This window comes from Micromonospora sp. NPDC050695, from assembly GCF_040654415.1.
Taxonomy (GTDB): domain Bacteria; phylum Actinomycetota; class Actinomycetes; order Mycobacteriales; family Micromonosporaceae; genus Micromonospora.
The window spans coordinates 1-55,873 of the sequence record NZ_JBFAHZ010000022.1 but is presented as its reverse complement, the minus strand read 5'-3'; the positions used below and the strand labels follow the sequence as shown (position 1 = coordinate 55,873).

The 55,873-nt window shown below is 72.9% G+C and carries 56 protein-coding genes; 31 read left to right on the top strand and 25 right to left on the bottom strand.

Translation table 11 applies throughout. The features are described from left to right. Positions 1-125 precede the first annotated feature (125 nt). Positions 126-1,076: a diacylglycerol kinase family protein gene (locus AB0H52_RS18530; protein WP_357948782.1), complete on the bottom strand. Its 951-nt coding sequence runs from the start codon at positions 1,074-1,076 to the stop codon at positions 126-128. Positions 1,077-1,119: 43 nt separating this feature from the next. On the opposite strand from AB0H52_RS18530, the gene AB0H52_RS18525 reads away from it, so the two are divergent. Next, positions 1,120-1,509 (top strand): hypothetical protein, encoded by a 390-nt coding sequence (locus tag AB0H52_RS18525; protein WP_278126594.1) that lies wholly within the window; start codon positions 1,120-1,122, stop codon positions 1,507-1,509. A 22-nt stretch (positions 1,510-1,531) separates the two neighbouring features. Here the strand turns inward: AB0H52_RS18525 and AB0H52_RS18520 are convergent, their stop codons facing one another. The 3 genes from AB0H52_RS18520 to sodN are packed head-to-tail and all read right to left on the bottom strand — an operon-like array spanning position 1,532 to position 2,894. Then, complete coding sequence (locus tag AB0H52_RS18520) at positions 1,532-1,939, bottom strand: ATP-binding protein (RefSeq protein WP_357948779.1); 408 nt, start codon at positions 1,937-1,939, stop codon at positions 1,532-1,534. Next, positions 1,936-2,493, bottom strand: a complete 558-nt coding sequence (locus AB0H52_RS18515; RefSeq protein WP_357948776.1) for a GNAT family N-acetyltransferase — start codon at positions 2,491-2,493, stop codon at positions 1,936-1,938. Before AB0H52_RS18515 ends, AB0H52_RS18520 begins: the two co-directional genes overlap by 4 nt. Beyond that, entirely contained in the window at positions 2,490-2,894 is a 405-nt protein-coding gene (gene sodN / locus AB0H52_RS18510) for a superoxide dismutase, Ni (RefSeq protein WP_151491578.1), read from the bottom strand. The genes AB0H52_RS18515 and sodN overlap by 4 nt, the downstream gene beginning before the upstream one ends. Positions 2,895-2,978: 84 nt before the next feature. Between sodN and AB0H52_RS18505 the strand changes: the two genes are divergently transcribed. From AB0H52_RS18505 to AB0H52_RS18495, 3 genes are all read left to right on the top strand, one after another. Then, a complete protein-coding gene (locus AB0H52_RS18505; protein WP_151491579.1) occupies positions 2,979-3,329 on the top strand; it encodes a S24/S26 family peptidase in 351 nt (116 codons plus the stop codon). A 142-nt stretch (positions 3,330-3,471) separates the two neighbouring features. Then, positions 3,472-4,650 (top strand): NADP-dependent malic enzyme, encoded by a 1,179-nt coding sequence (locus tag AB0H52_RS18500; protein WP_151491580.1) that lies wholly within the window; start codon positions 3,472-3,474, stop codon positions 4,648-4,650. 96 nt (positions 4,651-4,746) lie between these two features. Next, entirely contained in the window at positions 4,747-5,709 is a 963-nt protein-coding gene (locus AB0H52_RS18495) for a zinc-binding dehydrogenase (RefSeq protein WP_151491581.1), read from the top strand. A 136-nt stretch (positions 5,710-5,845) separates the two neighbouring features. On the opposite strand, the gene AB0H52_RS18490 is transcribed toward AB0H52_RS18495, so the two are convergent. The 3 genes from AB0H52_RS18490 to AB0H52_RS18480 form a co-directional block, all read right to left on the bottom strand. Next, positions 5,846-6,811 carry a dienelactone hydrolase family protein gene (locus AB0H52_RS18490; protein WP_151491582.1) on the bottom strand — a complete coding sequence of 322 codons (966 nt, stop codon included), beginning with the start codon at positions 6,809-6,811 and terminating at the stop codon, positions 5,846-5,848. A 114-nt stretch (positions 6,812-6,925) separates the two neighbouring features. Next, on the bottom strand, positions 6,926-7,450 hold the full coding sequence (locus AB0H52_RS18485; protein WP_357948770.1) for an aminoglycoside adenylyltransferase: 525 nt from the start codon (positions 7,448-7,450) through the stop codon (positions 6,926-6,928). A 26-nt stretch (positions 7,451-7,476) separates the two neighbouring features. Next, positions 7,477-8,373: an alpha/beta hydrolase gene (locus AB0H52_RS18480; protein WP_357948767.1), complete on the bottom strand. Its 897-nt coding sequence runs from the start codon at positions 8,371-8,373 to the stop codon at positions 7,477-7,479. A 156-nt stretch (positions 8,374-8,529) separates the two neighbouring features. On the opposite strand from AB0H52_RS18480, the gene AB0H52_RS18475 reads away from it, so the two are divergent. Then, positions 8,530-8,703: a hypothetical protein gene (locus tag AB0H52_RS18475; RefSeq protein ID WP_192580523.1), complete on the top strand. Its 174-nt coding sequence runs from the start codon at positions 8,530-8,532 to the stop codon at positions 8,701-8,703. A 24-nt stretch (positions 8,704-8,727) separates the two neighbouring features. Here AB0H52_RS18475 and AB0H52_RS18470 read toward each other — a convergent pair whose 3' ends face one another. From AB0H52_RS18470 to AB0H52_RS18440, 7 genes are all read right to left on the bottom strand, one after another. After that, positions 8,728-9,843 (bottom strand): acetate kinase, encoded by a 1,116-nt coding sequence (locus AB0H52_RS18470; RefSeq protein ID WP_357948764.1) that lies wholly within the window; start codon positions 9,841-9,843, stop codon positions 8,728-8,730. Next, positions 9,840-11,909 (bottom strand): phosphate acetyltransferase, encoded by a 2,070-nt coding sequence (gene pta / locus AB0H52_RS18465; protein ID WP_151493176.1) that lies wholly within the window; start codon positions 11,907-11,909, stop codon positions 9,840-9,842. The genes AB0H52_RS18470 and pta overlap by 4 nt, the downstream gene beginning before the upstream one ends. A 128-nt stretch (positions 11,910-12,037) precedes the next feature. Further along, positions 12,038-12,223: a DUF6104 family protein gene (locus AB0H52_RS18460; RefSeq protein WP_088987811.1), complete on the bottom strand. Its 186-nt coding sequence runs from the start codon at positions 12,221-12,223 to the stop codon at positions 12,038-12,040. A gap of 108 nt (positions 12,224-12,331) precedes the next feature. After that, positions 12,332-16,060: a multifunctional oxoglutarate decarboxylase/oxoglutarate dehydrogenase thiamine pyrophosphate-binding subunit/dihydrolipoyllysine-residue succinyltransferase subunit gene (locus AB0H52_RS18455; RefSeq protein WP_151492809.1), complete on the bottom strand. Its 3,729-nt coding sequence runs from the start codon at positions 16,058-16,060 to the stop codon at positions 12,332-12,334. A 396-nt stretch (positions 16,061-16,456) separates the two neighbouring features. Then, the gene (locus tag AB0H52_RS18450) at positions 16,457-17,278 is read right to left on the bottom strand and encodes an ABC transporter permease (protein ID WP_151492810.1); all 822 of its coding nucleotides are present in this window, start codon (positions 17,276-17,278) and stop codon (positions 16,457-16,459) included. Beyond that, a complete protein-coding gene (locus AB0H52_RS18445; RefSeq protein ID WP_151492811.1) occupies positions 17,275-18,210 on the bottom strand; it encodes an ABC transporter ATP-binding protein in 936 nt (311 codons plus the stop codon). Before AB0H52_RS18445 ends, AB0H52_RS18450 begins: the two co-directional genes overlap by 4 nt. 140 nt (positions 18,211-18,350) lie before the next feature. Continuing rightward, complete coding sequence (locus AB0H52_RS18440; protein ID WP_151492812.1) at positions 18,351-18,998, bottom strand: hypothetical protein; 648 nt, start codon at positions 18,996-18,998, stop codon at positions 18,351-18,353. A gap of 151 nt (positions 18,999-19,149) precedes the next feature. Between AB0H52_RS18440 and AB0H52_RS18435 the strand changes: the two genes are divergently transcribed. From AB0H52_RS18435 to AB0H52_RS18395, 9 genes are all read left to right on the top strand, one after another. After that, entirely contained in the window at positions 19,150-19,929 is a 780-nt protein-coding gene (locus tag AB0H52_RS18435; RefSeq protein WP_151492813.1) for a GNAT family N-acyltransferase, read from the top strand. Next, positions 19,926-20,864 (top strand): lysophospholipid acyltransferase family protein, encoded by a 939-nt coding sequence (locus tag AB0H52_RS18430; protein ID WP_357948759.1) that lies wholly within the window; start codon positions 19,926-19,928, stop codon positions 20,862-20,864. The genes AB0H52_RS18435 and AB0H52_RS18430 overlap by 4 nt, the downstream gene beginning before the upstream one ends. Before the next feature lie 337 nt (positions 20,865-21,201). Next, on the top strand, positions 21,202-22,026 hold the full coding sequence (locus AB0H52_RS18425; RefSeq protein WP_151492214.1) for a DUF4097 family beta strand repeat-containing protein: 825 nt from the start codon (positions 21,202-21,204) through the stop codon (positions 22,024-22,026). Beyond that, on the top strand, positions 22,023-22,631 hold the full coding sequence (locus AB0H52_RS18420) for a PadR family transcriptional regulator (protein WP_151492213.1): 609 nt from the start codon (positions 22,023-22,025) through the stop codon (positions 22,629-22,631). Before AB0H52_RS18425 ends, AB0H52_RS18420 begins: the two co-directional genes overlap by 4 nt. 84 nt (positions 22,632-22,715) lie before the next feature. After that, positions 22,716-23,417 (top strand): response regulator transcription factor, encoded by a 702-nt coding sequence (locus AB0H52_RS18415; RefSeq protein ID WP_030336721.1) that lies wholly within the window; start codon positions 22,716-22,718, stop codon positions 23,415-23,417. Further along, positions 23,414-24,970 (top strand): HAMP domain-containing sensor histidine kinase, encoded by a 1,557-nt coding sequence (locus AB0H52_RS18410; RefSeq protein WP_151492212.1) that lies wholly within the window; start codon positions 23,414-23,416, stop codon positions 24,968-24,970. Before AB0H52_RS18415 ends, AB0H52_RS18410 begins: the two co-directional genes overlap by 4 nt. A gap of 62 nt (positions 24,971-25,032) precedes the next feature. Continuing rightward, positions 25,033-26,592, top strand: coding sequence for a trypsin-like peptidase domain-containing protein (locus AB0H52_RS18405; RefSeq protein WP_357948755.1), 1,560 nt, complete (start codon positions 25,033-25,035; stop codon positions 26,590-26,592). A gap of 173 nt (positions 26,593-26,765) precedes the next feature. After that, a complete protein-coding gene (locus AB0H52_RS18400; RefSeq protein WP_357948752.1) occupies positions 26,766-27,425 on the top strand; it encodes a BON domain-containing protein in 660 nt (219 codons plus the stop codon). A 154-nt stretch (positions 27,426-27,579) separates the two neighbouring features. Then, positions 27,580-28,635, top strand: coding sequence for a glycosyltransferase family 4 protein (locus AB0H52_RS18395; protein ID WP_357948817.1), 1,056 nt, complete (start codon positions 27,580-27,582; stop codon positions 28,633-28,635). Between the two features lie 24 nt (positions 28,636-28,659). Here the strand turns inward: AB0H52_RS18395 and AB0H52_RS18390 are convergent, their stop codons facing one another. Further along, positions 28,660-30,096 carry a protein kinase gene (locus AB0H52_RS18390; RefSeq protein ID WP_357948749.1) on the bottom strand — a complete coding sequence of 479 codons (1,437 nt, stop codon included), beginning with the start codon at positions 30,094-30,096 and terminating at the stop codon, positions 28,660-28,662. Between the two features lie 164 nt (positions 30,097-30,260). Between AB0H52_RS18390 and AB0H52_RS18385 the strand changes: the two genes are divergently transcribed. From AB0H52_RS18385 to AB0H52_RS18355, 7 genes are all read left to right on the top strand, one after another. After that, complete coding sequence (locus tag AB0H52_RS18385; RefSeq protein WP_151492208.1) at positions 30,261-31,094, top strand: patatin-like phospholipase family protein; 834 nt, start codon at positions 30,261-30,263, stop codon at positions 31,092-31,094. Continuing rightward, a complete protein-coding gene (locus AB0H52_RS18380; protein ID WP_151492207.1) occupies positions 31,094-32,110 on the top strand; it encodes a 1-acyl-sn-glycerol-3-phosphate acyltransferase in 1,017 nt (338 codons plus the stop codon). Before AB0H52_RS18385 ends, AB0H52_RS18380 begins: the two co-directional genes overlap by 1 nt. Positions 32,111-32,119: 9 nt before the next feature. After that, positions 32,120-32,440, top strand: a complete 321-nt coding sequence (gene cutA, locus AB0H52_RS18375; protein ID WP_151492206.1) for a divalent-cation tolerance protein CutA — start codon at positions 32,120-32,122, stop codon at positions 32,438-32,440. Between the two features lie 48 nt (positions 32,441-32,488). After that, the gene (locus tag AB0H52_RS18370; protein WP_357948744.1) at positions 32,489-36,184 is read left to right on the top strand and encodes a hypothetical protein; all 3,696 of its coding nucleotides are present in this window, start codon (positions 32,489-32,491) and stop codon (positions 36,182-36,184) included. A 130-nt stretch (positions 36,185-36,314) separates the two neighbouring features. After that, positions 36,315-37,364, top strand: coding sequence for an acyl-CoA desaturase (locus tag AB0H52_RS18365; protein WP_357948741.1), 1,050 nt, complete (start codon positions 36,315-36,317; stop codon positions 37,362-37,364). Between the two features lie 142 nt (positions 37,365-37,506). After that, positions 37,507-37,800, top strand: a complete 294-nt coding sequence (locus AB0H52_RS18360; RefSeq protein WP_151489267.1) for a 4a-hydroxytetrahydrobiopterin dehydratase — start codon at positions 37,507-37,509, stop codon at positions 37,798-37,800. Further along, positions 37,797-38,951 carry an FHA domain-containing protein gene (locus AB0H52_RS18355; RefSeq protein WP_151489266.1) on the top strand — a complete coding sequence of 385 codons (1,155 nt, stop codon included), beginning with the start codon at positions 37,797-37,799 and terminating at the stop codon, positions 38,949-38,951. Before AB0H52_RS18360 ends, AB0H52_RS18355 begins: the two co-directional genes overlap by 4 nt. Positions 38,952-39,077: 126 nt before the next feature. Here AB0H52_RS18355 and rocD read toward each other — a convergent pair whose 3' ends face one another. The 3 genes from rocD to AB0H52_RS18340 form a co-directional block, all read right to left on the bottom strand. After that, the gene (gene rocD, locus AB0H52_RS18350) at positions 39,078-40,292 is read right to left on the bottom strand and encodes an ornithine--oxo-acid transaminase (RefSeq protein ID WP_192580206.1); all 1,215 of its coding nucleotides are present in this window, start codon (positions 40,290-40,292) and stop codon (positions 39,078-39,080) included. Further along, complete coding sequence (gene ddaH, locus AB0H52_RS18345; protein WP_192580205.1) at positions 40,292-41,107, bottom strand: dimethylargininase; 816 nt, start codon at positions 41,105-41,107, stop codon at positions 40,292-40,294. The genes rocD and ddaH overlap by 1 nt, the downstream gene beginning before the upstream one ends. A 318-nt stretch (positions 41,108-41,425) precedes the next feature. Further along, positions 41,426-42,211, bottom strand: a complete 786-nt coding sequence (locus AB0H52_RS18340) for a DMT family transporter (protein ID WP_357948738.1) — start codon at positions 42,209-42,211, stop codon at positions 41,426-41,428. 234 nt (positions 42,212-42,445) lie between these two features. On the opposite strand from AB0H52_RS18340, the gene AB0H52_RS18335 reads away from it, so the two are divergent. Beyond that, positions 42,446-43,252, top strand: coding sequence for a DNA-formamidopyrimidine glycosylase family protein (locus tag AB0H52_RS18335; protein ID WP_151489263.1), 807 nt, complete (start codon positions 42,446-42,448; stop codon positions 43,250-43,252). Between the two features lie 32 nt (positions 43,253-43,284). On the opposite strand, the gene AB0H52_RS18330 is transcribed toward AB0H52_RS18335, so the two are convergent. Then, entirely contained in the window at positions 43,285-44,151 is an 867-nt protein-coding gene (locus AB0H52_RS18330; RefSeq protein WP_192580204.1) for an aminoglycoside phosphotransferase family protein, read from the bottom strand. Between the two features lie 63 nt (positions 44,152-44,214). Here AB0H52_RS18330 and AB0H52_RS18325 point away from each other — a divergent pair, with 63 nt between their 5' ends. The 4 genes from AB0H52_RS18325 to AB0H52_RS18310 all read left to right on the top strand — a co-directional run bounded on the left by AB0H52_RS18325 (position 44,215) and on the right by AB0H52_RS18310 (position 47,957). Next, on the top strand, positions 44,215-45,054 hold the full coding sequence (locus tag AB0H52_RS18325) for an LLM class flavin-dependent oxidoreductase (protein ID WP_357948734.1): 840 nt from the start codon (positions 44,215-44,217) through the stop codon (positions 45,052-45,054). Continuing rightward, on the top strand, positions 45,051-45,476 hold the full coding sequence (locus AB0H52_RS18320; protein WP_151489260.1) for a nucleoside deaminase: 426 nt from the start codon (positions 45,051-45,053) through the stop codon (positions 45,474-45,476). Before AB0H52_RS18325 ends, AB0H52_RS18320 begins: the two co-directional genes overlap by 4 nt. Before the next feature lie 259 nt (positions 45,477-45,735). Beyond that, entirely contained in the window at positions 45,736-47,001 is a 1,266-nt protein-coding gene (locus AB0H52_RS18315; RefSeq protein ID WP_357948731.1) for an AGE family epimerase/isomerase, read from the top strand. Beyond that, positions 46,998-47,957, top strand: coding sequence for a carbohydrate kinase (locus AB0H52_RS18310; protein WP_151489258.1), 960 nt, complete (start codon positions 46,998-47,000; stop codon positions 47,955-47,957). The genes AB0H52_RS18315 and AB0H52_RS18310 overlap by 4 nt, the downstream gene beginning before the upstream one ends. Before the next feature lie 89 nt (positions 47,958-48,046). On the opposite strand, the gene AB0H52_RS18305 is transcribed toward AB0H52_RS18310, so the two are convergent. The 3 genes from AB0H52_RS18305 to AB0H52_RS18295 form a co-directional block, all read right to left on the bottom strand. Next, a complete protein-coding gene (locus tag AB0H52_RS18305) occupies positions 48,047-49,021 on the bottom strand; it encodes a LacI family DNA-binding transcriptional regulator (RefSeq protein WP_278127225.1) in 975 nt (324 codons plus the stop codon). A 72-nt stretch (positions 49,022-49,093) separates the two neighbouring features. Next, positions 49,094-50,473: an FAD-dependent oxidoreductase gene (locus tag AB0H52_RS18300; protein ID WP_151492920.1), complete on the bottom strand. Its 1,380-nt coding sequence runs from the start codon at positions 50,471-50,473 to the stop codon at positions 49,094-49,096. A gap of 23 nt (positions 50,474-50,496) precedes the next feature. Then, positions 50,497-51,633: a glutamate--cysteine ligase gene (locus AB0H52_RS18295; RefSeq protein WP_192580500.1), complete on the bottom strand. Its 1,137-nt coding sequence runs from the start codon at positions 51,631-51,633 to the stop codon at positions 50,497-50,499. A 152-nt stretch (positions 51,634-51,785) separates the two neighbouring features. On the opposite strand from AB0H52_RS18295, the gene AB0H52_RS18290 reads away from it, so the two are divergent. Beyond that, a complete protein-coding gene (locus tag AB0H52_RS18290; protein WP_225854832.1) occupies positions 51,786-52,079 on the top strand; it encodes a DUF6412 domain-containing protein in 294 nt (97 codons plus the stop codon). 99 nt (positions 52,080-52,178) lie between these two features. Then, complete coding sequence (locus tag AB0H52_RS18285) at positions 52,179-52,916, top strand: YidC/Oxa1 family membrane protein insertase (RefSeq protein WP_357948727.1); 738 nt, start codon at positions 52,179-52,181, stop codon at positions 52,914-52,916. Positions 52,917-52,919: 3 nt separating this feature from the next. Here AB0H52_RS18285 and AB0H52_RS18280 read toward each other — a convergent pair whose 3' ends face one another. Continuing rightward, on the bottom strand, positions 52,920-53,594 hold the full coding sequence (locus AB0H52_RS18280) for a DedA family protein (RefSeq protein ID WP_151492917.1): 675 nt from the start codon (positions 53,592-53,594) through the stop codon (positions 52,920-52,922). A 69-nt stretch (positions 53,595-53,663) separates the two neighbouring features. Then, entirely contained in the window at positions 53,664-54,245 is a 582-nt protein-coding gene (locus AB0H52_RS18275; RefSeq protein ID WP_225854831.1) for a DUF1349 domain-containing protein, read from the bottom strand. 132 nt (positions 54,246-54,377) lie between these two features. On the opposite strand from AB0H52_RS18275, the gene AB0H52_RS18270 reads away from it, so the two are divergent. Together AB0H52_RS18270 and AB0H52_RS18265 are read left to right on the top strand one after the other, a co-directional pair. After that, positions 54,378-54,818: a hypothetical protein gene (locus AB0H52_RS18270; RefSeq protein WP_357948724.1), complete on the top strand. Its 441-nt coding sequence runs from the start codon at positions 54,378-54,380 to the stop codon at positions 54,816-54,818. A 38-nt stretch (positions 54,819-54,856) separates the two neighbouring features. Further along, positions 54,857-55,015, top strand: a complete 159-nt coding sequence (locus AB0H52_RS18265) for a hypothetical protein (protein ID WP_357948721.1) — start codon at positions 54,857-54,859, stop codon at positions 55,013-55,015. A gap of 421 nt (positions 55,016-55,436) precedes the next feature. Here AB0H52_RS18265 and AB0H52_RS18260 read toward each other — a convergent pair whose 3' ends face one another. Continuing rightward, positions 55,437-55,562, bottom strand: coding sequence for a hypothetical protein (locus AB0H52_RS18260; RefSeq protein WP_357948718.1), 126 nt, complete (start codon positions 55,560-55,562; stop codon positions 55,437-55,439). A 63-nt stretch (positions 55,563-55,625) separates the two neighbouring features. On the opposite strand from AB0H52_RS18260, the gene AB0H52_RS18255 reads away from it, so the two are divergent. Next, positions 55,626-55,766, top strand: coding sequence for a hypothetical protein (locus tag AB0H52_RS18255; RefSeq protein ID WP_357948715.1), 141 nt, complete (start codon positions 55,626-55,628; stop codon positions 55,764-55,766). The last annotated feature ends 107 nt before the right edge of the window (positions 55,767-55,873 follow it).

Below are 55,873 nucleotides of genomic sequence, written 5' to 3'. Positions count from 1 at the left end.
AGCCGAGGATCAATATAGTACAGTCCGCGTGACATTGCTGACATTTCCGGCACCTACCCCTCGGTGTGGCGGCGACCGCGCCGATGCGGTGCGGCGCCGCGTCGACCTAGGGCAGTACCCGAGACCTAGCAGATTACTCTCAGTGCGGCGGGAACGGATGTGAATCTGACTTTCTCCCGCTCGCCGAGATAGTCGCCGTCCAGCTGAAACGCCTGCGGACGGGCAGAGAGCAGGGTGAACTCCGCCGTGTCATGGAGTCGTAACACCTGACGACCTCGAGGATCGGGACGGCGGGACAGGAACTGCGTCACTGTCCGTGTTGTGCTAGCCACCCGCAGCTGACGTAACGCCAGCACATCCAGCCCGAGGTCGAACGACGCCTCCGGGTTCGGGTTGACCTCCCGGTCGCCCAGATAGGTCCAGGGCGCCGTGTTCTGGATGATCACGGTGGCCAGCTCGTCCTCCACCGGCTCGCCCGGACGCTCCAGGCTGATCGCCGGGTGCCGCCGATCGGAGGCGAGGAAGTACTGATTCATGATCGAGCGGAAGTAGAGCGACGGCGTGGAAACCCGCCCCTTGCGCCGGGCCTGCTCCACCCGGTGGATCACGGCGGCGTCCAGACCGAACCCCGCGCAGAACGTGAAGTAGCGGTCGTCCGCACGGCCCAGCCCGACCGTCCGGTGCCGACCCAGGCGCAGCCCTTCGAGGATCATGCTGGTCGCCTCCGGCCAGTCCCGGGGCAGTCCCAGGGCGCGGGCGAAGACGTTGGTCGAGCCGCCCGGGACGGTCGCCAGCGCGGGCAGCCGGTCGGCCAGCGTGGCACCGGCGGCACCGGCCGGCGGGTCGGCCGACATCAGGCCGTTCACCACCTCGTTCACGGTGCCGTCGCCACCCAGGGTGACGACGAGATCGACCCCCTCGGCGGCGGCCTCCCGGGCCAGCGCCATGCCGTGCCCACGCCGGCGCGTGTAGCGCACGCTGAGATCGACTTCGCTGCGCAGCGCCCGGACAAGCACGTCCCGGCTGCGTTCGCTGGTGGTGGTGGCCTTCGGATTGACCACCAGGACGGCCCGCATGGGCGGCACTGTACCTCTCGGTAGCCCGGGTATCGTGGCGCGCGTGACCATCGACTCGGCCCCGATTCCCGTCACGCTCCGCTGGGCGGTCCGCCTGCTGTGGGCGGAGGCGGCCGTCGTCGGGCTGCTCGCCGTCTGGCTGATCTGGGCCGACCTCACGTCCACCACCACCGACCTGATGTCGGCGTTGCTGGTGACCGTGTTCGCGGCCGGCGCGGCGGTCGTGCTCTGGGCGCTGGGCCGTGCGCTGCTGCGCCGTCGAGCCGGCGCGCGGGCCCCCGCCATCGTGCTCCAGCTGATGCTGCTGCCGATCGGCTGGTTCATGATCCAGGGCGGGCTGGGTTGGTTGGGCGTGCCGCTGATGGCACTCGGCCTGCTCGTGGGTTGGCTGCTGGTCAGCCCACCGACGACCCGGGCTCTCGGCTTCGAGTGACCCGGTCGACCCGACGGGTTGGTCAGTAGCCGCCGGAGCGGCGGGTCAGCAGCGAGATCGTGGCCCGACCGTCGGCGGCCGTGGCGGACGCCGACGTGGTCAGCGCGGTGAGCACCTTCCAGGCGAAGGACGACTCGGCGGGCAACGTGGCGCCCCGCACGGTCGGCACGGTCACCTCGACGGTCAGCGCGTCCTCGGTTACCGAGAAGCGGCACTCCAACTCGGCGTCGCGGGTGGCGATGGCGAGCAGCATCGCGCACGCCTCGTCGACCGCGATCCGCAGATCCTCGATCTCGTCGAGTGCGAACTGCAACCGGGCCGCGAGACCGGCGGTGGCGGTACGGAGCACGCCGAGGTAACCGCCGTCGGCGGGCACCGTGAGGTGCACCACGTCGTCGTCGGTCGCTGGCTGGCCGGTCAGTTGAGTCACGCCTCATCCCCCCGGTCGGGGACTCTACCCGGTCGGTCGCCGGCACGCGTGCCGGCGGCGGTGGCCTGCCCGGCCAGCTCGCGCAACGCGTCACCGCTGAGCCGGTAGGGCACCCACTCGCTCATCTGCTCCGCCCCGATCGAGGCGTAGAACCCGGCGGCCGGATTCCAGTCGATCATCCACCACTCCAGCCGCCGGTAGCCGCGTCGTACGCAGATGTCGGCCAGGGTGGCGAGTAGCAGCCGGCCCGCGCCGGTGCCCCGGGCGGCCGGCCGGACGTAGAGGTCCTCCAGGTAGATGCCGTGCACGGCGGCCCAGGTGGAGAAGTTGAGAAACCACAGCGCGAAACCGACCGGCTCGTCGTGCCCGTCGACCGCGACGTGGCCGAAGAGCGCCGGAGCGGTCGCGAACAGGGCCGAGGTGAGCTGGTCGGTGGTGAGGTGGCACTGGTCGGGGGCGCGCTCGTACTCCGCCAGCTCGTGCACCATGGCGACGACGGCCGGCACGTCCTCGGGACGTACCGGCCGGATCGTCGGGATGACCGGGTTGGTCACGCCTTCTTGGTCTCCCAGAAGATCTTCGAGATCTCGTCGATCTTCGCGAGGAGCTGGTCGGCGGTGGCCGGGTCGAGGCTGCCCTTGACACCACCGGCGCCGGCGAGCTTGGTGGCCTCGTTGAACAGGGTGTGCAGGTTCGGGTACTTCTCGAAGTGGGGCGCCTTGAAGTAGTCGGTCCAGAGCACCCACAGGTGGTGCTTGACCAGCTCGGCGCGCTGCTCCTTGATGATGACCGCGCGGGTGCGGAACTCCGGGTCGGTGTTGGCCTGGTATTTCTCGCAGATCATTTTGACCGACTCGGCCTCGATCCGGGCCTGGGCCGGGTCGTAGACGCCGCACGGCAGGTCGCAGTGAGCGCTCGCGGTGACGCGGGGCGCAAGGATGCGGGGAAGTCGCATCGGGATCCTCCATGGGAAGTTTGCGATGATCAAAGGCGACATTACTCCTGGGAATGCTCCCCGAACCGGGTGGAGGTGAAACCAGTGCACGCCGATCACCCGGCGGAGGCGCCGCATCTGCGCGGGCCGCTGACGGCCGTTGCGGTGACCGGCCCGTCCATGGCGCCGACGCTGCGGCACGGCGACGCGCTGCTGGTCCGCCCGGGTGGCCGGCCGATCCGACCCGGTGACGTGGTGGTCGCCGTCTTCCGGACGCGTCCCGAGTTGCTGGTGGTGAAGCGGGCGGTCCGGCCGCAGGACGGCGGCTGGTGGCTCCGCGGGGACAACGACCTGGTCACCGACGACTCCCGGGCGTACGGGGTCGCCGACGTGCGGGGCAGGGTGGTGGCCCGCTACTGGCCACGCCCCGGACGGGTTCCTCGTCGCCCGGTATGACCCTGCTCACATCCGAGGGGCTGTGCCGACACTATGCTCGGAAAGTGCCCGGGTGACCCCCGCACCGCGTGCCACCGCTCGCCGCCCACCTCGCGGCCGGGCCGGCCGCCCCGTCTGCTCGACAGATCCTGGAGTCACCACCATGTCTTCGTCCACCATGGACCCCGCTGATCCCGTCTTCCAACTGCATCTGGGCGGCAAGATGGCCGTCGCCTCGACGGTGCCGCTCACCAGCCGGGAGGATCTCTCCCTCGCGTACACCCCGGGGGTGGCCCGGGTGTGTGAGGCGATCGCCGCCGACCCCGACCTGGCCGATGACTACACGTGGGCGTCGCACGCCGTCGCGGTGGTCACCGATGGCTCGGCGGTGCTCGGGCTCGGCAACATCGGCCCGCGTGCGGCGCTGCCGGTGATGGAGGGCAAGGCGGTGCTGTTCAAGCAGTTCGCCGGGGTGGACGCGGTGCCGGTCTGCCTGGACACCCAGGACGTGGACGAGATCGTCGCGGTGGTGCGGGCGCTGGCCCCCTCGTTCGGTGGGATCAACCTGGAGGACATCAGCGCGCCGCGCTGCTTCGAGATCGAGCGGCGGCTCGACGAGGCGCTGGACATCCCGGTCTTCCACGACGACCAGCACGGCACCGCGATCGTGGTGCTCGCCGCGCTGCGCAACGCCGCCACCCTGCTCAACCGCAAGCTCGGTGACCTGCGGGTCGCGGTGAGCGGGGCGGGCGCGGCCGGGGTCGCCGTGACGAAGATGCTCATCGCCGGGGGCGTCAACCCCGACCAGGTGGTGGTCTGCGACTCCAAGGGAATCATCGGCCGGCACCGCACCGAGCTGACCGGCACCAAGGCGGAGCTGGCGGCGAGCACCAACGCCGACGGCCGCCACGGCGACATCACCGAGGCGCTGCGCGGCGCGGACGTGCTGATCGGCGTCTCCGGGGGGCAGATCCCGGAGGCCGCCGTCGCCGGGATGGCACCCGGCGGGATCGTGTTCGCGCTGGCCAACCCGACTCCGGAGGTGCACCCCGAGGTGGCCGCCCGGCATGTCGCGGTCGTCGCCACCGGGCGCAGCGACTACCCCAACCAGATCAACAACGTGCTGGCGTTCCCCGGTGTGTTCCGGGGCGCGCTGGACGCCCGCGCCACCCGGATCACCGAGGCCATGAAGGTCGCCGCCGCCGACGCCATCGCCGGCGTGGTGGCCGAGTCGCTGACCGCCGAGGCGATCGTCCCGTCGCCACTCGACCCGCGGGTCGCCCCGGCCGTCGCCGAGGCGGTCGCCGAGGCCGCCCGCCGCGACGGTGTCGCCCGCCGGTAGGGGGACCCCGCTCCACGCCGCCGACCCGCGTGAAGGGGCCTTCCTGGCATCTCCGGCCAGGAAGGCCCCTTCTTAACGGGCGCTCAGCTTGTTACCGTGCCGATCATGCGTGCCGCCTTCGCCTCCCGCTTCGACGACGCCGACCCGCTCACCGCGCTCACCGTCGGTGAACGGCCCGAGCCGACCCACCCGGCCGACGACTGGGTGACCGTGGACCTGCGGGCCACCTCGCTCAACCACCACGACCTCTGGTCCCTGCGCGGGGTGGGGCTCACCGAGGCCCAACTGCCGATGATCCTCGGCTGCGACGCGGTGGGCGTGGACCCCGAGGGCAACGAGGTGGTCGTCTACCCGGTGGTGGTCACGCCGGGCGACCCGCGCGGGGTCTCCATCCTCTCCGAGTACTTCCCCGGCACCCTCGCCGAGCGGGTCGCCGTCCCCCGGTCGAACCTGATCCCGCTGCCCGCCGGCATGGCGGCGACCGACGCGGCGTGCCTGCCCACGGCCTGGCTCACCGCATGGCGGATGCTGACCACCAAAGGCCGCGTCGAGGACGCCGACAGCGTGCTGGTGCAGGGCGCCGGCGGTGGCGTCGCCACCGCCGCCGTCGCGCTCGCCGTCGCCATGGGCAAGCGGGTGTACGCGACCAGCCGCGACGCCGCCAAGCGGGAACGGATCACCGCGCTCGGCGCCACCGCCGTGGAACCCGGTGCGCGGCTGCCGGAACGGGTCGACGTGGTGATCGAGACGGTCGGCGCGGCCACCTTCGACCACTCGCTGAAGTCGGCCGCGCCGATGGCCCGGATCGTGGTCTCCGGTGCCACCGCCGGGCACGAGCCGACGGTCAACCTGCGTCGGGTCTTCGCCATGCAGCTGGAGATCCTGGGCACCTCGATGGGCACCCCGGGTGAGCTGTACGAGCTGTTGGCGTTCTGCGCCGACAACGCGGTGCGCCCGGTGGTGGACAGCGTGGTCCCGTTCAGCCGGGTCGAGAAGGCCTTCGCCCGCCTGCACTCCGGCGACACCTTTGGCAAGGTCGTCATCGACCACACGGCCTGACGCGCGTCCGGCCGTGTGGCCCGCGCCGCAAGATCGCACAACATCATGGAAACAGTGGCCTCAGAGTCGTGGGAGGCCACTGTTTCCTGGTTACTGCGCGATCATGAGCGGCCGGCGCGGCCGGCGCGTGCGGACGTCAGAGGTGATCGTCGAACGTGGCGATGTCGCCGCGCGTCGCGTCGGTGGAGATGCGCTTCTTGGCGGCGGCGTCGCCGTACAGCGACCAGCGCAGGAACTCGACGGACGTGTCCGAGACGACCCGCAACGTCGCGCCGTCGCTGAGCAGCGCCCGCCCGTGGTCGCCCTTGGGCAGGCTCAGCATCGCCTTCGGCCACGGCACCTTGTCGTACGCCGCCTTGCCCGCCGCGTAGTCCACGACCTCGTCCAGCTCCCCGTGCACGAACAACTGCGGCGCGGACGCACCGGCGAACGCGGTGCCCACGCCCAGCGCCGTGCCGGCGAACACCACCCCCGCGTCCAACCGCTCGTCCCGACTCGCGGTGAACAGGCCGATGGTGGTCACCCCGCCCGCCGAGTGCCCGGCCGCGGCCACCCGCTCGGCGTCCAGCCGGCCCCGCAACGCGTCGCCGGCCTTGCCGTTCAGCGCGAGCACCTGGTCCAGCGCGTACGACACGTCGGCCGGCTGGTTGAGCACGTCGAGGACGTTGTTGTCCGCGCCCCGGGAGGTGTGCGGGAACGTCGGCGCGGCCACCACGAAGCCCGCCGCCGCCCACCGGGTCAGCAGCGTGGCGTAGTCGTCCGGTCGCCCGCCCAGGCCGTGACTGAACATGACCACCGGAAACCGGCCCTCCGCCGCGGCCACCGACCGCTTGGCGACGCCGCCGGACTCCCCGTCGGCCGGATACCAGAGTGTCACCGGCAGCGCGCGACCCTCCCGGTTTAGCTTCAGCTGACGGACGCCGACCCCGAAGGCGCGCTCCGGGGCCTTTCCGGCCGGGACCTGCGGCGTCGGGGTGGCGGCGGGCTTCGGCTCGACCGGTGCCTGCCAGCTCTCGGCCTTGCCGGAGCCGCTGGAGCAGCCGACCAGACCGGCCATGAGCACGGCGCTGGCCAGCAGCGCGGGGGTGACGCGACGCGACATGGCCTCAATTGTGCCCTGCCCGGCCGGGCCGCCCGGCGAGGTTCGACGGGCTGTGCTCACCCCGTGACGGCGCCGAGGAACGACGCGCGCCCCTCCGCGAGCACCAGAGGCACGTCACCTGCCAGATCGGTGGGCCCGTAGCCGGGCCAGATCGTCGGCGTCCTTCGGTCGGCGGGGGCGCTCCGGCATCCAGACCGGGTACATCTGCTTGAACTCGATCTGGGCCGCCACCGAGATCGTCGGCACGGTGAGGGGACCGATCTGGCCGGGCGGAGCGTCCAGCAGCCCGACCGGCAGCGGGGTCCCGGCCCATGATCCGGCGCCCACGGTGGGCCGCCCGGCGGCGCCCCGACCCAGGTACGCGACGCTCACCTCCACGTCACCGGTGAACAGGTCGAGCTGCACCTCCACCGGCATCCGCGGGTCGGGACGCCAACCGCGGGCCAGCAGCAGCTCGGCCAGCCGGTCCGCGTCGTCGCGCCAGCAGTACCAGTCGACGTCGACGTGCGGGCGGGTCACGGCGCCGAGCTGGAAATCCATCGCCCAGCCGCCGCGCAGCCACACCGGTATGCCGGCCGGCCCGGTCACCGCGACCACCTCGGCGATGCTCGCCAGTTGGCGGCGCGCGAGCTCGTCCACCGGGCCACCGTACGGCGTCGGCCGGCTCAGTGGGCCGGGCGGGACTCGTAACGGGTCAGGGTGGGGGAGCCGGCGTCGGCGGGGAGGCGGGCGCCGGCCGCCTGATCGCCGTAGAGGGTCCAGCGCAGGAAGTCGGTGGTGGTGGCGAGGACCGGGGCGAAACCCGGGTGGCCCGGCGTGAGGTACGCGCCATGGTCCTGGCCGCGCAGGCTGAGGAACGCGGCCGGCCCGGGGGTACGCCCGTACGCGGCCCGGCCCACGGTCACCGGCACCACCGCGTCGGCCGTGCCGTGCACGAAGAGCACCGGTGCGGGCGGCCCGGCGAAGCTGCCCGGCAGTCCACCGCCGGCGATGACGATGCCGGCGCGCAACCGGGCGGGATGGCCCTCGCTGAACATGCCGGAGGTGGTGAAGCCGCCCGCCGAGTGCCCGGCAGCGGCGATCGACGTCAGGTCGAGGTGGCCGGCGAGCGGATCACCAGGTGCGCGGTCGACGCGGCCCAGGTGTCGGATCAGCCGCCACCCGTCGGCCGGCTGGTTACGGACGTCGGCGCGGGTGAAGTGCGCGGCGCCCTGCCGGGTGTGCGGGTACGCCGGTGCGGCCACCACGAAACCGGCTGCCGCCCAGCGGGTGGTCAGGCCGGCGTGCAGGTCGGGTCGGCTGTACAGCCCGTGGCTGTAGACCACCACCGGAAACCGCCCGGAGGCCACCCCGTCGGTCGAAGCCGGATACCAGATCGTCACCGGCAGGGGGCGCGCCGAGCGCGGATCGAGGGTGAGCGTACGCACGCCGACGGCGTACGACCCCTCGGGCGCCCGGCGCGCCGAGACCGGCCCGGTGGCCTCGCCGGCCACCGCGGTGGCGGGCGCGCAACCAGCCAGCAGTGCTGTCACCAGTACGGCCATGAGCCGCCCCGCCCCCATCGTTCCACGGTAGGTGCCCGGGCGTGCGTAGCGGCCCCGCCGTCCGGCCGGGCTGTACCCGCCACCCGGCCGGGTCGCCTCCGCCGGCCGGGTCGACCCGCCGGGGCGACGTGGGCGGGGGCGGTGCTCCGCGAACGGCTTCGCTATGGTCACCGGATGCCTGAGAACTACACCGACCCCAGCGGCAACACCGAGGCGTTCCGCGCCTTCTCCCAGACGCCGGAGGCCGCCGGCCCGGCGGACGCGCCGTCCCGCCTGCCGCTCATCGTCGGTGCGGCGGTGGTCATCGTGTTGCTGGTGGCCCTCGTCGCCTGGTTGGCGATGGGCTGATTTGGCGTACCCGGGACGGTGCGGTCAGGCCGCCTCGACCACGTCCCGGGTCTGCCGGGCGATCTCGCGTTCCTCGTCGGTGCGGATGACGCAGACGCTCACCTCGGCGCCGTCGGGTGAGATCACCCGGTCGCCCGTGCCGTCGTTGCGGGTGTCGTCGACGGCGATGCCGAGCCGGTGCAGGCCGGCCAGCGCGGCGGCCCGCACCGGCGCGGCATGCTCGCCGACCCCGGCGGTGAAGGCGATCGCGTCGACCTGGCCGAGCAGCGCGTAGTACGCCCCGACGTACCCGGTGATCCGCCGGCAGTACACGTCGAAGGCCAGCTCCGCCGCCCGGTCACCGGACGCCCGACGCTGGAGCACCTCGCGCATGTCGTTGGCGCCGGTGAGGCCGAGCAGGCCGCTGCGGTGGTTGAGCAGGTCGTCGATGTCGTCGACCGACAGCCCACCCTGCCGGCGTAGGTGGAAGATCACGGTCGGGTCGATGTCGCCGCTGCGGGTGCCCATCACCAGCCCCTCCAACGGGGACATGCCCATCGAGGTGGCCACGCTGCGGCCGTTGTGCACCGCGCAGGCGCTGGCCCCGTTGCCCAGGTGCAGGGTGATGGTGTTGAGCTGCTCGTACGGGCGGCCCAGCAGTTCGGCGGTGCGGCGGGAGACGTACGCGTGCGAGGTGCCGTGGAAGCCGTACCGGCGGATGTCGTACCGCTCGGCGGTGTCCCGGTCGATCGCGTACGTCGCGGCGGCCGCCGGCAGGGTGTGGTGGAACGCGGTGTCGAAGACGGCGACCTGCGGCACGTCCGGCAGTGCCGCGCGGGCCACCTCGATACCGGCCAGGTTCGCCGGGTTGTGCAGCGGAGCGAGCGGCACCAGGTCCCGGATCGCGGCCAGCACCGCCTCGTCGACCAGCACCGGCGCGCTGAACGTCCGGCCACCGTGCACCACCCGGTGCCCGACCGCCGTCAGCCCGGTGAGGTCCTGCTCGGCCAGGATCTGCCGGACCGCGCCGGCGTGGTCGGCCGGGCCGCCGCCGGGCTCACCGATGCGTTCCACGGTGCCCTGGTCGAGTGCCCGGTCACCGTCGTAGCGGCGCCACTTCACCGACGACGACCCGCAGTTGAGCACCAGCACCCGACTCACGAGGCCTCCTCGGTGGCCGCCTGGATGGCGGTGATCGCCACCGTGTTCACGATGTCCGGCACGGTGGCGCCCCGCGACAGGTCGTTCACCGGCCGCCGCAGCCCCTGCATCACCGGGCCGACGGCGACCGCCCCGGCGGAGCGCTGCACCGCCTTGTACGTGTTGTTGCCCGTGTTGAGGTCCGGGAAGATGAAGACCGTGGCGCGGCCGGCGACCGGGCTGCCCGGCAGTTTCGTGGCCGCCACCGCCGGGTCGATCGCCGCGTCGTACTGGATGGGCCCCTCGACGAGCAGGTCCGGCCGGCGCTCCCGGACCAGCGCGGTGGCCGTGGCGACCTTCTCCACGTCCGCGCCCGCGCCGGAGCTGCCGGTGGAGTACGACAGCATGGCCACCCGGGGTTCGATGCCGAACCGGGCGGCGGTGTCGGCCGACGAGATCGCGATGTCGGCGAGCTGGGCGGCGTCCGGGTCGCGGTTGACCGCGCAGTCGCCGTAGACCAGCACCCGGTCGGCGAGCAGCATGAAGAAGACGCTGGACGCCACCGAGACCTCCGGCACGGTTCGGATGATCTCGAACGCCGGCCGGATGGTCGCGGCGGTGGTGTGCGTCGCGCCGGACACCATGCCGTCGGCCCGTCCGGTGGCCACCATCAGCGTGCCGAAGTAGTTCGCCTGGGCCACGATGTCGTGCGCCAGCTCGGTGGTGACGCCCCGGTGGGCGCGCAGCCGCGCGTACTCGGCGGCGAAGCCGTCCCGCCAGCCGCTGGTGACCGGGTCGACGACGCTCGCGTCGCCGAGGTCGATGCCCAGCTCGCGGGTGCGCCGGGCGATGTCGTCCGGCCGCCCGAGCAGGGTCAGCTCGGCGACCCCCCGGCGCAGCAGGATCTCCGCCGCCCGCAGGATCCGCTCCTCGGAGCCCTCCGGCAGCACCAGGTGCCGGGGCTGCGAGCGGGCCCGGTCGATCAACTCGTTCTCGAACATCAGCGGGGTGACCCGGGTCGACCGGCTGACCCGCAGTCGGCGGGCCAGGTCGTCGGTGTCCACGCAGCGCTCGAACGCCCCCAGCGCTGCCTCCACCTTGCGCGGGTTGGCGACGCTGGGCCGGCCCTCGATGCGACTGGACGCGGCCACCGTGTCGTAGCTGTCGCTGCCCACGGACAGCACCGCCAGCCCGGTGTTCAACCCTTCCACCAGCCGCATCACCCGGGGGTCGGGCTGCTCGCCGAGGGTCAGCACCAGCCCGGCCACCGACACCTGCCCGGCGACGTGCGCGGCGCTCGCGGCGACGAGCAGGTCGGCCCGGTCCCCGGGGGTGATCACCAGGGCGCCCTCGGTGAGGTGGCTCAGCAGGGTCGGCACGTGCGCGGCGCCGACCACGAAGTCCAGCACGTCCCGGCCGAGCGCGGCGTCGTCACCGGCGAGCAGCGTGGCGCCGAGCGCCGCCGCCACCTCGGCCACCGTCGGCGCCGACACGCTCGGCACCTCCGGGATGGCGTACGCGGGCACCGGCAGCTCGGGCAGCGTCATCGGCTCGGCGACCCGGTTGGCGATCACCGCGAGCACGGTCGCGCCCAGGTCGGCCAGATCGTGGTACGCCCCGCGCATCGCCGACGCGACGGCCGCCGGCGCCTGCCCGAAGCCGTCCACCACCGGTACCACCACGCTGCCGAACTCGGTGGCCAGCCGGGCGTTGAAGGCCAGCTCCCGGGGTCGGGCCGAGTCGCCCGGATCGTCGAAGTCGCTGCCCACCACGACGACCGCCGGGCACTGCCGCTCCACCGTCCGGTAGCGCTCCACGATCGCGGAGATCAGCTCTTCCCGCCGGCCGTCGGCGACCAGCGTGGCCGCCTCGGCGTACGTCGCCCCGGCCAGCTCGGTGAGCGGCAGCTCGACCCGGTAGCGCTCGCTGAGCAGGGCGAGGATCGGGTCCGGTCCGGTGTCGGCGACCAGCGGCCGGAACACGCCGATCCGCCCCACCTGACGGGACAGCAACTCCGCCAGCCCGAGGGCGACGGTCGACTTGCCCCCGCCCGACCCCACGCTAGTCAGATACACACTTCGGGCCACAGCCCCACCCTAGAAGATCGCGAGACCCCCCACCCGGGCCCTCCGACCCTCCCGCCTCGGTGATCAAGAGGTTTGCGTCACGATCGGGGCCGCTGGTGACGCAAACCTCTTGATCACCACCGGGGGGTTCAGGCGTCGTCGTCGTCGGGGTCGTCCAGGCGGGCCAGGTAGGTGGCCAGGCGTTCGATGGGGGTTTCGAAGTCGGGGTTGAGGTCGACGAAGTCGCGCAGGCGCTCACCCAGCCACTCCAGGGTCACCTGCTCGTCGCCCCGGCGCTCGACCAGCTCCTCGATGCCACGGTCGGTGAAGTACACGGCGTACGTCCTCATGCGTCGGCCCGGCGCGGGCCGGGCGGTTGGACCGACGGAGCGGGGCAGGACCGTCGTGAACGGCCCTGCCCCGGCTCTCGCGGTGCGATCAGGTCACGGGCGGGGGAGAGCCGCCTCGATCAGCGCGGTCTGCTCGACCTCGTGGGTCTTGGCCGAGCCGACCGCCGGGGCGGCCGCCGCCGGGCGGGAGATCCGCCGCAGCCGGACGTCCGTGAGGTGCTCCAGCAGGTTGAGCGCGACGAACGACCAGGCGCCCTGGTTGGCCGGCTCCTCCTGGACCCAGGCGAAGTCCTCCGCGTTCGGGAACTGCGCCAGGGCGGCCCGGATCTCCTCCACCGGCAGCGGGTACAGCTGCTCGATCCGGATGATCGCCGTGTCGGTGACGCCGCGCTCCTGCCGGGCCTGGAACAGGTCGTAGTAGACCTTGCCGGAGCAGAGCAGCACCCGCTTCACGGCCTCCGGTGCCGGTGCGGCCGTGTCGCGCAGCACCGGCTGGAAGGTGCCGGTGGTGAAGTCCTCCACCGGGGAGACACAGAGCTTGTGCCGCAGCAGCGACTTCGGCGTGAACACCACCAGCGGCTTGCGCTTGGGCGACAGGGCCTGGCGGCGCAGCAGGTGGAAGTAGTTCGCCGGGGTCGTCGGGATGGACACCCGCATGTTGTCCTCGGCGCACATCTGCAGGAACCGCTCCGGCCGGCCGGACGTGTGGTCCGGACCCTGGCCCTCGTGGCCGTGCGGCAGCAGCAGGGTGACCGCGGAGCGCTGACCCCACTTCACCTCGCCCGACGAGATGAACTCGTCGATCACCGACTGGGCGCCGTTGACGAAGTCGCCGAACTGGGCCTCCCAGGCGACCAGGGCGTTGATGTTCTCCACCGAGTAGCCGTACTCGAAGCCCATCGCGGCGTACTCGCTGAGCAGCGAGTCGTGTACGAAGAACCGGGAGCGCTCGCCATCGCCGGTGAGCGACTTCAACGGCAGGTAGTCCTCGCCGGTGCGGGAGTCGACCACCGAGGCGTGCCGCTGGACGAACGTACCGCGACGCGAATCCTGCCCGGCGAGCCGGACGGTGACCCCGTCGTGCAGCAGCGCGCCCAGCGCGATGATCTCGCCGAAGCCCCAGTCGATGTTGCCCTCGACGGACATCTTGGCCCGCCGGTCGAGCAGCTGCTGGATCCGCTTGTGCGGGGTGAAGCCCTCCGGCAGGTTGATGTGCGCCTCGCCGATCGCCTTCACGACGGCGGCGTCGGTGGCGGTGTCGACCTGCGGCTCCGGCTCCTCCTCGCGGCGCGGCCGGTTGAGCTGGCGCGGCGCGGCGGCGGCGTCCCGGGTGGCCTTGAAGACCTTCTCCAGCTGCGACTGGTAGTCGCGCAGCAGCTCCTCCGCGTCCTCCACGGTGATGTCGCCGCGACCGATCAGCTCCTCGGTGTAGAGCTTGCGCACCGAACGCTTCGAGTCAATGATCTTGTACATCTGGGGGTTGGACATCGACGGGTCGTCGCCCTCGTTGTGCCCGCGCCGGCGGTAGCAGACCATGTCGATCACGACGTCCTTGTTGAACGCCTGCCGGTACTCGAAGGCCAGCCGGGCCACCCGGACCACGGCCTCCGGGTCGTCGCCGTTGACGTGGAAGATCGGCGCCTGGATCATCCGGGCCACGTCGGTGCTGTAGAGACTGGACCGGCTGTACTCCGGGGCGGTGGTGAAGCCGACCTGGTTGTTGACCACCACGTGCACGGTGCCACCGGTGCGGTAGCCGCGCAGCTGCGACAGGTTGAGGGTCTCGGCGACCACGCCCTGCCCGGCGAACGCGGCGTCACCGTGCACCGCCAGCGGCAGCACGGTGTAACCCTCCAGCTTGAGGTCGATCCGGTCCTGCTTGGCCCGGACGATGCCCTCCAGCACCGGGTCGACGGCCTCCAGGTGCGACGGGTTGGCCACCAGCGACACCTTGACGTTGTGCTCGCCGTCCGGGGTGGTGAACTTGCCGTTCTGGCCCAGGTGGTACTTCACGTCGCCGGAGCCCTGCGTCGAGCGCGGGTCCAGGTGACCCTCGAACTCGGAGAAGATCTTCTCGTACGGCTTGCCGACGATGTTGGCGAGCACGTTGAGCCGACCCCGGTGCGCCATGCCGATGACGACCTCGTCCAGCCCGCTCTCGGCGGAGGACTCCAGCACCTCGCCGAGCAGCGGGATCAGCGATTCGCCGCCCTCCAGCGAGAAGCGCTTCTGGCCGACGTACTTGGTCTGCAGGAAGGTCTCGAACGCCTCGGCGGCGTTGAGGCGGTTGAGCACGTGCTTCTGCTCGTCGGCGGACGGCTTCTCGTACTTGCGCTCGATCCGTTCCTGGATCCAGCGCCGCTCCTCCGGGTCCTGGATGTGCATGTACTCGATGCCCACCCGGCGGCAGTACGAGTCGCGCAGCACGCCCAGGATCTCGCGCAGCTTCATCCGCTGGCGGCCGGCGAAGCCGTTCACCGGGAACTCGCGGTCCAGGTCCCACAGGGTCAGCCCGTGCTGGAGGACGTCCAGGTCGGGGTGCTTGCGGATGGTGAATTCCAGCGGGTCGGTGTCGGCCATCAGGTGGCCGCGCACCCGGTACGCGTGGATCAGCTCGTGCACCCGGGCGGTCTTGTTGATCTGACCCTCGGAGTTGACCGCCACGTCGCGGACCCAGCGCACCGGCTCGTACGGGATGCGCAGCGAGGTGAAGATCTGGTCGTAGAAGCCGTGCTCGCCCAGGATCAGCTCGTGCATGACCTTGAGGAACTCGCCGGACTGCGCGCCCTGGATGATCCGGTGGTCGTACGTGCTGGTCAGCGTGATGATCTTGCTGACCGCCAGCTCGGCGAGGGTGGCCTCGGACATGCCCTGGTAGGGGGCCGGGTACTCCATCGCGCCGACACCGATGATCGCGCTCTGCCCCTGCATGAGCCGCGGCATCGAGTGCACGGTGCCGATGCCGCCCGGGTTGGTCAGCGAGATCGTGGTGCCGGAGTAGTCCTCCATGGTCAGCTCGTTGCGCCGCGCCCGCCGGACCACGTCCTCGTACGCCTGCCAGAACTGCCGGAAGTCCATCTGCTCGCAACCCTTGATGGAGGGGACCACCAGGTTGCGGGTGCCGTCCGGCTTGGCCAGGTCGATCGCGATGCCGAGGTTGACGTGCGCCGGGCGGACCACCGCCGGCTTGCCGTTGGCCTCCGCGTAGGAGTTGTTCATCTCGGGGTGCTGGACCAGCGCCCGCACCATCGCGTAGCCGACCAGGTGGGTGAAGCTGACCTTGCCACCTCGCCCGCGGGCGAGGTGGTTGTTGATCACGATGCGGTTGTCGACCAGCAGCTTCGCCGGGACCGCGCGGACGCTGGTCGCGGTGGGCACGCTCAGCGAGGCGTCCATGTTCTGGACGATCTTCGCGGCGACGCCACGCAGCGGCGTGGTCTGCGGACCGTCGGCGGTCGGGGCGGCGGCCTTGGCGGCCGGCTTGGCCGGGGCGGTCTTCTCCGGCGCGGCCTTCGTCGGTGCGGCCGCGGCGGCCGGCTTGGCCGGGGCGGCGGGCTGTGCGGCGGCGGCCGGCTGGCTGACCGTGGCGGCCGCCTCCGGCTGGCCGTCCGGCTCGGGCGCGGCGGCCGGCTTGCCCGACGCCTCAGCGGCGCGCGGTGTGCCGGCGCCCGGTGCCGGTCGATAGTCGGCGAAGAAGTCGTGCCAGGCCGAATCGACGCTCGTTGGGTCGGCGAGGTACCGCTGGTACATTTCCTCGACGATCCACTCGTTCGGGCCGAAACCCGCCAGTGGGTTCTCCTGCGAAGTCTGCTGGGTCGACACGGCCGGTAATCGCCTCTTTCACGCGGGTTGTGTGTCACGCGGTGTCCGTCGCGTCCAGTAAAGGACCACGGACAGGACGACTCCCAGGCTACGCCGTACGGATCCCGCAGGCATTTCCGCCTCGGTCGGGTGGCCGGTTTCACAGAAGATGCCAGAAGTTCAGCAAACCCTGCGTGGTCGGCCACCGGCTGGTAAGGCGGGACTGAGTACGGGTGTGGATGTCCGAAGCGCGGCCGTGCGGCCACCGGGCTCCTGATCGGCCACACTCCCGCCGACCAGGAGCCCGGCCCGGCGATCACGCAGTGCATCCCGCGCAGCGGCGGCCGAGGCTGCCCGGGCGGGTGACCCGACGGACCGGGGTGGCGGCCGTGCCGCCGCCACCCCGGGACCTGTCCGTCAGGAGATGTCGCGCCGACGCAGCAGCAGGCTGCCGGCCACGCCGGTGACCACCGCGTACCCGATCAGCACGGCGGCGCCGGCCCAGCGCGGCGGGTTGCCGGGAATCTCCGTCCCGGTGACCATCAGCGACGAGGCCAGCGACGGCACCAGCAGTTGCAGGTTGTTGATCCAGTCACCCCACCGGTTGGCCAGGATGCTGATCACCAGGATGGCACCGATCGAGCCGCCCAGGTAGAGCAGGATGCCGGTCACGGTGGCGCCGATCTGGCTGCGGATCAGCACGCCGATGCCGACGCCGAACACCGCCCAGAGCAGGTACGCGAGCAGGTTCAACCCGATCGCCCGCCAGGCTGCGTCGTTGCCCAGTTGCGACTCCACCCCGACCGCGTTCAGCACCGCCGACCCGGCGATCAGGTTGAACACGGTGGTGACCAGCCAGAACAGAAACGCCAGCACGCCCGCCGCGACCAGCTTGGCGATCATCACCGCGGTGCGGTGCGGTGCGGTGAGGAACGTGGTGGTGACCGTCTGGTGGAAGAACTCGCTGGTCACCACGATGATGCCGAGCAGCATGATGATGAGCAGGCCGAAGAACTGCCCGGTGGTGAACAGGTTCGACGAGAGCGCGTCGGGGGTGGCCGCGGCCTCGAACTGGGCGGCCTGGTCGCCCACCTCGGCGGGGTTGGTGCTGGTGAGGGCATCGGCCTGCAACCAGTTGATGAGCAGCGTGAGCGCCCACAGCGGCAGGCTGATCAGCGCGAAGACCCACCAGGTGTTGGTCGTACGGATCTTGAGCAGCTCGGATCGGACCAGGTTCATCGAATGCCCGCCTTTCCGGCCGTCAGCTCCAGGAAGACCCGTTCCAGATCGGGCCGTTCGGTGGTCAGTTCGTGCAGCTCGACGCCGGCGGCCAGGGCGGCCCGGCCGATCGTCGGGGCGTCCACCCCGGAGACCAGCAGGACGCCGTGCTCGTCGGTGGTGACGGTGGCCGACTGCGCCTTCAGCGCGGTGGTCAGCGCCTCGGCCTGCGGAGTGCGGACCCGCACCTGGGCGCCCTGCGCCATCGACCCGAGGACCTGCTCGACGGGACCCTGCCGGACCAGCTGCCCGGCTGCGATGATCACCACGTCGTCGGCGAGCAACTGCATCTCCGACAGCAGGTGGCTGGAGACCAGCACGGTGCGGCCCTCGTGGGCGAGGTTCTTGAGGAACCCGCGCATCCACCGGATGCCCTCCGGGTCGAGGCCGTTGGCCGGCTCGTCGAGGATCAGCACCCGCGGGTCACCGAGCATCGCGGCGGCGATACCGAGCCGCTGCTTCATGCCCAGCGAGTAGCCCTTGAACTTGCGCTTCGCCGCCGGGGTCAACCCGACCAGCTCCAGTACCTCGTCGGCCCGCGTCCTGGGCAGTCCGGCCGCCGCGCAGATCACCCGCAGGTGGTTGATGCCGGTGCGGCCCTTGTGCGCGCTGGACGCCTCCAGGATCGCGCCGACGTGCCGCAGCGGGTCGGCGAGGTCGGCGTACCGGTGGCCGCTGATGGTGGCCGTGCCGGCGGTCGGCGTGACCAGGTTCAGCAGCATCCGCAGCGTGGTCGTCTTGCCGGCGCCGTTCGGGCCGAGGAAGCCGGTCACCCGCCCCGGCGCGACGGTGAAGGACAGGTTGTTCACCGCCCGGACGTTCTTGTACTGCTTCGTCAGACCGGACACCACGATCTGACCGTCGCTGGTGGGGCTTCGCTGCCCGTCAGTCATCGTTCTCCTCCCGTGCGTGGCGTCGAGGTACGCCGTGGCACAGCGTGACGGTCCCGGGCAACAAGGTCAATCAGGCGCGGTCCGTACGGCGTGGTCCGTCTCCGGGCGGAGACACCTCATCCCCGCGGACGACATCGGGGTCAGCGGGCGATCCAGGTGGCCCGGGCCACGCCCAGCAGCGCGCCGTCCGGTCCGTACAGGCTGGTGTGCACCAACGCCTTGCGGCGGTCCACGCCGATCAGCGCACCGGTCACCACGCACTCGTCGCCCGGCGCCGGCCGCGCCGCGATCACCGCGGCGATCCGGCCGAGCAGGTACGGGCGGCCCGGCGCGAGCACCGTCCAGCCGCCGGGGCAGTCCAGTGCCGCCCAGAGGGTGGCGTCGCTGACCTGATCGGGTGCGCGCACCGGCGCGGCGGTCCGGCCGTCCGGCAGCCGACCCGGGAAGATCCGCAGCCCGTCGGTCCGGTCCGGCCCGCACACGTAGCAACCCGGAAACGGATGCTCGACCAGGCCGGGGTAGCGGGCCGCCGCGGCGACCGCGGTGTCCAGGTCGACCGGGGGTACGACGGCGTCGACCGTCTCGACGGGGCGTACCACGGCCACCAGCTCGCCGGCCGGATCGCGGACCTCGCCGCCGGTGAGGCTCAGCTCGGTGTCCAGCGGTGGCGGTCGGCGCAGCGTCACCTCGACCGGCCCGGTGCCACCGGCCGCGGCGGCGAAGACCCCCGCACTCCAGCCGCCGTTGCCGGAGCCGGGAGGCCCGTTGTAGCGGGACTCGATGAGCATCGTCGACCTCCGGTGGGGGCGTGCCGGCGCCGTCGCCGGTCCGTCCCGCAGCCTCGCACGGCCGACGTGGGACGCATCTGCCGGCCGGCGTTCATCCTGCCGACACCAGTGGTGCCCGTGGATGGCAACCCGAGGCACTTACACAGATCCCATGGCCGTTCTGCATGCCGCTGGCGCACCCCTGACGACCAGCGGATACACCCTGCTGATCGCCGACGACCCCACCCAGGTCGCGGCCGCGCAACGCCTGCGCCACGAGGTGTTCGCCACCGAACTCGGCGCCACCCTCATGCCCGGTGCGGCCGGGCTGGACGTGGACCCCTTCGACGCACACTGCGACCACCTCATCGTCCGGGAGGACAGCACCGGCGAGGTGGTCGGCACGTACCGGCTGCTGCCGCCGGGCCGCACCGCCCGGCGGTACGCCGAGGACGAGTTCGACCTCGCCGCGCTCGACCCGCTCCGCGACGACCTCGTCGAGGCGGGACGGTCCTGCGTACACCCGGACCACCGCTCGGGCGCGGTCATCAACCTGATGTGGGCGGGCATCACCCGGTACCTGCACCTGCGCGGCTCCCGCTGGCTCGGCGGCTGCGCCTCGGTGCCGGTGGCCGACGGCGGTCGTACGGTCGCCGGGGTGTGGGCACAGGCGCAGGCCCGGCACCTGTCGCCGCCGCCGCTGCGGGTCCGCCCGTTGCGTCCCTGGTTCGCCGAGCCGGCCGCCGCCGTCGACGCGGCGACGGCGGGCGAGCCGGCCGGCCGCGTCGCCGTGCCGCCGCTGCTGCGCGGCTACCTGCGGCTCGGCGCGTGGATCTGCGGCGAACCGTCGTACGACCCCGACTTCGGGTGCGCGGACTTCTACGTGCTCTTCTCCCTGGATCGGATGAACCCGCGCTACCTGCGGCACTTCCTGGGCGAGGCGGAGCAGTGACCGCCGTTGCGCACGACCTGTGGCGGCCCTCCTCCGGATGCGACGAGGAGTGCCTGCCGGCGGCCGGCGAGGTGCCCACCGTGCCGGTGGCCCGCCGGGTGCTCCGGCTGGTCGCGGCGGCCGGCATGCTGCTGGCCGGTGTCGGTCTGGTGGTGCTGCTGCCCGTACTCCCGTCCCAGGAGCGGCAGGCGGCGATGCGCGGCTGGGCGCGGGGCACCGCGCGGGCGTTCGGCGTCCGCCTGGTGATCCGGGGACGGCTGCCCCGCCGGCGGGCGCTGCTGGTCGCCAACCACGTGTCGTGGCTGGACATCCTCGCGGTACTGGCGGTGGCACCGACCCGGATGGTGGCGAAGCGGGAGGTCCGATCCTGGCCGGTGGTCGGCATGCTGGCCGCCGCGGCGGGCACGGTCTTCGTGGACCGGTCACGGCCACGGGACCTGCCGGCCACCGTGCGCCGGCTCGCCGACGCGCTGCGCGCCGGCCGGTCGGTGGCGGTGTTCCCGGAGGGTACGACCTGGTGTGCGGGTGACGGTGCGGCCGACTGCCGCCCCAGCGGAGGGTTCCGTCCCGCGATGTTCCAGGCGGCCATCGACGCGGGCAGCCCGGTGGTGCCGCTGCGGTTGGGCTACCGGTGCGAGGTCACCGGCTCGCCGACCACGGCGGCGGCCTTCCTCGGGGCGGACACCCTGCTGCGTTCGGTTGCCCGGGTGGTCTCGGCACGGGAGCTGGTGGTCTCGGTGACGATCGCCGGCGCGCTGCACCCGGCCCGCGACGCCGACCGGCGGTTGCTGGCCCGGGCCGCCGAGTCGGCCGTACACCTGGTGCCCGCGGCGGGTGCCGCCACGCGGACCCGGCTGCGGCCGGTGCCCACCCTGCCACCGGCCGTCACGGCGCTGCCGCCGGCCATCGGCCAGGACCTCGACCTGGCGGCCTGAGGAGCCCGCCCCGCCCCCGGCGCGCCGCGCCCGCCCCCGGCGCGCCGCGCCCGCCCCCCGTCGCGCCGCCCCACGCCCCACGCCCCACGCGCTCGATCCAGGATGTAGTGGCCTCGCGGGCGCGGGATGCCACTACATCCAGGATCGAGCACGATCTTGGTGGCGCGGGCAGGCCCGCAGCCCGCAGCCCGCGGCCCGCAGCTCGCAGCTCCGCGCTCCCTCGGGACGTCGGTGGGCAGCGGGTCGACAACTCGCGACAGTCTTGTGTGTCGCGATGTATCGCGTTAGTGTCTTCTCGTTGGGCGCGCCGTCGGCGCGTCGTCGAGGGGAGGACGCCATGGCCGGTTGGACGGTCGAGAGCCCGCAGCGGCTCACCATGGACGGTCCGGTCATCCGGCTGGACGTTCAACTCGTCAGTGGACGGCTCAACGTGGTCGCCACCGACGGCCCGACCCGGATCGACGTCACCCAGGTCGGTCGCCGGCCGGTCCTGATCGACCACTCCGACGGCCGGCTCAGCATCCGGCAGGAGCGCGGACGGGGCTGGTCGGACGTCATGCGATGGTTCCGGATGATCCACCGCTATCCGCGGGTGGACGTCTCCGTCGCCGTGCCGGCCGACGTCCTCGCCGATCTGGGCCTGGTCGCGGGCTCGCTGGTCGCCTCCGGCCTGCGCCGGCAGACCACGGTCCACGTCGTCGCCGGCCAGATCACCCTCATGGGCCTGCGCGGCAACACCTCCGCGAAGATCACCTCCGGGCCGGTGGAGGCACTCGGGGTCCGCGGCGACCTCGCCCTGGAGACCGTCTCCGGCGAGGTGATCCTCGCCGACAGCGCCGCCGAGCGGGTGCAGGCGCAGACCGTCTCCGGCGCCATCACCTGCGACCTGGACAACCCCCGGCGCAGCGAGATCCGGCTCAGCACCATCTCCGGCAGCATCACCGTCCGGGTCCGCGAGGACAGCGACCTCGCCGTCCGACTGAACACCGCGTCCGGCCGGATCACCAGTGGGTTCCCGCAGGTGCGCGGTTCGCGGTTCCCGACGCCGAGCAGTGAGGGGGTGCTCGGCGCCGGTGAAGGTAAGCTCTGGGCCTCCGCGACGTCGGGAAGCATCGCCCTGCTGGCCCGAGCAGTCGACGACGATTCCGAGGAGCTGCCGTGACCGCCGTGTTCAGCCACGGGCGGCTCCGGCTCTACCTGCTCAAGCTCCTCGACGACGGGCCCAAGCACGGCTACGAGCTGATCCGCCTGCTGGAGGACCGGTTCCTCGGGCTCTACGCGCCCAGCGCCGGCACCATCTACCCCCGGCTGCAACGGCTGGAGGCCGAGGGACTGGTCAGCCACACCGCGGCCGGCGGCCGCAAGACGTACGACATCACCGACGCCGGCCGTGCCGAGCTGCGGCAGCGGGCCGACGAGTTGGCCGCGCTGGAGGCGGACATCGCCGCCTCGGTGGCGGACCTGTCGACCCTGGCCGGCGAGATCCGCAGCGAGGTACGCGGTTCGGTCCGCGACCTCAAGCGGGAGCTGACCGAGGCGACCCGGCAGACCCGGCGTACCCGGTGGGAGGCACCCCCGCCGCCCCGGCCGACGCCGGCCGACGGGCTGCGTGCCACTCTGCTCGACGACTTCGACCAGCGGCTGGTCGCGTTCACCGCCGAGGTCGGCCGGCTGGCGCGGTCCCGGCAGTTCAGCGACACCCAGCTGCGTACGGCGATCCGGCTGCTCGACGGAGCCCTGGACGGGTTGCGCCGACTGCTGCGCTGACGCGCCCGAGGCCGGTCGACGACTCACAGGTTTTTTGCAGGAAGCGTCCAGCGCCGGCGCAGTGAGGTCACCGATGATGGGCACATGCCCGCTACCCAGACCGAGGCGCGACTTCTCGTCGTCGAGGACGACCCCAACATCCTCGAACTCCTCTCCGCGAGCCTGCGCTTCGCGGGCTTCGACGTGGCCACCGCGACCAGCGGCAGCGCGGCCCTGAACGCCGCCAAGGACCACCGGCCCGACCTGGTCGTGCTCGACGTGATGCTGCCGGACCTGGACGGCTTCGAGGTCATCCGGATGCTCCGCGAGGGCGGTACGCGTACCCCGGTGGTCTTTCTGACCGCCCGGGACGCCACCGACGACAAGATCCGCGGGCTGACCCTGGGTGGCGACGACTACGTCACCAAGCCGTTCAGCCTGGAGGAGCTGACCGCCCGGATCCGCGCCGTGCTGCGCCGCACCACCACCGGCGAGCAGGCTCCCTCCCGGCTCACGTTCGCGGACCTGGAGCTGGACGAGGAGACCCACGAGGTGCACCGGGCCGGGCAGCGGGTGCAGCTCTCGCCGACCGAGTTCAAGCTGCTGCGCTACCTGATGCTCAACGCCAACCGGGTGCTGTCCAAGGCGCAGATCCTCGATCACGTCTGGAACTACGACTTCCGGGGCGACGACAACATCGTCGAGTCCTACATCTCGTACCTGCGGCGCAAGGTCGACACCACCCAACCCCGCCTGATCCACACTCTCCGCGGCGTCGGGTACGTCCTGCGCAAGCCGGCGGCGTGAACGCTGTCCAGCAGGCGAAGGGGCGGGTGCGCAGCGTTCCGCTGCGGGTCAAGCTGGTCACCTCGGTGCTGGCGCTGGTCGCCGTCGCGTTGCTGGTGATCAGCTCGCTGACCGCGTACTTCCTCCGCAACTACCTGGAGGGCCAGGTCGACGGGCAGGTCCGGTCGACCGCCCAGGGCCTCGGTCAGCTGCTCCCGAAGCTGCGCAGCCTTGAGGTCGGCGCGATACTGCCCAGCGACTACGTCGTCATCGTGGCCGACGAACAGCAGGTCTACGCGCCCAAGTACGACGGGCGCAGCTTCGACCCCGGCCAACTGCCCGCGTTCCCCACCACTCGCGCGGGTTTCGAGGCTGCGGAGGGTGAGCCGCAAACCGTCCGGTCCCACGACGGCTACACCCGCTGGCGGGTGTACTACGCCCCCCAGCCGGATGGCTCGGTGCTGGCCGTTGGGCAGCCGCTGACCGATGTGGACCGGGCGGTGAAGCAGCTCGTCTGGATAGACCTCCTGGTCGGCGGCGCGGTGCTGATCATGTTGGCCTCGGTGGGCGCGGCGATCGTCCGGACCAGCCTCAAGCCCCTCGTCGAAATCGAACAGACCGCCGCCGCGATCGCCGGCGGCGACCTGACCCGCCGGGTGCCCGACCCCGAGGAGGGTCAGGAACACCCCACCTCGGAGCTGGGCCGGCTGTCGCGCGCGCTGAACGCGATGCTCACCCAGATCGAGGCGGCGTTCACGGCCCGAGCCGCCTCGGAGACCTCGGCGCGCTGGGCGGAGAGCGCCGCCCGGGATGCCGCGGCCGCCGCTCAGGCGTCCGAGGCGCGGGCCATCCGGTCGGAGGAGCGGATGCGGCAGTTCGTCGCGGACGCGTCGCACGAGCTGCGGACCCCGCTGACCACCATCCGCGGTTTCGCGGAGCTGTACCGCCAGGGTGCCGCGCGGGCCCCGGAGGAGACCGCCGGCCTGCTGCGCCGCATCGAGGACGAGGCGGCCCGGATGGGGCTGCTGGTGGAGGATCTGCTGCTGCTCGCCCGGCTGGACCGGGAACGGCCGCTCTCCCTGGCGCCGGTGGAGCTGCCGGTGCTCGCCTCCGACGCGGTGCACGCCGCCCGGGCGATGGCCCCGGACCGGCGGATCGACCTGGAGATCGAGCCCGGATCGGGACCGCTCCTGGTCTCCGCCGACGACGCGCGGCTGCGTCAGGTCATCGGCAATCTGGTGACCAACGCGCTCACCCACACCCCGCCGGACGCCGAGATCCGCCTGCGGCTCCGCGAGGAGAAGGGCAACCTCGCCGTGGTGGAGGTGGCCGACACCGGTCCGGGCCTCTCGCCGGACCAGGCGGAACGGGTCTTCGAACGGTTCTACCGGGCCGACGCGGCGCGTACCCGGCGGGCCGACGGCAACACCGGCACCGGGCTCGGCCTGGCCATCGTGGCGGCCCTGGTGGCCGCCCACCACGGCACCGTCGAGGTGGCCGAGACGCCCGGCGGCGGGGCCACCTTCCGGGTCCGGCTGCCCCTGCTGTCACCGGTCGAGGAGGCCGGCGAGTGACTTTCAGCCAACTTCCAGGGCGGTTCCAGCTTGATCGCAGTGCCGGGGGAGAAGGTAGTGACATGACCGAGTTCGAGTCCGACCCGCAGCGCCGGCCGGCCCCCACCGACGCCGAGCCGTCGCACCCCACCGCCGAGCTGCCGCGCGACGAGCGCGGGCAGTCCGACTCCCCGACCACTCCCGTTCCGGTTATCTCGACCACGGGTGACGCGCCGACCACCGCCGCCACCCCGGCCGTCCCCGCCGGCACCGCCGCGCCGACCACGGCGTACGCCGGCCAGCCGGCCTCCGGACAGCAGCCGACCGGGTACGAGCCGCCGACCGCCACTCCCTCCGCCCCGCCGTACCCGGTCTCCGGCCACCCGGCGCCCGGCCAGCACGGCTACCCGCAGCCGACGGCCGGCCGGTATCCCGGTGCCCCCTGGTACGCGGGCCAGCAGCAGTCCGGCTGGGCCGGCGGGGGCCAGCCGGGCGTGGCCTACCCGCACCAGCAGCACGCGCAGCAGCCGGGGCAGCCGATGCCGCCGTGGGGCCCGCAGGTCGCGCCGCCCGGCAGCGGCCCCCGGCCGGGCCGCATCGCCAAGTTCGCCGGCGCCGGTGTCGCCGTGTTCGCCCTGATGCTCGGCTCCGGCGTGGCCGGCGGAGCGCTCGCACTCGCACTCGACGGGGACGGCGGCGGTGTCACCCGCACCTACTCGGCCGCCCCGGTGATCAACAGCGCGGACCTGCCGAAGATCGCCGCGGCCGTGCAGGACAGCGTCGTCTCGATCACCACCGACAGCGGTGAGGGCTCCGGGGTGGTGCTCAGCGCCGACGGGTACGTGCTCACCAACAACCACGTGGTGGCCTCCGCCGCCGGCGACACCGTCCGGGTGGTCTTCGCCGACGGCACGAGCGCCGAAGCGAAGATCATCGGTACCGACCCGAAGACCGACCTGGCCGTGGTCAAGGCCAACGGCGTGAGCAACCTCAAGCCGGCCAAGTTCGGTGACAGCGACGCCATGCAGGTCGGCGACCAGGTGCTCGCCCTGGGCAGCCCGCTCGGCCTGCAGGGTTCGGTGACCTCGGGCATCCTGAGCGCCCGGGACCGCACCATCCGGGCCGGCGAGGGTCAGCCGCAGGACCCGAGCCAGCAGAGCCAGGCCGTCAGCTCGATCTCCGGCCTGCTGCAGACCGACGCGCCGATCAACCCCGGCAACTCCGGCGGCGCGCTGGTCAACACCCGGGGCGAGGTGATCGGCGTGAACACCGCCATCGCCACCTCCGGGCAGAGCACCGGCAACATCGGTGTCGGGTTCGCCATCCCCAGCAACAAGGCCAAGGACGTCGCGGGCAAGCTCCAGCGCGGCGAGAAGGTCAGCCACCCGTCGCTCGGGGTGGGCGTCAACCAGGCCGAGGGCGGTGGCGCGCTCGTCGCGTCGGTCACCGCGGGCAGCGCCGCCGAGAAGGCCGGCCTGCAGCGGGGCGACGTCGTCACCAAGTTCGGCGACAAGACGATCAACGACTCGGACGATCTGGTCGGCGCGGTGCAGGCCGGCAAGGTCGGCGACAGGGTCGAGGTGCAGTACAAGCGCAACGGTGTCGAGAAGACGGCAACCGTGACGCTCGCCGAGACGTCCTAACCAACAACTGAACCTGCCTCCTCCCTCCGGCGGCGGGTGGCGGGGCCGAGGGGGTCGGCTCCGCCACCCGCCGCGCTTTTCCCTTCGACGGCGGTTCACCCGGATCGGGTGAACCGCCGTCACCCGTACACCCGGCAGGTTCGGTGCACGAGGCGAGACGGAGGTGGAGGCCGGTGGATGTCCGTGACGACCAGCGGATCCAGCGCGACGTCCTGGCCGAACTGGCGTGGGACGCGCGGCTGCGACCGAACGAGATCGGCGTGACCGCCGACCAGGGGGTGGTCACCCTGACCGGGTTCGTGGACAGCACCGCCCGCGGCTGGGCGGCGACCCGCTGCGCGCAGCGCGTGCGCGGGGTGCGGGCGGTGGCCGACGAGATCGAGGTGCGGCTGACGAGCACTCCGGGACGTACCGACGCCGAGATCGCCATCGCCGCGTCCCGCGCGCTGGAGTGGGACAGCTTCGTCCCCGCCGAACGGCTGGACGTGACCGTGGCCAACGGCTGGCTGATGCTGCGCGGTGAGGTCGAGTTCGGCTGGCAGCGCCGCGCCGCCGAGGGCGAGGTGCGTCGGTTGGCCGGGGTGCGGGGGATCAACAACCTGATCGAGGTACGCCCACCGCAGCCGCCCGCCGGCGAGCGGCTGCGCCACGACGTCGAGCGCGCGCTGCTGCGCACGATCGGCGCGGACCGGGTGACCGTGGAGGTGGACGGCGACACGCTGGTCCTCGCCGGAGTGGTCCGGTCGTGGTGGGAACGCGACCAGGTCGAGCGGGTGGCCTGGTCCGCCCCGGGGGTGCGGGTGGTCCACGACCAGCTCCTGGTCGGCGGGTGAGCGTCCGTCTTGTCCGGTTTACCGGAGACGCCACGGGGAAACCGCCGCGGACCACGCCGACCGGCGACACCGGACCGGGGATCAACGGGGAGGACTCGTGGCCGTGACCCACCCGCCTGCCGACCGCTCGGGCGAGCGGTCGTTGCGCATCGCGATGGTGGTCCCGCCCTGGTTGTCCGTACCGCCCCCCGGCTACGGCGGGCTGGAGCAGGTGGTCGCCGCGCTGGTGGACGCGTTGACCGGGCACGGGCACGCGGTGACCCTGTTCGGCGCCGGCGGCGAGCACGGCACCGCCGCCGCCGGTTTCGTCTCCACCGTTCCCGAGGTCCAGTACGAGCGGCTCGGCGAGTCGCTGCCGGAGCTCGCCCACCTGGCCCGGGTGAACCGGCTGATCACCGCGGCCGACTTCGACGTGATCCACGACCACACCACGATCGGTCCGCTGGTCGCCGGCCGCCGGGCCGTCCCGACGGTGGCGACCGTGCACGGCAACCCGGTGGGGGAGTACGGCGACGTGCTCGGCGACGCCGACCAGGAGGTGGCCCTGGTGGCCATCTCGCATGCCCAGCGCCGGTTGAACCCCGGCCTGCCCTGGGCCGGCACGGTGCACAACGCGCTGGACATCCGTGGCTTCCCGCGCAAGACCGAGCCCGGTGCCGGGCCGGTGTTGTGGCTGGCGCGGTTCAGCCCGGACAAGGGCCCGGACGTCGCCATCCGGGCGTGCCGGGAGGCCGGGCTGCCGCTGCTGCTGGCCGGCAAGTGCAACGAGCCCGCCGAACGCCGCTACTACGAGCAGGTCGTCGCGCCGCTGGTCGACGACGACGTGACCGTCGTGCTCAACGCCGACCGCGCCGAGACCCTGCGGATGCTGGTCGACGCCCGCTGTCTGATCATGCCGATCCAGTGGGAGGAGCCGTTCGGCATGGTGATGCTGGAGGCGATGGCGACCGGTACCCCGGTGGTCGCCCTCGACCGGGGTGCCGTGCCGGAGCTGGTCCGGCCCGGGGTGACCGGGCTGGTGTGCGACCGTCCGGACGACCTTTCGGCGGCCCTGGTGGCGGCGCAGCGGCTCGACCCGGAGGACTGCGTGGCGCACGTCGCGGAGAACTTCTCGGTCGAGCGGATGGCCTACGGCTACGAGGAGGTCTACCGGCGCTTCGCCGCGAGCTGGTACGCGATCCGCGCACCGGCCCGGGTGCCGGCCCGCTGACCCACCCGGGTGCCGGCCGCCGGGTCAGACCTGCGCCGCACCCAGTTCGGCGATGGCGGCGTCCAGGCGCTGCGCGTACGCCGGACTGATGCCGCCCTCACCGAGGCGGACCGCGACCTTCTCGCGCAGCCGGGCCACCGGCGGTGCCAGCTCGTCCCGGCCGGAACCGACCGCCGCGGTCAGGTTGCGCAGCTCGTTGCGCAGGTCCAGGCCCACGTCGGAACGGATCTCGCCGGCGTTTAGCCCGTCGCCGATCAGCCGGTCGACGCGGTTCGCGGCCTCGACCAGGGTGCCCGGGTCCGAGCTGGGCGAGCCGGCACTCGACCGCGCCGACGGCGACGGGGTCGGGAGCCGGGGTGCCTCGGTGACCGGCGGGTCGAACGACGGGGGTGCCACCGGGCCGGTCGACGGCTGCGTCCGGGGTGCCGGCCGCTCGTCGGGCAGCAGGGCCACCCCGGCCAGCGCCACGCCGACCGCGAGGACCGCCGGAACCAGCAGCAGCGCGACCCTTCGACGTGACCGTCCGGCCGCCACCTCGGACGGCGCGTCCGCCGTCGTCGGCTCGGTGACCGGCTCAGGTGGCAGGGCCAGGGTGGACACCGGGACCGCGGTGGTCGAGGGCTCGGCCGGCAGCAGTTGGTCGCGCAGGGCGGTGGCGACCTGCCGGGCCGTCGGCCGGTCGGCCGGATCCCGGGAGAGGCTGCGCAGGCAGATCCGGGCCACCGCCGGCGGCAGCTCCGGAAGGTCGGCCAGGGTCGGCGGCGGGCCGCCGGCCAGCGCGGCGCTGAGCTGCTCCCAGGTGTCCGCCGGGTACGGAACCCGGCCGGTGAGCGCCTCGTGCAGCAGTACGCCCAGCGAGTACACGTCGCTGGCCGGCTGGGCGGGGGCGCCGTCGAGCCGTTCCGGGGCCACGTACGCGGGGGTGCCGAAGGTGCCGCCGTCCTCGTCCTCGTCCGGCGCGCCGATCCGGGTGGCGATGCCGAAGTCGAGCACCTTGACACCCATCGCGGTCATCATCACGTTGGCCGGGGTGATGTCACGGTGCACGATGCCGAGCCGGTGTGCGGCGGCCAGCGCGTCGGCGATCTGCGCGCCCACCTGGACCGCCTCGGTCCACGGCAGAGGCCCCTCGGTGAGCCGCAGCTCCAGCTCCTCGCCGCTGAGCAGTTCCATCACCACGAACGAGGTGATCGAGCCGTCCGGGTCGACCGTCTCGCCGTAGTCGTGCACCGAGGTGACGTGCGGGTGCACCAACTGCGCGGCGGCGCGGGCCTCCTCGCGCACCATGTCCCGGAAGCGGGCGTCGGCGGCCAGCGACGGTGCGAGCACCTTGAGCGCGACGACCCGGTCGAGGACCTCGTCGCGGGCACGCCAGATGACCGACATTCCGCCGGCGCCAACCTGGTCGACAAGCCGGTACCTGCGGGCCAGTAACCGGCCCGGGTGCAGCGCTGCCTTCACGGATCGCACCTGCCTCGGGGTGGGGGCCGTATCAGGTTGCGCGAATGTGTCCAGCCTGTCAACGGCGTCACCGCCCGCCGTCGACCGGCGGCGTCCGCGCTGCGCCGAACGCCGGGTGGCAGCGTCCCGCCGCCCGGCGGCGGGCCCGTGCCAGGATGAGAGGCATGGCGGGGGGACCGGTGGCGTTCGTACTCGGCGGCGGGGGAGTTCTCGGCGCGGTCGAGGTGGGCATGTTGCGCGCCCTGTTCCGCGCCGGCATCCAACCCGACCTGGTGCTCGGCACCTCCATCGGTGCGGTCAACGGCGCGCTGGTCGCCGCCGACCCGTCGGAGGCGGTGACCGACCGGCTGGTCCGGCTGTGGGCGTCGCCGGAGGCCAGCGAGGTGTACGGCGACTCCGTCGCCCGGCAGTTGCGCCGCTTCGCCGCCCGCACCCACCTGCACTCGCCCCGACCTCTGCGCCGGCTGCTCGAATCGGAGCTGGGCGTGGACACCACGTTCGCCGACCTGCGGGTGCCGTTCCGCTGCTGCGCCGCGCACATCGAGCGGGCCGCCGAGCACTGGTTCGACAGCGGGCCGGTGGTGCCGGCCGTGCTGGCCTCGGCCTCGGTGCCGGGCCTGCTGCCACCCATGGAGATCAACGGTGCGCACTACGTGGACGGTGGCATCGTCAACTCCATCCCCATCGGCGAGGCGGTGGCCGCCGGCGCCGGCCGGATCTTCGTCCTCCAGGTGGGCCGGATCGAACGCGAGCTGACCCCGCCCCGACGGCCGTGGGAGATCGCCCAGGTCGCGTTCGAGATCTCCCGCCGGCACCGCTTCTTCCGGGAGATGGCCGCGCTGCCCGAGGGGGTGGAGGTGCACGTCCTGCCGACCGGTGGGCTGAATCCGCGTGACGACACCCCGTGGGCGTACCGGGACATGGCGGCCGTGGGTCGGCGGATCAGTCGGGCCTACACCGCCTCCCGCCGCTACCTCGCGACCCACGTGGAACGCTGATGCCGCTGCCCCCCAGGTGGCTACGCCGGTTGTTGATCGCCCCCGCCGTGGTGCTGCTCGCGTTCCTCGTCGTCACCACGCTGCCGGTCTGGGCGCTGCTCGCCGCGGCTGCCTCCCCACTGGTCCCGGGCCGGCTCCGCCCGCTGCGGCTGCTCTGGATCGGCTGCGTCTACCTGGTGTGGGACGCTGGCGCGCTGCTCGCGCTGTTCCTGCTCTGGGTGGCCTCCGGGTTCGGCTGGCGGACCCGGTCGCCGGCCTTCCAACGCGCGCACTACGTGCTGGCCGGCTGGTTCCTGCGGGTGCTGTTCTGGCAGGCCCGCTGGACGCTGCGGCTGCGCATCGACGTGGTCGGCACGGACCCGGACACCGCGTTGCCCGGCCGGCCCGAGCTGGTGCTCTGCCGGCACGCCGGGCCGGGTGACTCGTTCATCCTGATCCACGGGCTGGTCAACTGGTTCCACCGGGAACCGCGGATCGTGCTCAAGGACAGCCTCCAGTGGGATCCGGCGATCGACGTGCTGCTCAACCGGCTGCCCAACCGGTTCATCGCGCCGACACCGGAGCGGGGTGAGGAGACCGTACGCCAGGTCGGGCACCTGGCCGACGGCCTGGACGACAACGACGCCTTCGTGATCTTCCCGGAGGGCGGCAACTTCACCCCCAAACGGCGGCTGCGTGCCATCGCCCGGCTGCGCTCCCTCGGCCTGGAGCGGATGGCGCAGCGCGCCGAGCGGATGCGTCACGTGCTCGCCCCGCAGCCCGGCGGGATGCTCGCCGCGCTCGACGCCGCCCCGGACGCCGGGGTCATCTTCGTCGCGCACACCGGCCTGGACCGGATGCTCACCGTCGCCGATGTCTGGCGGGAACTGCCCATGGACAAGCTGATCGTGATGCGGTTCTGGTCGGTGCCGCCGGAGGAGGTGCCGACCGGGCGACAGCAGCGCATCGACTGGCTCTATGACTGGTGGGCGCAGATTGACACCTGGATCGCGGCCAATCGGGACGCCGCCGCGTAGGGTGCGCTCGTGGACCAGATCTGCGTGGTGACGACGGTGGTGGATGCGCGTTCGGTTGCCGACGTGCTGGCGGCCGCGGCCGTCGCCGGGCGGCTCGCCGCCTGCGCCCAGGTCGGCGGGCAGGTGGACAGCACCTACTGGTGGCGCTCCGGTGTGGAGACCAGCACCGAGTGGTCGGTGCAGTTCAAGACCGCACCGGACCGGCTCACCGCGTTGGTCGACCAGATCCGGGTCAGCCATCCGTACGAGGTACCGGAAATCCTGGTGTCCAGGGTGGACAGCGGTGACCCCGGCTACGTCACCTGGGTACACGAGCACACCCGACCGTGAGTACGCGCACTCTGGGCGGCACCCGGGACGGGTTCCGATGATGTGCGGGTGGATGACACCCGCTATCCCTGCCCCGCCTGCGGCGCCCCGGCTGACCTGAACGCCGGCTGCGCCGGGTGCCGCCGCCCACCCGACCCGGTCGCCGCCGAGGTGGTCCGGCTGGGTCGGGAGGTCGCTCAGCTCGAGCCGCAGGTGGAGCAGGCCCGCCGGACGTACACCGAGCTGGCCGGGCGGCTGGCGGCCACGTCGCGGCGGCGGGCGGAGCTGGCGGCGCTCGTCCGTGCCGCGGTGGCGGTGCCCGTTGCGGGGCCGGCGCCGGTGCCCGCTCCGGCGACTCCGGCGGCTCCGGGGGTTGCGGAGACTCCGGCGGCTCCAGGGGTGGCGGAGGCGTCGACCCGGACGATCCAGGGTCTGCTCTTCGTCCTCGGTGGACTCCTGCTGGGCACCGCGGCGGTGGTGTTCACGGCGGTCGCCTGGGCGTCGGTCGGGGTCGGTGGACGGGCGCTGATCCTGGCGGCGTTCACCGCGCTTGCACTGGCCGTGCCGCTGCTGGCGGTCCGCCGGGGGTTGCGTGGCACGGCGGAGACGTTCGCCGCGGTGGGGCTGCTGCTGGTGGTGCTCGACGGGTACGCGGCCTGGTCGGTGAACCTGGCCGGAGTCGCCGGCTGGCCGGGCACCCGGTACGCCGCGCTGGTCGGGGGTGTCAGCGCGGCGGTCGCCGTGGCGTACGGCCGGTCCAGTGGACTGACCGGGCCGTGGTTCGCCGCGTTGCTGGGCGCGCAGCCGGTGCTGCCGCTGCTCGCCGCCAACGCGCGGCCGGACGCCGACAGCTGGGCGCTGGTCCTGCTCGGGGTGGCGCTGCTGGATCTGGCCGTGTTGGCGGCGCTGCGCGGCCGACCGGGGACGGCGCTGCTCGTCGGTCGGGTGGTGGCCGGCGCCGGGCACGTCGCGGCGCTCGTGGGTGCCGCTGGCTGCGCCGTCGTGTCGTTGCTGCTCGGCCGCGCCGCGGGCACACCGCTGCTGGCCGGGGTGCCGCTGCTGCTGGTCGTCCTGACCGCGCTCGCCGCGGCCCGGCTGGTCGGCGGCGCGACGCTGCGGACGGTGGCCGCCGGGCTGCTGGTGCCGGTGCTGGCTCTCGCGCTGCTGCGTCCGGTGGTCGAGCTGCGGCCGGCGCTGCTGCTGCTCGCGACGGCGGTGGTGGCCGTCGGCCTGGCCGCCGCGGTGCGCCTGCTGCCGGCGTCACCCGGATTGCGGGGGGCCGAGCCGAAGCGAGCCGAGCCGGCGGGGGCCGGGTCGAGCGCGGCCGGATCGGGCGTGGCCGGGTCGAGCGTGGTCGGTGCCCGCGACTGGCGGATCGGCCCGCGAGTGGGGGCCCTGCTGGTCGCCGCTGGTACGGCGCAGATCGCGGCGCTGATCACCGGTGTCCTGGCGGTCGCCGCCGCCAGCCGGTCGCTGCCACCGTGGGGCGGGGCAGACGCGGGTCCGGACCTGGACTGGGGCTGGCAGCTGGCACCCGCCGTGGCGCTGGCGCTCGGCGCGACGGCGCTGCTGGTGCCTCGGCGGGCGTGGGAGGTGCTCGCCACGGCCGGCGCGGTGGCGGTGCTGCTCGCGGTGCCGGCCGGCTGGACCGCGTCCTGGTCGGCCGTGCTGGCCGTGGACCTGGTCGGCGGGGCCGCGCTGCTGCTCGCCGTGCTGGCCCGCCCGGCGACCCGACCCGCCGTGCTGTCCACCCGCGCGCTGGGCGGCGCCGTCCTGCTCGGGCACGGACTGCTGGTGGCCCTGGCCGATCCGGTGGGTGCTCTCGCGGCGCTCGGCGTCATCGCCGTGGCCGGTCTGGCGCTCGCCGCGCGGCAGGCCGCCGGCCCGTACCGGCGGGTGGCCGGCGGGGGGCTTCTCGTCGCGCAGCTCGCACTGCCCGGGATCGCCGCGGTGGCGTCGTTCGCGGCGGGCGCGCCGCCCTGGTGGCAGGTCCGGCTCGCGCTGGCCGCCGCCGGGCTGCCGCTGGTCGCGGTCCTCGCGGCGCGTCGTCACCGGATCGGGCTGACCGGGTACGCGGTGACCGGCGGGGTGGCCGCGGTGACCGTACCCGGGCTCGCGCCCCTGGTCGCGGCGGGCGACGAGCCCCTCGCGCTGTACGCGGCACTGGCGGCGTCGGGCGTCGCGCTCGTCGCCCGGTGGGACCGGCCGACGACCGACATCGGAACGCCGCCGGTGGTCGACGGGTCACCGGCGGCCGGGGAGCTGTCCGTGGTCGGGGGGTCGCCGGCGGCTGGGGGGCCGTCGGTGGTCGGGGGGTTGCCGGCGGCTGGGGGGCCGTCGGTGGTGGGCCGATCGCCGACGGTCGGGGGGCCGTCGGCGATCGGCCGTCCGGGCGTGCTGGTGGTGGCGGGTGCAGTGCTGGGGGCGGTGGCCGTGCTGGCGGCCCTGCCGACGATGCTGTCCGCGCTCGTGTCGCCGTACGGCAGCGGGGGCCGGCTCTGGTCGGGGGTGCCGACCGTCGTCGCCGACTCGGCGGCGTACCCCGTCGGGCTGGCACTGGTCGCGCTGGCGGTGGCCGCCGTCCTGGCGGGTCGACCGAGCCGCCTCCCGGTGCTGGCCGCGCTGCCGTTCGCCGCCGGGGCACTGCCGGTGCTGCTCGTCGCGGTCGGTGTGCCCTGGCCGGTGCTCCCGGGTGCCGTGCTGCTCGCCGGTGTGGCCGCGCTGCTGCTCGCCGCCCTGGCCGCACCGCGCCCGGCGCTCGCGCCGACCGCCGTACCGGTGGGGGCGGTGCTGGTCGCCTCCGGCGTGCTGGGGCTGTTCGCCACCCGGGCCGGCACGCTCGCCGCCGAGGCGGTGCTGCTGGTGACGGCGGTGATCGTCGCGGTCGGGGCGCGGACGGTCGAGGTGCGGGTCGTGGGGTACCTCGCGGCGGTGGGCGCCGCATCGGCTCTGGCGGTGACCGCACCGCTCGCCGCCGGGCAGCCGCTGCGGTCGGCGGCGTACCCGTTGCTGGCGGTGGCCGCGCTGGTCCTGGCCGTCGCCGCCGCGACCAGCCCGGCGCGGGCGGTCGCCGCGACCAGCCGGACGGCGACGGCGCAGGCCCGACCCGGACGGGTGCTGGACGCCGCCGCGCAGGTGGTGGCGCTGGTGGCGGCCGTGCTCGCCGTCGAGGTGGCGCGGCACCTCGCAACCGTCTGCGTGCTCTGGGGTGTCGCCGTGGCGTTGCGGCTGCTGCGTCGGGGCGAGCCGGCCGGACGCCGGTGGACGTTCGCCGGCATCGCCGCGGGCAGCGAGCTGGTTGGGGCGTGGGTGCTGCTGGCCGCCGGCGGGGTGACGGTGCTGGAGGCGTACACCCTGCCGGCCGCGGCCCTCGCCCTCGGCGCGGGCCTGCTGGCCCTGCGGACCAGGCCGGGGCTGACCAGCTGGCCGGCCCTCGGCCCGGGGCTTGTCGCGGCGCTGCTGCCGAGCCTGGTGTCGGTGCTGGCCGGGCCGGATCCGCAGCCGTGGCGGCGGCTACTGCTCGGTGCGGCGGCGCTGAGCGTGGTGCTGGCCGGAGCGGCCCGCCGCTGGCAGGCTCCCGTGCTGCTCGGCGGCGGCGCGCTGACCCTGCTGGCGCTGCACGAACTGATCCGGGGTTGGGACCTGCTGCCCCGATGGATCTACCTGGCGCTCGGCGGGCTGGCGCTGGTCGGGCTGGCCGCCACCTACGAGCGGCGCCGACGCGACCTGGCCTGGCTGCGGGCCGCCGTGACCAGGCTCGACTGAGTCGTGGGGGTAGGGCCCGCCCTACCCCCCATTCGGGGGTTGTCAGGGTTACTCAGCGCGACCGCTGCCCGGACACTTGACATTAGGCCCGAACCAACCCGGTACGGGCGTAAGTGGAACGGGAGCAGCGATGGCGCTCGGAGCGGTGGCAGAACCGCCGGTACGACGGCGAGGTAGTGACTACGCACAGTTGTCCCGACGGATCAGCCAGGCGGGCCTGCTGGAGCGGCGCCCCGGCTGGTACGTCACCCGCATCGTGCTCACCCTCGGCGCCTTCGTGGCCGGCTGGGTCGCCGTCCTCCTGATCGGTGACTCCTGGTGGCAGCTGCCGCTCGCGGCCGTGATGGCGGTCGCCACCACCCAGGTCGCGTTCCTCGGGCACGACGCCGGGCACCGCCAGATGTTCCGTCGGCGCGGCCCGAGCGAGCTGGTCGGGTTGTTCGCCGGCAACGTCGCGGTCGGGATCAGCTACGGCTGGTGGGTCGACAAGCACAACCGGCACCACGCCAACCCGAACCACGAGGACGAAGACCCGGACGTCGGCGCGGGCGCCCTGGTGTGGACACCCGAGCAGGCGATCGAGACCCGGGGCTTCGGCCGGTGGATGGCTCGGCGGCAGGCGTACTTCTTCTTCCCGATGCTGCTGCTCGAGGGCCTGAGCCTGCACGTGGCGAGCATCCGGGCGATCATCGGCCGGGAGAACGGCCGGTACACCGTCCCGATGCGGCACCGGGCCGTCGAGGCGGCGCTGCTCGGCGTGCACACCGTCGGGTACGTGGCGCTGCTGCTGGCGGTCATGTCGCCGGTCAAGGCGCTGCTCTTCGCCGTCGTGCACCAGGCGCTGTGGGGCCTCTACATGGGCTGCGCGTTCGCGCCCAACCACAAGGGCATGCCGATGCCGACCGCCGAGGACGAGCTGGACTTCCTGCGTAAGCAGGTGCTGACCTCCCGCAACGTGCGCGGCAGCCGGCTGGTGGACACCGCGCTGGGCGGGCTCAACTACCAGATCGAGCACCACCTGTTCCCGAACATGCCCCGGGCCAACCTGCGCCGGGCCCAGCCGATCGTCCGCGCCTACTGCGTCGAGCAGGGCATCTCGTACGCGGAGACCGGGCTGGTCGAGTCGTACCGGCAGGCACTCGGCCACCTGCACGAGGTGGGCCGGCCGCTGCGCGGCTGATCCAAGGGCCGCTGCGCGGCTGTTGCGAGGACTGATCGGGGGTGGCATCTGACGATGCCGCCCCATCGTCGTTGATCGTCCGGTGAGCCGGACCTCGGCGGCGCGTACGGCCCGCCGTACGCGCCACCGGTAGGGTCTGCTCATGGCAGACCTGCTCACCGCGGACGCGGTGCGAGAAGAGCTGGGCCGGTTGCCCGACTGGTCGGGCGACCCGACCGGCATCGGTCGTACGGCCCAGCTCGGCAGTTTCCCGGCAGCCATCGCGGTGGTGGACCGGGTGGCGACGGTGGCCGAGGAGCTTGACCACCATCCCGACATCGACATCCGGTGGCGGACCCTGACCTTCCGCTGTGTCACGCACTCGGCCGGTGGGGTCACCTACCGGGACTTCGAGTTGGCCCGGCGGATTGACGACATCGTCCGGAGTGCGGCATGAGATTCGAGATCAGCAAGGTTCTGGACGCCATCGAGGGGCGGGTCTGCACGGACCCGTCGCTGGCTCGGGCCGTGGTCGACCTGGCCGAGATCATCCGTTACCAGGACATCGACGGCGGTCGGCCGGCCAGCCTGCTGCGCCTCGGCATGGTCATCGACGCGCTCTCCCGCGAGCTGGAGGAGGACAGCGTCCAGGTCTACGCGGTCGTGCACCGGGCGCTGCTCTCCGACGCCGACCTCACCTCGAACGAGCGGATGGTGGTGCGCCGCTGGGCCGACGACGGCCTCGTCGAGGTGCTCGACAACCCGGGCGACCGGATGCTGGAGGTGGCCGACCTGCTCGGTCTGCCGGTGCTCAGCCGGGTCCGCTTCGACGGGCTGCGCGGCCGGTTCCCGTGGCTGGTCGAGCAGCCCGGTCGGGTCGTCGCCCCGGTGCCCGGCGCCGGCGGGCCGGTGTTCATCGCACACGTCGGCGGCGGGCACTCGCCGGTGGCCGGCAAGCGTTCGCCGACCGGCGTGAAGCTGCTGGCCCGCCAGTGGCGCTGCCCGGAGTCGGGCTGCGCGCTGTTCGGCGGCGGTGGCGGGGGTGGCGCGTTCGCCGACCTGGCCGGAGGAGCGGACCGCAGCCCGGCGGCGCAGCCACCGCCCGCGCTGCGCAACGGCGTACCAACCTGCCCCCGGCACGGCGTACGCCTCGGTGACGGCGGCCCGCGTCCGCGTACGGAGGTGCTGGCGGTGCGCGTCGGCGGGCTGGTCCGGCGGCGGTTCGTGCTCAGCGACGAACAGCCGGTGGTGGCCGGCCGGGCTCCGGAGCAGGACGGCGGGATCATGCTCGGGCAGTGGCTCAACGACGAGGCCCGGCGGTGGATCAGCCGGGGTCACGTCCGCTTCGAGCTGCGGGTCGGCGAGGTCATCGTCACCGATGTGAGCACCAACGGCTCCGGCATCCGCCCGGGCGGTTCGATGGCCGAGTCGGACCGCATCCCGCTGGCCCCGCAGCAGTCCCGGGTGCTCGGCGAGAACGACATGATCGAGCTGTACCCCGGGGTGCAGATCGGTCGGGCCGAGGAGTTGCCGAGCGGCGCCCCGTTCACCCCGACCTCGGTGATGGCCGAGGCCCCGACGATGGCGATGCGCCTACCCCGCCCCTGACGCGCCCCTGCGGTGCGGTGCGGTGCGGTGCGCCAAGATCCGCACAAGAACAGGGAAAGTGCTGCCTCGACACCGTCCGAGGCAGCACTTTCCCGTAGTTGCGCAGATCTTGGCCAGCGCGGTCCGTCAACCGGCCAGCACGGCGGCGAGCTGGGCCACCGCCAGGTCGATCTCCTCCTCGGTGATGACCAGCGGCGGGGCGAGCCGGATGGTGGAGCCGTGGGTGTCCTTGGCGAGCACGCCACGCTCGGCGAGTCGTTCGCACGCCTCCCGCCCACTCATCAACGCCGGGTCGATGTCCAGACCGGCCCACAGGCCACGGACGCGTACCGCCACCAGGCCCTTGCCGACCAGCCCTTCCAGGCCGGCCCGCAGCCGCTCGCCAAGCTCGGCCGAGCGGCGCTGGAACTCGCCGGTGGCGAGCAGCCGGACCACCTCGATGGCGACCGCGCAGGCCAGCGGGTTGCCGCCGAAGGTGGAGCCGTGCTGGCCGGGCTTGAGCACGCCCAGCACGTCGGCGTTCGCGGCCACCGCGGAGACCGGCACGATGCCGCCGCCGAGCGCCTTGCCCAGCAGGTACATGTCCGGTACGACGCCCTCGTGGTCACAGGCGAAGGTCGCGCCGGTACGCCCCAGGCCGGACTGGATCTCGTCGGCGATGAACAGCACGTTGCGCTCGGTGCAGACCTCGCGGACGCCCGGTAGGTAGCCCTCCGGCGGCACCACCACGCCCTGCTCGCCCTGGATCGGCTCCAGCAGCACGGCCACGGTGTTCTCGTCGATCGCGGCGGTCAGCGCCTCCAGGTCGCCGTACGGCACGACCGTGAAACCGGGGGTGTACGGCCCGAAGTCGGCGCGGGCGTCCTCGTCGGTGGAGAAGCTCACGATGGTGGTGGTCCGGCCGTGGAAGTTGCCCTCGGCGACCACGATGTTGGCCTGCCCGGCGGGGACGCCCTTGACCTGGTAGCCCCACTTGCGGGCCACCTTGATCCCGGTCTCCACCGCCTCGGCGCCGGTGTTCATCGGCAGCACCAGGTCCTTGCCGCACAGCTCGGCCAGCTCCCGGCAGAAGTCGGCGAACTGGTCGTGGATGAACGCCCGGCTGGTCAGGGTCAGCCGGTCCAGTTGGGCGTGCGCGGCGGCGATCAGCTGCGGGTGCCGGTGGCCGAAGTTCAGCGCCGAGTAGCCGGCCAGGCAGTCCAGGTAGCGGCGGCCGTCCACGTCGGTGAGCCACGCGCCCTCGGCGGACGAGATCACCACCGGCAGCGGGTGGTAGTTGTGCGCCGTCCAGCGCTCGGCGTCCCGGACCGCTCCCGGCGTACGCAGGATGTCATCCACGATCACTTGCGTGCCTTTCCCTGACGGAGTCGCAGCGTGCAGCACTTCGGTCCGCCGCCGGCCTTACGCAGCTCGGACAGGTCGACACCGATGGTCTCGTAGCCCCGGTCGCGCAGCGTGGCGGCCAGGTCGGTGGCCTGCGCCGGCAGCACCACGTGCCGGCCGTCGCTGACCGCGTTCAGGCCCAGCACCTCCGCGTCGGCCATGGTGGCGTGGATCGCGTCGGGGAAGAGCCGGCGCAGTACGGCCTGGCTGCCGGGGGAGAACGCCTCCGGCAGGTACGCGACGGTCCGCTCGTCGAGCACGGTCAGCGCGGTGTCCAGGTGGTAGAACCGCGGGTCGACCAGCTGCATGGTGATCACCGGGTAGCCGAAGACCTCCTGCAACTGGGCGTGCGAGGCGTGCGCCGTGCGGAAGCCGGTGCCGGCCAGCAGGTGGTCGCCGGCCAGCAGGACGTCGCCCTCACCCTCGTTGACGTGCTTCGGGTCGTACATCTCGAAGCCGGCGGCCTCGAACCAGGCCCGGTAGGCCGGCGCCTCGTCGGCGCGCTGCGGGTCGCGGAACTGCACCGCCATCGCCTTGCCGTCGATCACGGTGCCACCGTTGGCGGCGAACACCATGTCGGGCAGGCCGGGCACCGGAGTGATCTCCTCGACGGTGTGGCCCAGGCCGCGGTACGTCTGGCGCAGCTGCTCCCACTGGCGGACGGCCAGCGCGGCGTCGACCGGCGCGCTCGGGTCCATCCAGGGGTTGATGGCGTAGTCGACGGCGAAGTACGTCGGCCGGCACATCAACAGGCGCTGGCTGGTGGCGTCCATCGTCATTGTCCTGCTCCCAGGGGTCGGGCGCGCCCGGCCACCGTGGCCCACGGGCTGGCACCGTTGCTCAACGTTATGCGGCGCCAGTGGCAGGATCCACCATCGAGAGTTGCGCAGACCGAACATTCGTTGCGTCTGCGCCACTGTCGGCTGCGATTCGTTGCGTCTGCGCTTCGCCGTACCCCGGAAACACTTCAGGGGCGGCGAATCGCCGCCCCTGAAAGGGTGTTGCCCCCGGTGAACCACCGGATCGTTCGGGCTGCCGGCGAACCGCCGGGTCTTTCGCCGGTGCACCACCGGCGAGCCGAACAGTGCCCGCTAGAACCGATCGACAAACTGTGAGTCAAGCCACTCGCGGAAGCGCTGCACCCAGTCGCCGTCGGTGGTCGGCCAGACGAACTGGCCGGTCATCGCCAGCACCCCGAGCACCACCGCGGTCAGACCGATCAGCACGCCGAACAGCGCGTCGGTCTTGCCGGCGACGTGCCGGCGGCGGGTGGCCATCAGGCCGAGCACCGACAGCACCGCGCCGACCGCGCCGAGCCCGATGCCGTACCCGGCCAGGGTGCCGGTCAGCACGAACAGCGCACCGGCGACGGACACGATCAGGCCGAGGGTGGCGAGCAGGCTGGCCCGTGGCTTCGGGCCGCGCGTCACCGGCGGCTCCGGTGCGGTCCGCTCCGGCGTCGGGTCGACCGGCCGGTCGGTGGTGTCGGCCGGCCGCGTGGCCCGGTCCCGGTCGAGGTCGACGTCCCGCTCGGCGGTGCGATCACGCGTCGGGCTCGGCGTGGCGACGGCTCGGGCGTCGCCCTCCACCGGCCGGGCGGTCGCGGCCCGGGCCACGGCCGCGCGCTCGGCGGCCCGTCGCTCGGCTTCGCTGGTCTGGTCGCCGGTCGCGGCGGTGCTGCGGTACGTCGTCTGGTCGGCGTCCCGGTCGGTGACCACCGGTCGGCCGGCGGCCTCGCCGTCGGACCGGCCCTCGGCCAGCGTCGTGTTGTCTCGGTTGGTGACCGGGGTGTCGCGGCCGTCCACGCGGCCGTCGAGGTTCTCGTCCCGCGTCGGTGCCGGCTCGGACCGGCGGGACAGCGAAGGAATCCTGACCACTACACACCTCCTGTTGAATGCGTGGTGGCCGACGGAAAGGGTGGCACCCACGCGGTGTCGACCCCCAAATACCCACCTGGGCGTTTCCTGACACCAATCCCGGGTACGGCTCCCGACGCGCGCCCTGATCGCCTGGGCCGCGTTCGTGGCCGGCGTCAGGGGGTCGCGCCCGGGCTGACGTCGCCGCACAGCTCGCCCGATCCGGCCGAGCGCCGCTGGCTATCCTTGGCACCCGTGCCAGAGGGACACACGATCCACCGCCTGGCGGCCCGCCACGCCGACCTGTTCGCCGGCGACAAGCCGCACGCCAGCAGCCCGCAGGGCCGCTTCGCCGAGGGCGCGGCCCGGCTCTCCGGCACGGTCCTGGAGAGCACCGAGGCGTACGGCAAGCACCTGCTGCACCACTACGCCGGCGAGCTGACCCTGCACGTGCACCTCGGGCTGTACGGCACGTTCACCGACGGGTCGGGGGAGCCGCCGGAACCGGTGGGCCAGGTGCGGCTGCGGTTGGCCAGCGACCGGCACTGGCTGGACCTGCGCGGCCCCACGGCCTGCGAGCTGCTCACCCCGCCCGAGGTGGCGGCCCTGCGGGCCCGCCTCGGGCCGGACCCGCTGCGCGCCGACGCCGATCCCGAGCGGGCGTACGCCCGGATCTCCCGCAGCCCGACGCCCCTCGCCGCGCTGCTGCTGGACCAGTCGGTGGTGGCCGGCACCGGGCTGATCTTCGTGACCGAGGCGCTGTTCCGGGCCGGGTTGCCGCCGACGCTGCCCGGCCGCCTCCTGACCCGCGACGGCTGGGACGTGCTCTGGGCCGACCTGGTCGCGCTGATGCGCCTCGCCGTCGCGCACGGCCGGATCGACACCGTCCGCGACGCGCACCTGCCGGAGGTCCTGGGCCGGCCGCCCCGGATGGACCGCCACGGCGGAGAGGTGTACGTCTACCGCCGCCCCGGCGCGCCCTGCCACGTCTGCGGTACCGAGGTCAGCCGCGGCGAGCTGGCCGGCCGCAACCTCTACTGGTGCCGCACCTGCCAGGCCTGAGCCGACGGCACCACGATCGGCGACGGTGTCGGTCAGTGCCCGTCGAGCAGCCAGCGGGCCACCTCGATCTGGTGCGGGAAGACGACCTGATCGGCGATGCTCCAGGCCAGCGTGTGCCCGATCGTCCAGCCCCGGACCCGCTCGGTGTCCAGCCCCAGTTCCGCGCTGAGCCGGTCCAGTCGGTGTCGGACGGCGGCCGGCGAGTGACCCAGCTCCTGGCCACGGACCATCGGCACGACGGAGAACTCCCGCTCACCGGTGAGCGGCTTCGGATCGATCGCCAGCCAGGGTTCCCGGTCGGCGGTGAGCACGTTGCCGGCGTGCAGGTCCTGGTTGACGAGCACCTGCTCACCCTGGCTCGGCACCAGATCGGTGAGCAGGGCCAGCGCCGCGTCGAGCAGTCGGCGCTCGTACGGCCGGCCGGCGCGATCCCAGGCCCGGGGCATCCGGTCGATCCAGCCGGCGGCCTCATCGGCCAGCGGGGTGAAGGGTGCGCCGGCGGGTCGCCACAGCCGGGGGAGGAGTCCGGTCACCACGTCCAGCGCCCGGTCCATGGGCAGCTCGTGCAGCGGGGTGCCGGGTCGGCAGCGCTCCACCAGCAGGGCACGGCGCGCGGGGTCGTGGGCGAGCAGCCGGATCGTCCCGTCGCCGTCCCAGCGGGCCAGCGCGTCGGCCTCGTGCCGGCTGTCCTCGTCCGGGTACTGGAGCTTCAGCACCGCGGCCGTGCCGTCCGGCAGGTCGGCGGGGAGCGCCAGTGACGCGTACGCGTACCGGAAGGGTGGGCCGGGTCGCAGCGACCACTGCTCGGCGCACTCCGCCAGCCAGGTCGGGAGTGCGGCCAGCCAGGCCCGCCCGGACGGTGTCGCGTTCACCCAGTCGAGGCCCTCGGGTAGGTCCATCCGCCCATCATGGGCCATCCAACGCGCCGTCGAGAGTCCACAATGGCTAGCGTGCGGATTGGCGTGAACGTTCCGAACTTCGCCCCGGGCACCGACCCCGACGTGCTGCGACGGTGGGCGCAGACGGTCGAGGGCCTCGGCTTCGACCTGCTGATGGTCTCCGACCACATCGTGGTGACCCCGGACGTGGCCGAGCAGTATCCGGCGCCGTTCTACGAACCGTTCACCACGCTGTCCTGGCTGGCCGGGGTGACCAGCCGGGTCCGGCTGGGCACCACGGTGCTCATCGTCCCGTACCGGCACCCGCTGCTCACCGCCCGGATGGCGGCGAACCTCAACCGTCTCAGCGGCGGCCGGCTCGTCCTCGGTGTGGGCGTGGGTTGGGCCCGGCAGGAGTTCGAGGCGCTTGGCGTGCCGTTCGGGCGGCGCGGCGCGCTGACCGACGAATACCTGCGCGCCATGCGTGCGGCCTGGCAGGACACCGAGGACTACGACAGCGGTGCGATCCCGATCTGGGTCGGCGGCAACAGCGACGCCGGTATGCGCCGCGCGGTACTGCTCGGTGACGCCTGGCATCCGCTGCGGGTCGCGCCCGGACAGTTGGCCGAGGCGGTCGGCCGACTGAAGATCATCGCGGACGAGCAGGGTCGTCCGGTGCCCGCGGTGGTGCCGCGCACCGCGCTGCGCGAGACCTCTGAGCCGATCACCGCCCCGGACCGGCTCGCCGGTGTCGGCACCATCGACCAGATCATCGCCGACATCGACCAGATCCGTTCGCTCGGCGCGGAGACGGTGGTGCTCGACCCGTTCAACGACGACCTGACCGAGATCCGCCAGCCCGAACGCGCCTGGCGGACCCTTGCGGCCGTGGCCGCGTACCACCGATCCCAGGAGGTCCGATGACACCCGACGACGAGACGTTCCTCCGCCGCGCCGTGGAGATCGCCAACGAGGCGGGGGCGTCCGGCGAACGGCCGTTCGGCTCGTTGCTGGTCGGCGCGGACGGTGTCGTCCTGATCGAGGACCGCAACACGGTGGTCTCCGACTCGGACATCACCGCGCATCCGGAGCTGAAGCTGGCCCGCTGGGCCGCTCGGGAACTCCCTCCCGAGGTGGCCGCCGGCACCACGATGTTCACCAGTTGTCAGCCCTGCCCGATGTGCGCGACCGCCATCGACCGGTCCGGGCTCGGCCGGGTGGTGTACGCCCTGTCCAGCGAGCAGTTCGAGGAGGTCAAGCCGGCCACCCCGCCGCTGCCCCCGGTCCGCTACGAGGGGCCGGCGCTGTTCGACGAGGCGCGTCGGCCGATCGACGACTACTACTGACGGGCGTGGCGGGCCCGGTCCCATCCGGTGCTGCTCGGCCGTGCCCTGACGCAGGTGGAATTGACAGTCGGACGCCTGCCGGAGCAGGGTTGAACAGTGACAACGATGTCAACGGACAAAGGCGATGGAAACGTACTCATGATCCTTTCGGATCGTTCCGGCACTCGCGGTGTCCCGTTGACGGTTTTCCGGCGCGGACCAGGTCCGTCCGCCGATCCTGGCCGTATGTCCCTTCCCTTCCCGACGGTGACCAGCTGAGATGACCGACGTGCCCCGATCCGACGCCGCAACGACCCCCGCTCCTGCCGGGTCACCCGACCTGCTCGACCTCGACGAGTTCCTCGCCGACCAGACCCGCACGCTGCTCGACACGGCCGGCCGGTCGATCCGGCCCGAGGGCGGTTTCTGGTGGCTCACCGACGACCGCACCCCGGACCGCGGCGAACCGGTCTACACCTGGATCACCTGCCGGATGACCCACGTGGCCGCCCTCGCCCACCGCAACGGCGACCCGGACGCCGCCGCCCTGGTCGACCACGGCATCGCCGCGCTGAGCACACTGCTGCGCGACGAGCGGTACGGCGGGTGGTTCAGCGCGGTGGACCAGCAGGGCGCGCCCGTCAACGACCGTAAGGCCGGCTACGACCACGCGTTCGTGCTGCTCGCCGCGTCCAGCGCGGCCCGCGCCGGCCGGCCCGGCGCGGACCGGTTGCTCGCCGACGCGCAGGCCGTGGTTCGGGACCGGTTCTGGGACGACGACGCCGGTGCGGTCCGCGAATCGTGGAACCGGGACTGGACGGTCACCGAGGACTACCGCGGCGCGAACAGCAGCATGCACATGGTCGAGGCATTCCTCGCCGCTGCCGCCGCCACCGGGGACACCAGCTGGACCGACCGGGCCCTGCTGATCGGCACCCACCTGGTGCACGGTGAGGCCGCACGCCACGACTGGCGGCTGCCCGAGCACTTCACCGCCGACTGGGCGCCGCTGCCCGACTACAACCGGGACCGGCCCGCCGACCCGTTCCGGCCGTACGGCTCCACCATCGGGCACTGGCTGGAATGGGCCCGGCTGCTGCTGGAACTGGAGGCGGTCCTGCCGCAGCCACCGCGCTGGCTGCTCGACGACGCGCGCGCCCTGTTCGCGGCCTCCGTCCGACGCGGCTGGGCGGTGGACGGCGCGGACGGCTTCGTCTACACGATCGACTGGGACGACCGGCCGGTGGTCCGCTCCCGGATGCACTGGGTGCTGGCCGAGGCGGTCGGTGCGGCGGTCACCCTGCACCGGCGTACCGGCGACGCCGTCTACGCCGACTGGTACCGGGTGTTCTGGGCGTACGCCCGCCGCTACCTCGTCGACGGCACCGGATGGCGGCACGAGCTGGACCCGCAGAACCGTCCCGCCGACACGGTCTGGCACGGCCGACCGGACGTCTACCACGCATACCAGGCGGTGCTGCTGTCCCGGTCGGCCGACGGTCTCGGCGGCACCGGCCCGCTCGCCCCGGGCGAGGTGACCGCGTGATCGTGGTCGCGGGTGAGGCACTGATCGACCTGGTGGTCAGTGCCGAAGGGCAACGGGCGGTGCCGGGTGGCTCCCCGGCGAACGTGGCGGTCACCCTGGCGCGCCTCGACGAGCCGGTGCGCCTGCTGGCGCGGATCGGCACCGACGAGTACGGCCGGCAGCTCACCGAGTACCTGAGCGCCAACCGGGTGGATCTGGCCTGGGCGGTACGCGCCGACGAGCCCACGTCGGTGGCGGTGGCCACCCTGAACGCCGCCGGCCAGGCCAGCTACGAGTTCCGGCTGGCCGGCACGGCGGACTGGCAGTGGACGCCGCAGGAGCTGCCCGAGCTGGCCGGGTCACCGGCGACCGCCCTGCACACCGGGTCGCTCGCACTCGCCCTGGCCCCCGGCGCGCAGGTGCTGGAGGGCCTGCTCGCCCGCGAACACCGTCGCGACGGGCTCACCGTCTCGATCGACCTCAACCTGCGTCCGAGCATCGTCACGGACCGGGCGGCGGAGCAGGCGCGGGTACGACGGCAGGTGGGCCTCGCGCACCTGGTGAAGGCCAGCGACGAGGACCTGGCCTGGCTTTACCCGGACCGGACGGTGTCCGACGTGCTGGCCGGTTGGCGGGAGGCCGGGGTGTCCTGCGCGGTGGTGACCCGGGGTGGGGAGGGCGCCTGGCTGCTCGCCCCGGACGGTGCGCTGCTCGAGCAACCCGTGGTGCGTACCACGGTGGTCGACACCGTCGGCGCCGGCGACTCGTTCACCGGTGGCCTGCTGGCCGCGCTCGCCGCTCTCGACGCGCTCGGTGACCGGCCGGCCGATCGGCTCGCCGCGGTGACCGCGCAGCAGTGGGCGGAGGTGCTCCGGCAGGCCGCGACGGTGGCGGCGCTGACCTGCGGCCGGCGGGGTGCCGACCCGCCCCGCCGCGCCGAGGTCGAAGCCCTGCTGCACCCCACCACCACCAGCTGACTCCCGCGATCGTGCACTTTCTGTCCCGACGAAACGGGATGTTCGCCGCAAGTCGACGACAGCAAGTGCAAGATCGCGAGGGGGCAGGTTCAGGGGCGGGTCAGGCCTCGGGGGAGGAGTTGGGTGGGGAGGACCGTCGTCGACGGTGGGGCGTCGTCACCCGCGATTCGCTCGAACAGCCGCTCGGCGGCCACCCGGGCCAGCTCCCGTGTGTCGTACGCGACCACGGTCAGCGGGCGGGGCATCAGGTGGGCCAGTTCGAAGTCGTCGAAGCCGACCAGCGCGGCGGCACTGCCCCGCCGGTGCAACTCCTGCAGGGCACCGACGGTGAGCCGGTTGTTGGCGCAGAAGAAGGCGGTCGGCGGGTCCGGAAGGTCGAGCAGAGCGGCGACCGCCCGCCCGGCCTCCTCCGGCGCGATGAGCCGGTCGCGGACCAGCGACTCGTCCGGCTCGACGCCGGCGGCAGCCAGGGCCGAGCGCGCCCCGGCCAGCCGCTCACGCATCGTGGGCACGCTCGGCGCGCCCAGCAGGAGACCCACCCGGCGGTGCCCGTCGTCGAGCAGCGCGGCGACCCCGTCCTGGCTGCCGCCCCGGTTGTCCAGCAGGACGGCGTCCGCCTGCAGGCCCTGCGGCGGCCGGTCCAGGAACACCACCGGCATGCCCAGCTCGACCTCGCGGCGCAGAAACGAGTGGTCGAGACCGGCCGGCACCACCAGCAGCCCGTCGACCCGGCGCTGGGTGAAGTCCTGGAGTAGGGCGCGTTCCCGTTCCGGGTCCTCCTCCGAGGAGGCGGTGATCAGCATCGTGCCGTGCGCGGCGGCGATCTCGGCGGCGACACTGGCGATGGTGGCGTAGAACGGGTTGGCGATCTCCTCGATGAGCAGCCCCACCGTGGCGTTGAGCTGCCGGGAGCGCAGGTTCCGGGCGATGTCGTTGCGCCGGAACCCCAACTCGGCGATGGCGGCGAGGACCCGGCTCACCAGCTCCTGCCCCACCGGCTCGTCGTTGACCACCCGGGACACCGTCTTCAGACTGACCCCGGCATGCCGGGCCACGTCGACCATCGTCGGGCGCCGGCGCGTGGCCGGCCTGGTCGGGGTCTGCGTCACGGGGTGGTCCTCCACGGCGGGCGCGGGTCAGCGGTCGAGAGCGGCGAGCGCGTCGACCGCTTTACGGGCGGCGATGAGCACCGGATCCCAGACCGGCGCGTACGGCGGAGCGTAGCCCAGGTCCAGTGCGGTCATATCGTCCACCGTCATGCCGTTCCACAGCGCCACGGCCAGCGTGTCGATGCGCTTGGCCGCCTCGGACCAACCGACGATCTGCGCACCGAGCAACCGGCCGCTGGGCCGCTCGGCGATCAACTTGACGGTCATCGGCCGGGCACCGGGGTAGTAGCCGGCCCGGCTGGTCGACTCGGCGACCACCGAGACGAACTCGAAGCCGGCCGCCGTGGCGTCCCGCTCGCGCAGGCCCGTCCGCCCCACCTCCAGGTCGCAGACCTTGGTCACCGCCGTGCCGATCACGCCGGCGAAGGTGGCGTACCCGCCGCCGATGTTGATCCCGGCGACCCGGCCCTGCTTGTTGGCGTGGGTGCCCAGCGGGATGTGCACGGGCATGCCGCTGACCCGGTGCAGTGTTTCCACGCAGTCGCCGGCGGCCCAGACCCCGGACAGCCCGGGCACCCGCATCCGGCGGTCCACCCGGATCGCGCCGGTCGGCCCGAGCGGCAGCCCGGCCGCCTCCGCGAGTGCGGTGTTGGGGCGTACGCCGAGCCCCAGGACCACGACGTCGGCCGGAATCGGCCCCTCGGCGGTGACCACGGCGGACACCCGGCCGTCGCGCTGCTCCAGGCCGGTCACCGTCAGGCCGCTGCGGATCGTGATGCCGAGGCCGCGCATGGCGTCGGCGACCAGCTCGGCCATGTCCGGGTCGACCGTCGACATGGGTTGCTCGGCCTGCTCGACCAGGGTCACGGTGAGGCCGCGTTGGATCATCGCCTCACCCATCTCCACGCCGATGTACCCGCCACCGATCACCACCGCCCGACGCGGCTGCGGATCGCCGTCCAACCACTCGCGCAGCGCCGCACCGTCGTCGAGGGTCTGCACGCCGAACACCCCGCCGAAGTCCGCCTGCGCCCACGGTGGCTTCACCGGCACCGCGCCGGCCGCGTACATCAGCTCGTCGAAATGTTCCCGGACCTCGCCGCCGCCCTTCAGGTCCCGGGCCACCACCTCGCGGCGGTCCAGGTCGATGGCGGTGACCTCATGGCGGATCCGCACGTCGATGGAGAACTTCGTGCGGAACGTGTCCGGATCGCGGGCGATCAACTGCTCCGGGCCGGGGACCAGCCCGCTGATCCAGTACGGGATGCCGCAGGCCGAGTAGGAGGTGAAATGGCCGCGCTCGAAGACCACGATCTCCAGGTCGTCGCGATCGCGGCGACGACGGGCCTGGGACGCCGCCGACATGCCGGCGGCGTCCCCGCCGATGACGATCAGCCGTTGCGCCACGGGATCATCCTGTCACGAGGCGCTCAGCCACGGGTCTGACGCGCCACGTCCTGCACCACGTCGGTGAGCCGCCCGGTGCGGGCGTACACCGCGCGCTGCCGAGCGGCGCCGCTGCCGTGCCGGCGCAGCCCACCCAGCAGGTCGGTCACCTCCGCCCAGTCGCCGTGCTGCTCCAGAGCCGGCCGCATCCGTTCCACGAACCGGTCCAGCAACTCCCAGGCCGGGCGCAGCTCGCCGGTGGTGACGTCGACGCCCTTGCCCTCCAGGCCGTCGTGGGCGGCCCGCCAGTGCGCGCCGACCAGCAGGTGGTGGTCGGTCTGCAACGCTGGCCGGCCCGCCTCGACGTCGGCGATGGCGGTCGCCACCACCGCCCGGACCAGGGCCGCGACCAGCACCGCGTCGTCCACCGACGGGCAGACGTCGCCGATCCGCAGCTCCACCGTCGGGTACTTCGCCGACAGCCGGGCGTACCAGTAGAGCATCCCCTCGTCGAGCATCACCCCGCTGGAGATCAACTGGCGGATCAGCCGTTGGTAGTGCTCGTGCGACTCCAGCCAGGGCGTCGGCGCGACCGACGGCCAGCGCTCCCACTCCACCGACCGCCAGCTCGCGTAGCCAGTGTCCTCGCCCCGGGCGAACGGGGAGTTGGTGGTCACCGCGTGCAGCATCGGCAGCCACGGCCGTACGTGGTTGAGCACCTGCACGCCGGTCTCCGGGTCGGGGATGCCGACGTGCACGTGCATGCCGTTGTTGCCCGGTCCGGGGACGAGCAGCCGGAAGCGTTCGATCATCCGGTCGAAGCGGGGCTTGTCCACCACCGGCGGCACCGGGCCGTCCACCGGGCCGGTGCCGATGGCCAGCAGTCGTACGCCGGCCCGCTCGGCGGCGTCGGCGAGCGCCTCCCGCAGGACGCCGAGGGAGTGCCGGATCGAGGACAGCTCCAGACCGGGCGGAGTGCCGATCTCGATCTGGCTGGTCTGGAACTCGCGCTCCACCTGGCCGCGCAGCTCCGCCGGCACCTGCTCCATCACCAGGTCGACGGCGGGAACCGCGGCCCCGGTGTGCGGGTCGACGAGCAGGAACTCCTCCTCGACACCAACGGTGAGCACATCGGTCCCCGCGGTCGTTCCGCTGGGAGCCTCCGCCACCTGGCCGGTCATCGACACCACCGTCCGTTCCTGCCGTCCGCGGTCCGTCCGCGTCGGTCCGCCGTCTGGTTACCCAACGTGGCGACGACGGGAAACGTGGCGTGCCGTCCAGGGGTTGGTGCGATTCGGTCGGGCGGCGTGACACCGGGTCCTATGCTCGGCCCGTGCCGGTGCTGCTGGGGGTCCTCCAGGTCGCGTGGATGTCCGCGTTCGCCCAGCTCACCCTGCTCGCGGGCCGCCCCGCCGACCTGCTCGCCGGTGCCGCGCTGACCGCCTTGGTGCTGCTCGCCGTGGTGCTCGCGGCGCGGGTGCTCGGCCGTTCGGGCGCGCCCGGCGCCGGGCCGCGGTGGGCCGGGCTACGGGCCCGCTCCCGTGCTCGTCGGATGCCCCGGCAGATCGACCCGGACGCCCCCGGTCGTCCCCGCCCCCGCGCACCCGGTCACCCCTCGGTCGCGTAGCGCCTCGCGCCACGCGGCCGATCCCGCCGTCACCGGTCCTCCCGCCGGGCGGACGCCGCCGGGGGAGGACCCCACCGGAATCGGACCGAGGGGTAACCCATGCTCGCCTTCGCACCACTGCACGACACGGTCGCCGCCGCCGGCACCGCGCTGTCCTGGCTCACCGACCTGCTCGAACCACTGGCCGGCGGGATGGCGACCGCCGCCGCGATCGTGCTGTTCACCATCGCCGTCCGACTGGTGATCTCGCCGCTCACCGTCGCGCAGGTCCGCGGGGAGCGACGCCGTGCGGCGCTCGCCCCCCAGGTGCGCGATCTCCAGCAGCGGTACGCCGACGACCCGGCGACGCTTCAGCGGGAGGTGTTCGCGTTGTACCACGAGGCCGGCGCCAACCCGATCACCGGCTGCCTGCCGCTGCTGCTCCAGGCACCGTTCCTGCTCGTGCTGTACCGGTTGTTCACCACCAGCGAGGGCGGCACCGGGCTGCTGGACGAGCGGCTGGCCGGCGTGCCGCTGGGGCATCATCTCAGCGACGGGCTGGGCGGCGCGGCCGGGCCGCTGTTCGGCGTACTCCTGGCCGTGCTGCTGCTGGTGGCCTGGTGGTCGTCGCGGCGGACGCGCCGGGCGCAGGCGGCGGTCGGCACGGTCGCCGGTACGCCCACCGAGGGCCCGGGCGCGGCCACGCTCGGCCGGCTGCTGCCCCTGCTGCCGTTCACGACGGTGCTGGTGGCGCTGGTGCTGCCGCTCGCCGCGGTGATCTACCTGGTGACCACGAGCGTGTGGTCGGCGATCGAGCAGGCGGTGCTCCGGCGACCGCAGGCCGCGACTCCGTCGTGATGATCAGTGGCGACCGGCGGTCACCGACCGCCGGTCGTCGCGTTCCCGGCGGCGGCGGACCTTACGGATCACCCAGGTGACCAGCATGACGACGAAGACCACGCCGATCGCGTAGTTGAACCAGTCGCTGTAGCGCTCGACGTTCTGCCAGCGGCTGCCCAGCGCGTAGCCGGCACCGACGATGAGGGCGTTCCACACGCCGCTGCCGAGCGTGGTGAGCAGGATGAACTCGCCCAGCGGCATCCGGTTCGCGCCGGCCGGGACGGAGACCAGGCTGCGGACCACCGGCACCACCCGGCCGATCAGCACCGCCCACCGGCCGTGCCGTTCGAACCAGCGGTCGGCCTTCTCCAGGTCGTCGCGGTCCACCAACGGAATGCGGTCCAGCCAGCGCTTGAGCCGTTCCTCGCCGAGCGCCGCGCCGAGCCAGTAGAGCACCAGCGCGCCGACCAGCGAGCCGACCGTCGCGGCCACCACCACGAGGACGACGTTGAACGTGCCCTCGTGGGCCAGGAAGCCGGCCATCGCCAGCACGATCTCGCTGGGGATCGGCGGGACGATGCTCTCCAGGGCGACCAGCAGCGCGACGCCGACCGGGCCCATCACCTCGATCACCGAGGCCACCCAACCGGTCAACCCGGTGAACTCGGACGGGTCACCAGTCTGGGCGTACGCCATGGTCGTCCTTCCGGTCGGCTGTCGGGGATCGGAGGGTGTTACCCACTGCCGGCCCTGCTACACCCGCGCTCAGTGCTCCGGGTGCAGGGCGGTGTCGGCCGGCCCCTGCCGCCACCCGGTGAACACGACGGTCAGCCCGGCACGCACCGGGGCGCAGCAGAACGGACCCGCCACGGCCTCGGCGGCCGGGTCCAGCGGGGCGAGCCGGACCAGTTGCCACGGCTCGTCGTCGGCCCGCGCCCGCACGGTCAGCGCGTCACCGGCGCGGCTGACCCGCACGGTCACCTGCCGGCCCGCCCACCGCGGCACCGGCGCCACCGACCAGTCGGAGAACTCCCGGGTCACCACCGCGCCGAGGTGCAGCTCGCCGTCGCTCATCTCGACGCCGGCCTTGGTCCAGGTCCGCTCGTCCACCCGCACCAGCGCGCCGGCCTGGTCGAACTGCCCGCTGAGGTCCAGCCGGAAGCTCACCTCCATGGCGCTGCCGACCGGCAGCGGCGCCAGCAGGGCGGGGCCGTTGTCGTGCACGAAGCCGTAGCTGGTCCGCCGCCAGAAGTCGGTCTCCGCGGCCGGTTCGACGACCAACTCGCCGGCCGGGCCTTCCTCGGTGCGCACCGGCGGGTGCAGCCACCGGCCCCGGGACCAGTCCAACGGTTCGCTCGGCGGAATTACCCTGGGGTGCGGTCCGAAGCCCGGTGGCTGCGGTTCGTCCCCGGGCATCCGCCTGGGGCGTTTCCGTATCTGCCCGGGCAGTCCGGCTACAACAAGCGGCTGCGTGCGGCGGTGCCGCTGCTCAAGCGGGCGATCCGCGTGGTCGCTTCGGACACCGACCTGTGGACCGACGCCACCTGGGTGGTCGACTCGACGCCGGTCGAGTGCGGCCGGTCCAGGCCGACGGTGAAACGCTCGGACCTGGCCGGGTGGGCCGGCTACTGCGCCTCGCACTCGCGGTTCTTTTGGGGACTTCGGCTGCATCTGATCTGCACCCCGGCTGGCTTGCCGATCACCTGGGCCCTGGCGACACCGAAGGTCGACGAACGTCAGGTCCTGATGGCTGTCCTTGACCACGATCCCGGCCTCATCGCCGAGCGTCCAGGCCTGCTGATCGTCGCGACAAGGGATACGTGTCCGCGGAGTTGGACCGATGGCTGGCAGAACGTGGGGTGCGGTTGCTCGGACCGTCGTACCGCAACCGCACCCCACGCCCGGACGAACACCTACTGAAACCGATCCGGCAGCTCATCGAGTCCGTCAACGACACGTTGAAGGGCCAACTCGACCTCGAACTGCACGGCGGACGCAGCATCGAAGGCGTCGCAGCACGCATCGCGCAACGCCTCCTCTCGATGACCACCGCGATCTGGCACAACCGGGCCACCGGCCAACCCCTGACCAGATCCTTGATCGCCTACGACCACTGACCAGACTTCGGACTTACTCGTCTAGACCATCGCCCCGAGTTGTAGTCGGAACGCCCGACACGTATAATTGGAGTCCTGCTCACAATTTGGAGGTCAGTCCGAATGGAACATCAACAAAAGGGATCATATCGTAGTGGCTCTTCGGCAGAGTTACCGTATCTTGAGGGCGCTTCGAAAGAACAAGTCGATGCCCTGTTCAAACTAACACCAACGCAGCGAATTCTTGATTTCAGGAAGGCCAAATATCGAGAGCGAAAAAGTCAACTTGCCGAAGGGGGCGAGCAGTTTTCGTCGTGGCGTACTGACTATCCTTCAACTAGGATCAGCCCTCCAACGCCGACCAGCCCGTCTCTACCAGCGGTCGCAGGACCGCAGAACCTTAGTCAGTTGTCCGCGATGCAAAGTTCCATTCCGCGTACTGCTAACAGGCCAGCAACAACGCGACCAGCATCGCCGGCTCCGCCCGCCGGCGCACATGACTCGGCGACTCGATCAACGCCGCGTGCTCCCACTCCGTGACGGCCTTGACCGCCACGTCGCGCAGCACGTGTTCCCCGGCAGATGGTCGAACGCGCGGATCGGGGACTACCTGACCAGCGGTGGAGCGACCATGCCGACCACCTTGGCCAAGGCCCTGGCGCGGCTGCGCCGCGGCGGCACCCTGGTGATCACCCGGCTGTCGCGGCTGTTCCGCAGCCTCAACCTTGATCCGTCAGAGGGTATTGATCCCTTGGTACGGCTTTCGGCTTGACCGTTTTGTCCTTTATGGTGTGAGGTGTGTGCGTCGTCTGTCACGACGGTGTGCCGGGTCTCCGATTCCCGGGGTGCGGCCCTTTCCGGCTCGCTGGGACGGTTGTT

Excerpts from the sequence above, each read along its gene's own strand:
- AB0H52_RS18315 (WP_357948731.1), top strand. The coding sequence starts at position 45,736 with ATGACCGACGTGCCCCGATCCGACGCCGCAACGACCCCCGCTCCTGCC.
- AB0H52_RS18320 (WP_151489260.1), top strand. The coding sequence starts at position 45,051 with ATGACACCCGACGACGAGACGTTCCTCCGCCGCGCCGTGGAGATCGCC.
- AB0H52_RS18385 (WP_151492208.1), top strand. The coding sequence starts at position 30,261 with ATGGCGGGGGGACCGGTGGCGTTCGTACTCGGCGGCGGGGGAGTTCTC.
- AB0H52_RS18285 (WP_357948727.1), top strand. The coding sequence starts at position 52,179 with ATGCTCGCCTTCGCACCACTGCACGACACGGTCGCCGCCGCCGGCACC.
- AB0H52_RS18355 (WP_151489266.1), top strand. The coding sequence starts at position 37,797 with ATGAGATTCGAGATCAGCAAGGTTCTGGACGCCATCGAGGGGCGGGTC.
- AB0H52_RS18500 (WP_151491580.1), top strand. The coding sequence starts at position 3,472 with ATGTCTTCGTCCACCATGGACCCCGCTGATCCCGTCTTCCAACTGCAT.
- AB0H52_RS18475 (WP_192580523.1), top strand. The coding sequence starts at position 8,530 with ATGCCTGAGAACTACACCGACCCCAGCGGCAACACCGAGGCGTTCCGC.
- AB0H52_RS18280 (WP_151492917.1), bottom strand. The coding sequence starts at position 53,594 with ATGGCGTACGCCCAGACTGGTGACCCGTCCGAGTTCACCGGGTTGACC.
- AB0H52_RS18425 (WP_151492214.1), top strand. The coding sequence starts at position 21,202 with ATGGCCGGTTGGACGGTCGAGAGCCCGCAGCGGCTCACCATGGACGGT.
- AB0H52_RS18440 (WP_151492812.1), bottom strand. The coding sequence starts at position 18,998 with ATGCTCATCGAGTCCCGCTACAACGGGCCTCCCGGCTCCGGCAACGGC.
- AB0H52_RS18450 (WP_151492810.1), bottom strand. The coding sequence starts at position 17,278 with ATGAACCTGGTCCGATCCGAGCTGCTCAAGATCCGTACGACCAACACC.
- AB0H52_RS18365 (WP_357948741.1), top strand. The coding sequence starts at position 36,315 with ATGGCGCTCGGAGCGGTGGCAGAACCGCCGGTACGACGGCGAGGTAGT.
- AB0H52_RS18395 (WP_357948817.1), top strand. The coding sequence starts at position 27,580 with ATGGTGGTCCCGCCCTGGTTGTCCGTACCGCCCCCCGGCTACGGCGGG.
- AB0H52_RS18330 (WP_192580204.1), bottom strand. The coding sequence starts at position 44,151 with ATGGACCTACCCGAGGGCCTCGACTGGGTGAACGCGACACCGTCCGGG.
- AB0H52_RS18405 (WP_357948755.1), top strand. The coding sequence starts at position 25,033 with ATGACCGAGTTCGAGTCCGACCCGCAGCGCCGGCCGGCCCCCACCGAC.
- AB0H52_RS18445 (WP_151492811.1), bottom strand. The coding sequence starts at position 18,210 with ATGACTGACGGGCAGCGAAGCCCCACCAGCGACGGTCAGATCGTGGTG.
- AB0H52_RS18490 (WP_151491582.1), bottom strand. The coding sequence starts at position 6,811 with ATGTCGCGTCGCGTCACCCCCGCGCTGCTGGCCAGCGCCGTGCTCATG.
- AB0H52_RS18435 (WP_151492813.1), top strand. The coding sequence starts at position 19,150 with ATGGCCGTTCTGCATGCCGCTGGCGCACCCCTGACGACCAGCGGATAC.
- sodN (WP_151491578.1), bottom strand. The coding sequence starts at position 2,894 with ATGCGACTTCCCCGCATCCTTGCGCCCCGCGTCACCGCGAGCGCTCAC.
- AB0H52_RS18415 (WP_030336721.1), top strand. The coding sequence starts at position 22,716 with ATGCCCGCTACCCAGACCGAGGCGCGACTTCTCGTCGTCGAGGACGAC.
- AB0H52_RS18480 (WP_357948767.1), bottom strand. The coding sequence starts at position 8,373 with ATGGGGGCGGGGCGGCTCATGGCCGTACTGGTGACAGCACTGCTGGCT.
- AB0H52_RS18255 (WP_357948715.1), top strand. The coding sequence starts at position 55,626 with ATGCCGACCACCTTGGCCAAGGCCCTGGCGCGGCTGCGCCGCGGCGGC.
- AB0H52_RS18305 (WP_278127225.1), bottom strand. The coding sequence starts at position 49,021 with ATGGTCGACGTGGCCCGGCATGCCGGGGTCAGTCTGAAGACGGTGTCC.
- AB0H52_RS18360 (WP_151489267.1), top strand. The coding sequence starts at position 37,507 with ATGGCAGACCTGCTCACCGCGGACGCGGTGCGAGAAGAGCTGGGCCGG.
- AB0H52_RS18295 (WP_192580500.1), bottom strand. The coding sequence starts at position 51,633 with ATGACCGGCCAGGTGGCGGAGGCTCCCAGCGGAACGACCGCGGGGACC.
- ddaH (WP_192580205.1), bottom strand. The coding sequence starts at position 41,107 with ATGGACGCCACCAGCCAGCGCCTGTTGATGTGCCGGCCGACGTACTTC.
- AB0H52_RS18530 (WP_357948782.1), bottom strand. The coding sequence starts at position 1,076 with ATGCGGGCCGTCCTGGTGGTCAATCCGAAGGCCACCACCACCAGCGAA.
- AB0H52_RS18380 (WP_151492207.1), top strand. The coding sequence starts at position 31,094 with ATGCCGCTGCCCCCCAGGTGGCTACGCCGGTTGTTGATCGCCCCCGCC.